This is a genomic window from Thermoactinomyces sp. DSM 45892, from assembly GCF_900107305.1.
GTDB lineage: Bacteria > Bacillota > Bacilli > Thermoactinomycetales > Thermoactinomycetaceae > Baia.
Genome location: NZ_FNPL01000003.1, coordinates 170,452 through 228,122, shown reverse-complemented (window position 1 = coordinate 228,122; position 57,671 = coordinate 170,452). Strand labels below are relative to the sequence as shown.

The 57,671-nt window shown below is 42.6% G+C and carries 44 protein-coding genes, 1 other RNA gene and 1 other annotated feature (2 of these 46 only partly in view); of the genes, 9 read left to right on the top strand and 36 right to left on the bottom strand.

Translation table 11 applies throughout. The features are described from left to right. The 4 genes from BLU58_RS03975 to BLU58_RS03960 form a co-directional block, all read right to left on the bottom strand. A protein-coding gene (locus tag BLU58_RS03975) for a DUF7003 family protein (protein WP_093290932.1) crosses the window boundary here: on the bottom strand, positions 1 to 306 show its beginning. Its footprint begins 369 nt before the window's first position; 306 of the gene's 675 nt are visible here — the first part of the coding sequence; the start codon lies at positions 304 to 306; the stop codon falls past the left edge of the window. A gap of 27 nt (positions 307 to 333) precedes the next feature. Next, entirely contained in the window at positions 334 to 1,011 is a 678-nt protein-coding gene (locus tag BLU58_RS03970) for a DUF7003 family protein (protein WP_093290931.1), read from the bottom strand. Between the two features lie 75 nt (positions 1,012 to 1,086). Then, a complete protein-coding gene (locus BLU58_RS03965; protein ID WP_093290930.1) occupies positions 1,087 to 9,027 on the bottom strand; it encodes a DNRLRE domain-containing protein in 7,941 nt (2,646 codons plus the stop codon). A 61-nt stretch (positions 9,028 to 9,088) separates the two neighbouring features. Further along, a complete protein-coding gene (locus BLU58_RS03960) occupies positions 9,089 to 9,808 on the bottom strand; it encodes a hypothetical protein (RefSeq protein WP_093290929.1) in 720 nt (239 codons plus the stop codon). A 589-nt stretch (positions 9,809 to 10,397) separates the two neighbouring features. Here BLU58_RS03960 and BLU58_RS03955 point away from each other — a divergent pair. Beyond that, positions 10,398 to 10,688, top strand: coding sequence for a hypothetical protein (locus BLU58_RS03955; RefSeq protein ID WP_093290928.1), 291 nt, complete (start codon positions 10,398 to 10,400; stop codon positions 10,686 to 10,688). 236 nt (positions 10,689 to 10,924) lie between these two features. Here the strand turns inward: BLU58_RS03955 and BLU58_RS03950 are convergent, their stop codons facing one another. The 8 genes from BLU58_RS03950 to cymR all read right to left on the bottom strand — a co-directional run bounded on the left by BLU58_RS03950 (position 10,925) and on the right by cymR (position 17,539). Continuing rightward, on the bottom strand, positions 10,925 to 12,001 hold the full coding sequence (locus tag BLU58_RS03950) for an AI-2E family transporter (RefSeq protein WP_093290927.1): 1,077 nt from the start codon (positions 11,999 to 12,001) through the stop codon (positions 10,925 to 10,927). A 102-nt stretch (positions 12,002 to 12,103) separates the two neighbouring features. Next, positions 12,104 to 12,334, bottom strand: a complete 231-nt coding sequence (locus tag BLU58_RS03945; protein WP_093290926.1) for a hypothetical protein — start codon at positions 12,332 to 12,334, stop codon at positions 12,104 to 12,106. 30 nt (positions 12,335 to 12,364) lie between these two features. Further along, positions 12,365 to 12,574: a hypothetical protein gene (locus BLU58_RS03940; RefSeq protein WP_093290925.1), complete on the bottom strand. Its 210-nt coding sequence runs from the start codon at positions 12,572 to 12,574 to the stop codon at positions 12,365 to 12,367. Positions 12,575 to 12,599: 25 nt separating this feature from the next. After that, positions 12,600 to 13,085, bottom strand: coding sequence for a PRC-barrel domain-containing protein (locus tag BLU58_RS03935; protein ID WP_176786487.1), 486 nt, complete (start codon positions 13,083 to 13,085; stop codon positions 12,600 to 12,602). A gap of 88 nt (positions 13,086 to 13,173) precedes the next feature. After that, positions 13,174 to 15,429 (bottom strand): SF1B family DNA helicase RecD2, encoded by a 2,256-nt coding sequence (locus BLU58_RS03930; RefSeq protein WP_093290923.1) that lies wholly within the window; start codon positions 15,427 to 15,429, stop codon positions 13,174 to 13,176. Between the two features lie 2 nt (positions 15,430 to 15,431). Next, entirely contained in the window at positions 15,432 to 15,926 is a 495-nt protein-coding gene (locus BLU58_RS03925) for a hypothetical protein (protein WP_093290922.1), read from the bottom strand. A gap of 32 nt (positions 15,927 to 15,958) precedes the next feature. Beyond that, positions 15,959 to 17,104 carry a cysteine desulfurase family protein gene (locus tag BLU58_RS03920; protein WP_093290921.1) on the bottom strand — a complete coding sequence of 382 codons (1,146 nt, stop codon included), beginning with the start codon at positions 17,102 to 17,104 and terminating at the stop codon, positions 15,959 to 15,961. 15 nt (positions 17,105 to 17,119) lie between these two features. Further along, a complete protein-coding gene (gene cymR, locus BLU58_RS03915) occupies positions 17,120 to 17,539 on the bottom strand; it encodes a cysteine metabolism transcriptional regulator CymR (RefSeq protein ID WP_093290920.1) in 420 nt (139 codons plus the stop codon). 320 nt (positions 17,540 to 17,859) lie between these two features. Here cymR and BLU58_RS17125 point away from each other — a divergent pair, with 320 nt between their 5' ends. Beyond that, entirely contained in the window at positions 17,860 to 20,049 is a 2,190-nt protein-coding gene (locus BLU58_RS17125; RefSeq protein ID WP_093290919.1) for an alpha-helical endospore appendage domain-containing protein, read from the top strand. Between the two features lie 206 nt (positions 20,050 to 20,255). Further along, on the top strand, positions 20,256 to 21,584 hold the full coding sequence (locus BLU58_RS03905; protein WP_093290918.1) for a replication-associated recombination protein A: 1,329 nt from the start codon (positions 20,256 to 20,258) through the stop codon (positions 21,582 to 21,584). 282 nt (positions 21,585 to 21,866) lie between these two features. On the opposite strand, the gene BLU58_RS03895 is transcribed toward BLU58_RS03905, so the two are convergent. The 5 genes from BLU58_RS03895 to hisS all read right to left on the bottom strand — a co-directional run bounded on the left by BLU58_RS03895 (position 21,867) and on the right by hisS (position 26,687). Further along, positions 21,867 to 22,502 (bottom strand): S1 RNA-binding domain-containing protein, encoded by a 636-nt coding sequence (locus tag BLU58_RS03895; protein WP_093290916.1) that lies wholly within the window; start codon positions 22,500 to 22,502, stop codon positions 21,867 to 21,869. A 243-nt stretch (positions 22,503 to 22,745) separates the two neighbouring features. Continuing rightward, positions 22,746 to 23,306 carry a 5' nucleotidase, NT5C type gene (locus tag BLU58_RS03890; RefSeq protein WP_093290915.1) on the bottom strand — a complete coding sequence of 187 codons (561 nt, stop codon included), beginning with the start codon at positions 23,304 to 23,306 and terminating at the stop codon, positions 22,746 to 22,748. A gap of 60 nt (positions 23,307 to 23,366) precedes the next feature. Then, positions 23,367 to 23,546: non-coding RNA, 6S RNA (ssrS, locus tag BLU58_RS03885), on the bottom strand. A 66-nt stretch (positions 23,547 to 23,612) separates the two neighbouring features. Further along, positions 23,613 to 25,400 (bottom strand): aspartate--tRNA ligase, encoded by a 1,788-nt coding sequence (gene aspS / locus BLU58_RS03880; protein ID WP_093290914.1) that lies wholly within the window; start codon positions 25,398 to 25,400, stop codon positions 23,613 to 23,615. A 3-nt stretch (positions 25,401 to 25,403) separates the two neighbouring features. Beyond that, positions 25,404 to 26,687: a histidine--tRNA ligase gene (gene hisS, locus BLU58_RS03875; protein ID WP_093290913.1), complete on the bottom strand. Its 1,284-nt coding sequence runs from the start codon at positions 26,685 to 26,687 to the stop codon at positions 25,404 to 25,406. Between the two features lie 93 nt (positions 26,688 to 26,780). Next, positions 26,781 to 27,018, bottom strand: a binding site (T-box leader). A 143-nt stretch (positions 27,019 to 27,161) separates the two neighbouring features. On the opposite strand from hisS, the gene BLU58_RS03870 reads away from it, so the two are divergent. Further along, positions 27,162 to 27,536: a DUF423 domain-containing protein gene (locus BLU58_RS03870; RefSeq protein WP_093290912.1), complete on the top strand. Its 375-nt coding sequence runs from the start codon at positions 27,162 to 27,164 to the stop codon at positions 27,534 to 27,536. 211 nt (positions 27,537 to 27,747) lie between these two features. Here BLU58_RS03870 and BLU58_RS03865 read toward each other — a convergent pair whose 3' ends face one another. The 7 genes from BLU58_RS03865 to BLU58_RS03835 form a co-directional block, all read right to left on the bottom strand. Next, positions 27,748 to 28,518: a hypothetical protein gene (locus tag BLU58_RS03865; protein ID WP_093290911.1), complete on the bottom strand. Its 771-nt coding sequence runs from the start codon at positions 28,516 to 28,518 to the stop codon at positions 27,748 to 27,750. Positions 28,519 to 28,696: 178 nt separating this feature from the next. After that, a complete protein-coding gene (tkt, locus tag BLU58_RS03860; protein ID WP_093290910.1) occupies positions 28,697 to 30,706 on the bottom strand; it encodes a transketolase in 2,010 nt (669 codons plus the stop codon). Between the two features lie 72 nt (positions 30,707 to 30,778). Then, the gene (dtd, locus tag BLU58_RS03855) at positions 30,779 to 31,243 is read right to left on the bottom strand and encodes a D-aminoacyl-tRNA deacylase (protein WP_093290909.1); all 465 of its coding nucleotides are present in this window, start codon (positions 31,241 to 31,243) and stop codon (positions 30,779 to 30,781) included. 9 nt (positions 31,244 to 31,252) lie between these two features. Then, positions 31,253 to 33,433, bottom strand: coding sequence for a RelA/SpoT family protein (locus BLU58_RS03850; RefSeq protein ID WP_093290943.1), 2,181 nt, complete (start codon positions 33,431 to 33,433; stop codon positions 31,253 to 31,255). A gap of 147 nt (positions 33,434 to 33,580) precedes the next feature. After that, positions 33,581 to 33,922 (bottom strand): hypothetical protein, encoded by a 342-nt coding sequence (locus tag BLU58_RS03845; protein ID WP_093290908.1) that lies wholly within the window; start codon positions 33,920 to 33,922, stop codon positions 33,581 to 33,583. Between the two features lie 94 nt (positions 33,923 to 34,016). Then, positions 34,017 to 37,256: a UvrD-helicase domain-containing protein gene (locus tag BLU58_RS03840; RefSeq protein WP_093290907.1), complete on the bottom strand. Its 3,240-nt coding sequence runs from the start codon at positions 37,254 to 37,256 to the stop codon at positions 34,017 to 34,019. An 18-nt stretch (positions 37,257 to 37,274) separates the two neighbouring features. Next, positions 37,275 to 40,322 (bottom strand): PD-(D/E)XK nuclease family protein, encoded by a 3,048-nt coding sequence (locus BLU58_RS03835; protein ID WP_093290906.1) that lies wholly within the window; start codon positions 40,320 to 40,322, stop codon positions 37,275 to 37,277. Positions 40,323 to 40,415: 93 nt separating this feature from the next. Here BLU58_RS03835 and BLU58_RS16295 point away from each other — a divergent pair, with 93 nt between their 5' ends. Next, entirely contained in the window at positions 40,416 to 40,586 is a 171-nt protein-coding gene (locus tag BLU58_RS16295) for a hypothetical protein (RefSeq protein ID WP_176786486.1), read from the top strand. A 185-nt stretch (positions 40,587 to 40,771) separates the two neighbouring features. On the opposite strand, the gene BLU58_RS03830 is transcribed toward BLU58_RS16295, so the two are convergent. The 3 genes from BLU58_RS03830 to BLU58_RS03820 form a co-directional block, all read right to left on the bottom strand. Continuing rightward, complete coding sequence (locus tag BLU58_RS03830) at positions 40,772 to 41,230, bottom strand: hypothetical protein (RefSeq protein ID WP_143123694.1); 459 nt, start codon at positions 41,228 to 41,230, stop codon at positions 40,772 to 40,774. Between the two features lie 138 nt (positions 41,231 to 41,368). Further along, on the bottom strand, positions 41,369 to 44,209 hold the full coding sequence (locus BLU58_RS03825) for an AAA family ATPase (RefSeq protein ID WP_093290904.1): 2,841 nt from the start codon (positions 44,207 to 44,209) through the stop codon (positions 41,369 to 41,371). Further along, complete coding sequence (locus BLU58_RS03820; RefSeq protein WP_093290903.1) at positions 44,206 to 45,351, bottom strand: metallophosphoesterase family protein; 1,146 nt, start codon at positions 45,349 to 45,351, stop codon at positions 44,206 to 44,208. The genes BLU58_RS03825 and BLU58_RS03820 overlap by 4 nt, the downstream gene beginning before the upstream one ends. A gap of 119 nt (positions 45,352 to 45,470) precedes the next feature. Here BLU58_RS03820 and BLU58_RS03815 point away from each other — a divergent pair, with 119 nt between their 5' ends. Continuing rightward, positions 45,471 to 45,941 carry a hypothetical protein gene (locus BLU58_RS03815; RefSeq protein ID WP_093290902.1) on the top strand — a complete coding sequence of 157 codons (471 nt, stop codon included), beginning with the start codon at positions 45,471 to 45,473 and terminating at the stop codon, positions 45,939 to 45,941. A 61-nt stretch (positions 45,942 to 46,002) separates the two neighbouring features. On the opposite strand, the gene greA is transcribed toward BLU58_RS03815, so the two are convergent. The 4 genes from greA to asd all read right to left on the bottom strand — a co-directional run bounded on the left by greA (position 46,003) and on the right by asd (position 50,469). Further along, the gene (gene greA / locus BLU58_RS03810) at positions 46,003 to 46,479 is read right to left on the bottom strand and encodes a transcription elongation factor GreA (protein WP_072333655.1); all 477 of its coding nucleotides are present in this window, start codon (positions 46,477 to 46,479) and stop codon (positions 46,003 to 46,005) included. Between the two features lie 320 nt (positions 46,480 to 46,799). After that, positions 46,800 to 48,164 (bottom strand): aldehyde dehydrogenase, encoded by a 1,365-nt coding sequence (locus BLU58_RS03805; protein ID WP_255404579.1) that lies wholly within the window; start codon positions 48,162 to 48,164, stop codon positions 46,800 to 46,802. 122 nt (positions 48,165 to 48,286) lie between these two features. Next, entirely contained in the window at positions 48,287 to 49,510 is a 1,224-nt protein-coding gene (locus tag BLU58_RS03800) for an MFS transporter (RefSeq protein ID WP_143123693.1), read from the bottom strand. Positions 49,511 to 49,629: 119 nt separating this feature from the next. Continuing rightward, entirely contained in the window at positions 49,630 to 50,469 is an 840-nt protein-coding gene (asd, locus tag BLU58_RS03795; protein ID WP_093290899.1) for an archaetidylserine decarboxylase, read from the bottom strand. Positions 50,470 to 50,565: 96 nt separating this feature from the next. Between asd and BLU58_RS03790 the strand changes: the two genes are divergently transcribed. Continuing rightward, the gene (locus BLU58_RS03790; RefSeq protein ID WP_093290898.1) at positions 50,566 to 51,147 is read left to right on the top strand and encodes a hypothetical protein; all 582 of its coding nucleotides are present in this window, start codon (positions 50,566 to 50,568) and stop codon (positions 51,145 to 51,147) included. A 164-nt stretch (positions 51,148 to 51,311) separates the two neighbouring features. Here the strand turns inward: BLU58_RS03790 and BLU58_RS03785 are convergent, their stop codons facing one another. Then, complete coding sequence (locus BLU58_RS03785; RefSeq protein WP_093290897.1) at positions 51,312 to 52,451, bottom strand: S8 family peptidase; 1,140 nt, start codon at positions 52,449 to 52,451, stop codon at positions 51,312 to 51,314. Positions 52,452 to 52,529: 78 nt separating this feature from the next. Between BLU58_RS03785 and BLU58_RS03780 the strand changes: the two genes are divergently transcribed. Continuing rightward, complete coding sequence (locus BLU58_RS03780; protein WP_093290896.1) at positions 52,530 to 53,015, top strand: hypothetical protein; 486 nt, start codon at positions 52,530 to 52,532, stop codon at positions 53,013 to 53,015. A gap of 114 nt (positions 53,016 to 53,129) precedes the next feature. On the opposite strand, the gene BLU58_RS03775 is transcribed toward BLU58_RS03780, so the two are convergent. From BLU58_RS03775 to BLU58_RS03760, 4 genes are all read right to left on the bottom strand, one after another. After that, complete coding sequence (locus tag BLU58_RS03775; RefSeq protein ID WP_093290895.1) at positions 53,130 to 53,693, bottom strand: hypothetical protein; 564 nt, start codon at positions 53,691 to 53,693, stop codon at positions 53,130 to 53,132. Between the two features lie 97 nt (positions 53,694 to 53,790). Further along, entirely contained in the window at positions 53,791 to 54,798 is a 1,008-nt protein-coding gene (locus tag BLU58_RS03770) for an NlpC/P60 family protein (RefSeq protein ID WP_093290894.1), read from the bottom strand. 176 nt (positions 54,799 to 54,974) lie between these two features. Then, on the bottom strand, positions 54,975 to 55,436 hold the full coding sequence (locus BLU58_RS03765) for a hypothetical protein (RefSeq protein WP_143123691.1): 462 nt from the start codon (positions 55,434 to 55,436) through the stop codon (positions 54,975 to 54,977). A 23-nt stretch (positions 55,437 to 55,459) separates the two neighbouring features. After that, positions 55,460 to 56,323, bottom strand: coding sequence for a hypothetical protein (locus BLU58_RS03760; protein WP_093290892.1), 864 nt, complete (start codon positions 56,321 to 56,323; stop codon positions 55,460 to 55,462). 286 nt (positions 56,324 to 56,609) lie between these two features. Here BLU58_RS03760 and BLU58_RS03755 point away from each other — a divergent pair, with 286 nt between their 5' ends. Then, positions 56,610 to 57,671, top strand: the 5' portion of a protein-coding gene (locus BLU58_RS03755; protein WP_093290891.1) for a prolyl oligopeptidase family serine peptidase. The gene runs 264 nt beyond the window's last position; the window shows 1,062 of its 1,326 coding nt (coding positions 1–1,062); its start codon is at positions 56,610 to 56,612; the stop codon falls past the right edge of the window.

The following is a 57,671-nucleotide window of genomic DNA, read 5'->3' as shown; positions in this document are numbered from 1 at the left end:
GAACGGAGATAGGAGAAAATCTCCATTATCATCTATAAAGGGTTGTCCCTGATCAAGACTATAGACTACCCCCTCAAAAATCCGACTCAATCCATTGTGCTTAAGATTATTGCTATAAGCGTACAACCCACTCGCAAAATCTTGTCCCGGAATGAAATAACCTACCATTTCAAAAGTCATAAGCCAGTTGTCATTATCCTTAAAGATAGAGAGACGAGTCTGAGCTAAATCAACATTAGCATTGTCTAAAATAGGAAAATCAAACTCATCAGCTTTCTTGTCTAATAAGTACAATAAAGGATTCATATCACATACGACTCCCTTTCAATACATCTACTCCTCGGAGCTAGTAGCCCAGTTACTCCAATGAGTATTTACATTACCTGTTGGTATCAACCCAACATTACCGTACTCAATTGCTTTTGATAGTTGCCGAAAGAATTCATGCTCACTAGGCTTCACTAAAACGTCGTTATGATGCCATTCGCTTGTCTTGTAAAACAATTCCATTGGTTCAAGAGATAGCTTGTTAAAAATAAACTCCTCTTTTAACCATAACTTCTCGCTATGCAAATATGATATCAAACGTAAAAATTTGGTCGGTGAGAAATCTGCTAGGTCAATCCCTGCCTCTCTATACATACCCACAGTCGGTGATAAACGGATTTCCTCTCTCCAAATTTTAAAACATACTGATGACAGCGGTTCCAATTCGAAATTACCATTAGAATCAATAAATGGAAAAGGTTTTTCACTCCCGCACTCACTAATGACATTCTCATAGCACTCAGACAACCCGAACTTCTCAATTTGATTTCCAAATACGTAAAGATCATTGGTGAAGGTTTGACCAGATATAAAATAGCCAACAACTTCAAATGTAACCAACCAATCATGATCGTCCTTGAAAACTAAAAGTCTCGTTTGTGCTAAGTCTACGTTATAGTTATCTAAAACAGGAAACTCAAATTTCTCCGCAGCTAAATCAAATTGCTCTAATATTAGGCTCAAGCGAATCCTCCTTCATGAATAAGTACCTGCCCCTATTCTTAATCAATAAGAGCAGATACTTGACTTTCTATTTTCCTACCTACGCCTCGATAATTCAGCTCGCACTTGCCCTCCTTGGCGTCTCGCACACATACTGCAATGAGGGTACAGATCATACGTTTCTTGATCTTTGAATTGAATAGGTGGCTGGTGATCAGGAACAAAATTCTTAAAGTCCCCCGGATCTTTTCTACCACATGTGTGGCAACCATACTCGTAACCTATCCTATTAATCTCACTTCTCTGCTCTTTGGTCCAATTTCTACTCTTAGTTCCAGGAACAGATTCTTTTGCATAAGGCCCCGGTACTAAGGTATTGGGTTTCTCACTAAAAGCCTGCAAGTCAAGCTTCAATTTGTTATGAACAAAGACGTGTGAATCAGATACAAAATAGGTATGATAACCCTCGACAGTCATATTGTAAACCGTCGCGTGCTTCTTCTCCACTGAGATCTTCTTGATTGGCAGTTGTTTTCCTTCTGCTGTGAGAAGCAAATCACCAATACTTAAATCTTCTACCTTTAACCAGCCTTTGCCTTCTACCCAGAATGGGTGCTCGGCTGTGGTCTCGATCTTATCATTGCCTACGTGGACTGTATAGATCTCATCCACATCTCTGCTCATGATGCTAACTACCTTCTGGTAGGCAAGATCCCCTGTTTTATCATCTTTGGACAAGACTTTATCGCCGACTTGAATGTCCTCGATGGGTCTATCTCCACGATCTGTACGAACTAGGGTACCTGCAGTAAAGCAGTTTACTCGTTTCCCGATCTGTTCTCCAGCTGTCTCAACGAGCTTCCCACCAAGCCTTGCTTCTTTCGAGCTAATCGGTGTAAACAAGCCAATCGCACCATAGAGCCTTGGAACATCTTCACCGGTGATGTAATCATGTCCAGCGATGAGGACTACAGCATCGTTGACGCTACTTAAAATCGGGACTTCGGCCACTACCCATGAAGCCGCTTCTCGTATGGTAGACACCCAAGACGAAGTTTTACTACTAGTCGCCGATTTGGGTTTAGGCTTGGTGATGGACTTAATAGTGCTCTTGGCTTTCTTCACGGCCTTCTTGGTGTAGCTTACAACTTTCTTGACGACTTTCTTTACCTTGTTGTAGACCTTCTTGATCGCTCGCTTAATCGGAGCAACTACTTTTTTAACAACCTTTTTCACTGCCCTATACGTGCTCTTCACTACCTCTTTGACCGCTGTATATGCCTTCTGAGCGTAGGTAGATACGGTGGATACGACGGCAGAGGCAGCAGATTTTACACCTGCTTTGAAGTCATTCCAATTATTCCACCATGCGTGACCATCTGGATCGCTATTGGAAATCGGATTTCCACCCGTGTAACCGTATAGATTGTAGTTTCCAGTATCCATCATGAGAGCCAGATGTGCGTTCGCACCGGTATATGAATCGCTGGTTAGGAATCGTCCTTCTCCGGGTCGATAGTCACGGAATCCGAGATCGTAAGACTGTGTATTCGAATCCCAACGCTTGCCTTCATAGCGATACGAGTTGTACGCATCTTGATTAGGTTTCGTTGGGTCAGGTTTATCGACACCCGTAAACATGTCTTTATCGTCTTCCCCATATGGGGTAAACCCATAAGTGGCACGGATATTTCCTTTCTCATCCGTCAGCATCTCGACACCGTTATTTCCTGCCTCGAAGTAGGAGAGTTCCTTCGTATCTTCTTTTAGCATGGTGAGTCGCTGGCCCCATGCAGAGTAGGAATAGGACTGGGTAACCTTACCTGCTACTTCTTCGGATAGGACTTGATCGGTGTTGCCTAAGTAATTGAAGGTGGTGGCCTTCTCGTTGGCTGTACCTGCCTTCTCTACTTTTGATGTAGTACGATCAAGTGGGTCATAAGTAAAACGAGACTTAATGGTCGTAACATTATCTTTGTCCAGCTTTGTATGCTCGACGGTGCGATCAAATTGATCATAGGAGAATGTTTCTTTGTCTTTGCCATCCGATGTGATCTTCTCAACACGACCCATTGCATCGTAAATATACTTGGATGCGAGTCCAGCTTCCGTTTCCTCGATGAGACGATTTTTGTCGTATTTATAGGTAGAAAGTACACCGTCTCTCGTTTTTTGCACCAGATTGCTATTCGCATCAAGGGTGTATTCTTCGGTAGAGGATTGGGTTCCCGATTTATCGTAGCGGACTAGACGATCTCGTGGGTCGTATGTGTATGCATACGTGTTGTTAATTGGCTTATTGTTTGCATCGAGACCACTGTATACATCCTTAACGGGATTTCCATGAAGGTCGTACTCATAACTATGCTTTTGCAAGGATGTTCCGTTTGGCTTCTTGGATTCCCACCCCGCAACAGAACCGTCTGGATTGTACTGGTAATCGGTTACGATTCCGTTTGGCTTTGTTTCTTGTTTGGTTTTTCCGCTCACAGTATATTGAAAACCATACACTTGAGGTTTGTTATCCTGAGCCGATTTCTTTTGAGAGAATTGGGTGACTTGATCCAAGCCGTTATAACTGTATTCCGAGATGCTATTCGAATACTCCTGCTTAAGCAAGTTCCCGTGAACATCGTAATCGTACCCGATACTACGTTTGACAATCCCATCAACCACTTCTTGTACCTCTTTCACCTGATTAAGAGGAGTATAGGAGGTACGGTATTCATCCACTTTTTTGTTACTGCTAGAGTCTTTCATCGAAACGATGTTATCGTTTGGGTCGTACACATATTCGAATTGTTTTCGTTCGTTGTCAGAGGTGCTTCCTTTCGATTGCAGACCCTCGTCCGTATTCTTCTTTAGCTTGCCGTCTGGGAAGTAATCCCACGACATTTTCCGTTCGACTTTGCCGTCGGAGCTGGTAACGACGCGCTCTACTTGGTTCCCAATCTGGTTGTAATCGTACTTCGTCGTGACACCCCATGTATCCGTGATGGATTTCAGCAGTCCATTGTCAAAGTACGTGAAGGTAGACACGTTACGCTCGGTCTGTCCTTCGGAAGGCGGTGTACTCACTTCAATGACATTGCCCACGGAATCATATTTGTACATGATTTTTTGCTCTTCCTTGAAGCGCGAGTTTGAGCTATTGGGATCACGTGGGAAGATGATTTCTTTTACTCGGCCGAGATCGTCGTACGTCTTCTTTTGAACGAAGTCATCCGCGTACGGAGTAGCAGTTCCACGCGGTGGATCGACTTGGATCACATTACCCATCTTATCGTAGGTATAACGTGTTGTTCTTGTTACACCCGCTTTTTGTGGAGATTGTTCCTCTGCTACAAGACCGCGGATGTTGTAAGAAACGTTATGAACATTGCCTTCTTTATCCTTGGTTTGAATCGTTTTGCCGTCGGCATCGTAAACAGTCTCGATGGACTTTCCATCTGCATCGGTCACTTTAATCGGTCGGTTGTTTACATCATACATAGTTGTGACGACGTAATCGTTAGGATTGTCCGCGGTCTGGTTTCCTTTTGGCTGTGTGACTTTGGTCTGGTTCCCGATCTTGTCGTATTCGTACGTAATCTTATGCCCTTGGCTGTTGGTGACGGCGATGAGTTGGTTCAGTTCGTTGTATGTGTGAGTCGTGGTATAGTCATTTGGATCATCGGTTAGATTGCCTTTCGGCTCTACTTCCTTGATGAGATTTCCTAATTCATCATAGAAATAGGTGGTTTTCTTCTCTGGATCACTCGGATGATCTTTCGGCTCGATTTCCTCTACTAAGCGGTCGTACTCATCGTACTTATAAACAAATTTCGCTCCAGTAGGAGAACGTTTCTCGACTACATTATCGTTTGCATCATAGACCGGGGCAGGGGTAGTGATAAACTCGCCCTTTGCTTGGTCTTTCGACATCTTGGATTCAAGCGGTCGGCCAAAGACATCGAAGGAAAAGGTGGCAATACTCCCTTTAGAGTCAGTCACTTTGATGACGTTGCCAAAGTCATCATATTGGGTAACCGTTGTGTTTCCTAGAGCATCGGTTTCTTTCTTGTCTTCCCCGTTGGCATCATAGCCGAAATCAGTTGCACTCGGGTCACCGTAGGTAGTGACTTTACCATTTGAATCAGTGACACTCTTCACGAGTCCGCTATTTCCGTGGTACGCAGTAGTGGTTTTATTTCCTTCGGTATCCTCCACCGATACTACATTTCCTACCTCATCATAGGTGGTCTTAGTAAAGCGGCCTTCTGGAGTAGTGGTTTTGATCAACTCCGCTACATGCTTGTTGAGCGAATACTGATAGTCATAGCGAGTCGACTTCCGTTTGGATTCATCTGAGATCGCATTGTTCACCGGATCGGTCGTGGTTAAGACATTACCCAGTTCATCATACGTCCACGTGGTAATTCCACCATTGGGATCTTTTTTCCACGTCATGTTATGGTTCTGATCATATTTGAACTCGGTTACGTTCCCTTTGGCATCCGTAACCTTAACCGGATCTCCTTTGTCATCCATGAGGTACTTGGTTGAGTTCCCTTTCAGATCGGTTTCGGTTCGCTCTTTATCTTTATAGGTGTAGAGCATCACTTCATCTTTTTTGTTACTCATCTTACTAACCCGATGCTTATTCTCACCGTCTGTATAGTAATCGATCTTCGTGATGTTTCCACGAGGGTCTTTGATCTGGTTAATAACGTTGGTAGAAAGTAGGTCATAAGTAAATTCGTATGTTTTTGCGATGTTGGTTCCCGCACCATCCACAAACTTTGTTAAGCGGTTGGACGCGTCATATGTGAATTCAATGACTCGTTGTGGTGTCTCGGTTGCCGTTGGTTGTAGAGCCTTGATCTTGGATACTTTGTGATTATCGTTGTATTCAATTGTTAGCGTCTGACGATTCTGCGAGTCGGTTACATAACGTAGCAACTTGATTGGCTTGTTACTCACGCTTTTCTCTTCGTATGTGTACCGAAGATTGTTTCCATTCTGATCCGTTGCTTCGACTAAATAGCCCTTATCATCGAAGTAGTATTGTGTACGATCTGGTTCAGTGACCAGCCACTTGCGACTACTCGCACCACCGCTTAGGTACTGGAGATAGAGCTCGTCCCCTGGCTGAGATTTGAATTCTTTCGCTTTCTCATCCCACGTAAAAGTGTGATTCGTTCCATCACTATCCATTAGATCCATGGAACCCCGAGTGATTTTATCCTGTTTATCCGTATAAACCTGATCACCCAAAGATGAGCCTAAACGAACAAAACTAGAGGTATCTAACGACCAACCGACACCAATAGGCGAATCACTGGTATCCAAACTGTTATAAGTTAGGTTTACAGAAGTGGAGAAATCTCCACGGGATGGATTCTCAAAGGAAGCGTAGGAGAAACTTGCATTCCCACGATAGAGGTTAATTCCTGTCCCGCTCTTATTTCCATCCGTAGAAGCATGGTTATCGTCTACTCCTAAGTCCTTCCCACCATTAGGATCCTCCACCATAACGAACTGATTCAGAGTCGGAATCGGGTCTTTACTCTTCGATAGCCAAGTTCCGTTTAGCTTCAAATCCCATTGGAGGATTAAGCCTTCACGTAATTGGTTTGGCTGGCTAATAGCAGGTGCTTTAACCCGTCCCCTTACGGTGATCGTATCTCCGGGCGGGATATTAACCGTAGCAACGGATTCATTGCCATTCGCATCAATCGGTTTAAATTCGGCTCCGATACAGTTATCTTCGGTTGTCCGATCCGTTCCGTTCGGGAGTGCCCAGTGGCAACCGAGTGAATCGGTGCTACCGCTCCATGCTGTATCGGTTGGGTTAGAAAGGGTCACCTCCACTTCATAGCTTTGGCCTGACTTCATCGTGGTAGGTGTTTTTGGCGAGTAGTATGAATTAGCGGCCTTCTTATCGATATAGACGACCTTTAGCTTCGGTTTTAGTTCCGGTGCGAGAGTCATCTCGCTACTAACCGTAAGTAGTTTCTCTTTCGCTGTTTTGCTTCCTTCGTCACTATGACGGATCATGAGACCACGGTTAGATGATCCATCTTTGACCCATCTTTCGGCCGCGGTTGTAACATCCCAGTTAAGCCACTTAGGATCGTTGGTAACATTGGTCACGTAATCGAGCACCGAGTGATGAAAGGCATCATTATGACTACTCCACGTCGTTTTAGGAACCGATTCGAAATCCTTCCACAGGTAGTGAGCATTATAGGTAGCATATTTGCTTCCCACGCTATCTCGTTGCCAGCTCCACAGACTAAAGTCTGCGTCCACTACCTTTGCTGTGCTTGGAATGGAAGAGAGATCAAATTTATAGAGGGAGCGAGTGTTTCCGAAGGTCGCGCTGTTATTTCCGACAGATGCCCATGGATTTCCCTTTTCATCTAAGTAGTTAAAGCTGGTATTTTTATACTCACTCGAGATGGTAGTGTCAATGGCATTTTGCAAGACTTGAATCGCCATACCCGACTTAGGCAATCTTACGAGTTGGGTTGTAGAAGGGACAACGGTACCATCTATCGTTTTCACGGCAATCTGATAGAAATAGGCTCGTCCAAACGGATCACTGCTGTAGGCAGGGGTTGGCGTAGCTGTGGTATCGGTGAAGGTAAGTGTATTTTGGTTCGGAATCGGTGCGACCAGCGTAGTCTCATCTGGTGTAAAGCTCTGATTGGTACTTCTATGGATCTGATACTCTACAAAGTCGGTTCGGATATACTTTGTCCATTTCAACTCTGCACCGTTGGCGTAGATTTTAGTTGGTTCCGCTAATAGTACAGACGGCTTTCCGTACACAACTTTTAGCTTCGGTCGAATCGAGTTTTCATCGAAGTTTTGACTCGCTGTGTATCTTACTCCACCTACTTTTTTCGATTCATCCTTGGCTTTGATGAGAACTCCATAGTTTTCTTGGCTCCCATCGACCCATGATTGAACGAGGTCGCGTGCTGTGTAATCATGCCAGCGGTTGTTCACGTTAGCGGATTTATCCACTTCGGCTACCTTAGTAAAACGGATGGCATCGGCGATGATGGCTCCATCTACTTTTTTACTGGAATCGTAGTTGGAAAGCGTAATACTATGACTATCCCCGGTGGCAAACCGAAATTGTCCCAGCCATTGATAACCGGTATTCGCAGTCCGCTGATTCATATAAACTTTGGATGTTCCTCCATTGTGAGTAATGCTATATGGAGCAGAAGTAGCGCGATCGGATGCTTTTACATTGGATGCGGCAACGTTGTACGTTCCGCTTTCATTTAGATAGGGCTTCCATGTAAAGGTGTTCGTCGCACTCTTATCATTTGGCTGTGCCGCATGATAACTGCCATTCACGCCGCCCGATACATTGGAAGATAAGTTCCATGTACCGTTCTTGGTGATCCCTGTGCTATCTGTATTGTCTATGACATAGGTACTTGCTTCCACATCGGATCGGAAGGTTCCACCCGGTGTCTTCCATGCCTCCCCTTTCTTCGCTTCCCTCCAAGTGGCCTCGGCTGGATTCCAGTCTTGAAGGACTCGGTGGAGGCTAAACGTGACATCGTGATCGGTATCCTTACAACCTGTACAGAAGTTTTGGTCGTAATAGAGTTGCACCTGTGCGAAGTCTACTTTACTGCCCGAAGGGATGACAGAAGTATCAAACTTTACAAGAGAGCGTGAAGTTTGTGACGAATCTGCGCCTACAGATAGTCTCCAGTTATCATTGTAGTTTGTAGTAGGTGAGGAGCTGTTAATCATCGTATCTTTACTGTTTTGCGCCCCATTCCCCGGGGTTGGTTGAATCTCAATCGTTGGATCGATGGTTATAGGCATCGCTCGTTTTGAATCATTCAACCACTCTTTATTAGCAGTCACACGTAGAATATTTTTACCATCTACTTGGACAATCTCTTGCTTCACATCATGGCTCCATGCATAGCCATAAGGAGAATCTTCTTCTTTTTTGCTATCGTACATAAATGGCTTTGGGATCTTGAAAACTCCGACATCGCCTTTGTCTACAAATAACACTGAGCCATCTGATTGTAATTTTGGCTCTAAATCGCCTGTTTCAAGGATAAAGTCAAATACATTACTCTCTGGCTTTTAACACTATTCTTTCTTTTACTTTGCTATTTTCCGTTTGATACTCGATTTTACTTTTATTTAAGATATCCGGAAACGAGATGATGTTTCCTTTTACAGTTGGGGAAACCTTTGATCTATCTGGAGCTTTTAGTCCCATTGAGATAGCATGCTTTCCACTCGTAATCTTAACTAATTCGTTTGCTCGATCACTAAAATGTGTTTTAAATTGATTCTTTTCGTTACTATACACGTATCCCTTTTGCTTCGTTTTCGAGATATCGTTTTGGATATCTTGTAATTTCCCATCTGAATCTCGATAATGGACGGGGTCTGAGCTTATTTCTGCTTCGATTCGACCGTCTGAAAGCTCATAGAATTTAGCATTAATCTTCCGTTGTTCGACTAGTTCCTTCACCCTCTTAGGGTCGTCCACCTTTTTTCCTTTAGGGGTCTCCTCTTTTACGGGTAGACTCAGCTTATTCTCCGTTAGTTCCTTGCTTCCATTATTCTTCTCCGTTGCTACAGTCCACCCGTCCGTCATCTTATTCCATACATCTTTTACACTCATATAAACAGACAAGAATCCCCACTCAGCGGCTTTGTATGTCGTATTCGCAAAATCAGCCGCATGTGTGGAAGTAGGAAATGCGGATCCGAAGAATATGAAAAAGGATAGAACCATTAACAACATTCTACGGAGAAATATTCGTTTCTTCTTTCTCACCTTAATAATCCTCCATTTTTTAGATTAGTATATATTTTTTATAATACAATAGAAATATATTGCATTTGTTCACAATTCGTCAATAAAAAAAGTGAAGGGAAACGATTTCCCTTATGAATTGGAATCATCTAGGGTGGGCAAAGACTCAAGGAAGCAGAAGGGGCAGCGGAGGGCGGATACATTTGGATAAATCCTTCTCCCGCATGAACAACGAGAACAGTCATCTTGGTTCCCTCGACTAATGATGGCATTAGGTAAATTAAATTCAAATCCACAATCCTGAACGACTCTGATATTGTGGATTTGAACCGTTGCATACACAGTACTACAAGGTCGCATTTGCTACGAAGCAAAAGACTACAGAAGAGCAAGAGTAAAGTTTCTGCATGCGATTGACCTTTGTACTAAGAAATACACGCACAATCCATTTGATAATATTATCGCGGCTTGTTACCAGGAGTTATCTGGTTGTAGCTATAACGAGAATCATCTCGAGCAAGCTCTCACGTATGTAGAGCTAGGCTTACAACATTAAGATGAAACAAAAGAGAGAAAGGGACTTAAGTATCAACTATTAGGAAATAAAGTGATGTATTTATTAAAGTCCTCTCAATATGAGCTATCAAAAGCTCTTATTGTAAAAGGACATTTCCACTGGTTTCAAGATCAATTTCCCGCAGCTCTTACCTACTACCAAGAAGCGGTCCATCTCTCCAGAAGATACGGATACAAGCAACGGGAATATACAGCATTATTGAAATCGTCAAACTGTTTTGATAAAATGGGCGATAAGCTACAAAAATGTGATTGTCTTGAAGAAATGCACCGACTTCAAAATGAGCTTTTCATAATAAGCGAGGTGGAAATCTATGAAGCTTAACCCATATAACTCCCCTTTCATTATGATGGGCGACGACGATGATGTGGAGAGATAAAGTGGAAATTTATGAACTCAACTAAATTACTTCTCGCATACAAACAACAAAAATAATCCCATCATCTTATGGTGAATACAGCTCTATAGAGCCGTATTCACCATAAGATGATGGGTTTCACTTTCCTTCTATTCTTTATCCAAACCATGCGCGCCCCGGAAAGCCCCGTCTCCTTCACCACCTACTCCGTCTTCCGCTGAATATAATGCTCCAACACATGCTCAATCACCACTTTCCCCACAGCAAACACTGGCACCGCTAAAATAAGCCCGATTAATCCACCCAGTTCATCCCCCACGATTAAAGCAAAAATAATCATAATCGGATGAAGATGAAGCGACCGGCCCACGATCTGTGGAGAAATCACGTTGCCTTCCAGCATTTGAATCACCATATTCACCACAACCACTCCCACCATCATCTTGGGAGAAAAGGCCAACGCCACCAAAAGAGCCGGGATTGCACCTAAAAACGGTCCTAGATAAGGAATGATATTAAACAAAGAAACAAAGCTAGCTAACAACAATGCATACGGCATTCCAATGATCAGATATCCGATATAAGCCAAAATCCCGATAACCATGCAAACCAGAAACTGCCCCCGGATATAGTTCCCCAGTGCCTGATCAATATTTTGAAACAAACGAACCATCTCCGAGCGGCGATTTCGCGGAAGCCATCTCAGCACTCGATTCTCAATCTGATGCACATCCTTCATCATATAAAAAGCAATAAACGGAATCACAAACGCGAGAAATACTTGATTAATCGTTGTCCCGATTCCATTCATAAACCTTGTAACTACATCTCCTAAGCCCGATTCCAAATGACGTAAAGAATCTTCAACCCCCGTTTGAATGGAAAGCGGTAACCACTCACGTCCTTGATCACTGTACTCCTTAATCATTTGCTGGATCTGTGCATTCCACTCCGGAAAATGTTCAATCAGCTCTTTTAACTGGTGTTGAATCATCGGGACCATATTCATAATCAAGATTACGACACACGTAATAAAGACACAGTAGATAAGCAAAACGGCAATGGAGCGAGGAACCTTACGAACAGCTAATACATTTACGATCGGATTAAGCAAGTAAGAGATGATCATCGCTAGGAAAAAAGGAATAAAAATAGTGCCTAAGAAATCAGCAACTACCCCTAAAATAAGGCGTATTTGAAATAAGAAATAGAGTATCGCTAGGATTAGTAATGTAAATACCGTACGATACAACCCTTTTGATTCCAACCAACGGTTCATCGTCCACCTCCTTCATCTGCTTGTCTCTCACTATTTAAGATACGTCAATTTGACCAATTTATAACAAGAAAAACTAGCCCCCTTGATCGAGGAGGCTAGTTTTCACCTTGCCGCACGAAGTTGTCGGATCAATTGTTTGATCATGACCTTTAAAAATGTCATTCCCATAAATATATTTCGTTTCATCATACGCATGAGCCGAGATCGCAGGGACCCAAAATCGACATTCATCGTAAAATGCAACGCACGGGGCATCCGGCCGGTCCGAAATAAGCAATAAACAGCGTAAGCAATTACGCCACCGACTAACATTGAAGTTACGCGACGATTCACGATTCTCCCTCCTCTGGCTATAAATTAGAGTTAGGCGAAATTTTGCTGTTCTGGCAATGAATCATCATCAAGAAACAAATCGTTTAACGAAGTAAGGGATCCGTCTTCTTCTACTTGATAAACGTGTACAATTTGACCATTTTCGAGTACCAACTCAATATAACAGTGCCAACAATAAAGTTGATTTGTTCCCACTCGGCCTAGATCGTGAGAATTGCAATTAGGACATCGAAGTAACATAGGGTTTCCATCCTTATCATCTACTTCAGGTCGAATCTGCACAGGTTGCCAGTACCGTCATCTGCTTCCAGATATACGGCCTGTCTGGAGTTACCTTTTTCCGTCCATGCAGTAAATCATTCCACCATCCGTCAGAAAGTTCATACCCTACTATCGTCCCCAGATTTTCCAGAAAATAGACATTCATCACTTCTCCAAGTTGCAATCCGTCTACCGTTTCGACTGGCCGTCCACGAAGCGGATTCATCCCCGTTACGACTCCCGTCCATCCCAAGATCGGTGCTTGTTTCGTGAATTTTTCTTCACAGTGTACTCTTACCGTTTCAAAATCAAGCGCCACTATACACTCGATCGGAATGTATCTTCGGAAGCGTAACCAGCCTCCTCGTTCTAACAATAAGCCTGCTAACACTTGCTCACTGTTAAATAACAAGTCCGTGACAACCCCAAGTACTTTGTTTGTTTCTTGATGAATTACCGTTGCGCCAAGAATCTCTTGTGATTTCCGCAAAAGGAATAGCCCTCCTCCCGCTGTTCTTAGTATGGTTTTTCACTCTGTAGAAATACCATCAACAAAAGGGAAGGAAGTGATTTCCAATTTACCAATCTTCACTAATGATTTCACTAAGTCGACTATTACGGTCCTCACTATGTTCTTGTGTAATTCCGTAAGAGAATGCCGCCTTTTCTCCACAGAGAATCAAGTATGATTTAGCACGAGTAATGCCGGTATAAATCAGGTTTCGAGCTAGCATTCTGCGATATGTATGTAGGACGGGCAGGATCACAATGGCAAACTCTGATCCCTGCGACTTATGAATGGAACAAGCGTAACCGAGTGTAAGCTGTCCCAGCTGACTCCGTTTGTAAGGAACTTCTAGCTTCTCGTAGGAGACATAGAGAACAGGCTCATCGCTACTCGCTTCCTCTTCCACTCCTGTTACGATGCCCATATCTCCGTTATACACAGGGAATTCGGGATGATTAGAAGTTTGTAATACCTTATCTCCCATGCGAAACAGCGTATCCCCCCATGAGACTTCTTTTTTCAACGAGCTCTTCGGATTAATCAATTGTTGAATTTCTTGATTCATCCGGTCCACACCCGCTGGTCCCTTATAGATAGGACATAAAATTTGCACGTCAAATAAAGTATATCCCTTTTGGATCGCATTCTCGTACGTTTGTAATACAACTTGGACTGCTTGATCTCGATTACAAGGAAAAAAGCGTCGATCCGGCTTCTTTTCCATCAAATCTTCAGGAGTATCGCCTTTTCGTACTTGGTGAGCAAGTTGAATAATCGAAGAATCGCCTGCTTGCCGAAAGATCTCATCCAGTTCGACCCGCGAAATCCGCTCTACTTCCAGAAGATGATGTAATACTTTACCCGGACCTACAGAAGGGAGCTGATCACGATCCCCCACTAAGATCACTTGCATCCCAGATGGCAAAGAACGAAAGAGTTGGTTCGCTAGCCATATATCCAGCATGGAAGTCTCATCGACAATCAGCAAAGAGCCTTCGATCGGGTTCTCCGCATGATGCTCAAAAAACTCACCTTTCCAGCCCAATAATCGATGGATCGTCATCGCCGGAAGTCCTGTCGCTTCACTCATTCGCTTAGCCGCTCTCCCTGTTGGAGCAACTAATCGAATCGGATAGGGCTTATCTGTACCTTTATAGGCCTCAGGATCTAGCGAGCATTCATGAAGCTTGCCAAACAGATGGCAAATCCCCCTAATGACGGTCGTCTTTCCGGTACCAGGACCACCGGTCAAAATCATGATAGAAGAACGTAGAGCCTGCATAATCGCTTCCCTTTGGCAATCTGCATAATGAATGTCGAACGCTTCCTCGACTTCCCCGAGTGCCTGATACATATCTTGAACCGCAAATTCCTTTTCCTGCACCTGCTCGAGCAACTGCTTCATCTTTAGAGCCAAGCCATACTCCGCATAAAATAAGGTAGGCAGGTAAACCCGTTCTTCCTCTAGTAACACACGCTTATTTCCTAATAAATCTGCATAACACTCATTCCGAACTTCTAAAGGAAACCATTCTTCTGTCTTACTTCCCAACAATTCTTTCACTTGCTCCCATACTTCTTCCTTCGTGAGGTATACATGCCCATTTGAATAAGAAGCTTCTTGTAATAGATACAAAATAGCCGCTCGGAGCCTCTGGGGTGCATCTTCTGCAATTCCTTGTTTTCGCGCTAACTCATCTGCACGACGAAAACCAATCCCCTCGATATCATCAATCAGGCGATAGGGGTTCTCTTTAATCATTTCGAGGGTTTCATGCTTATACATCTGCACGATTTTTAAAGCCATAATCGCACCAAACCCTGATTCATAAAGAAAAACCAACGCTTGCTCCAAGATGCGATTTTCTCCTAATCCCTTGATAATCGTAGTCTTCTGCGTTTCATTTAATCCCTCAACTTGATCTAACTCTTTTGGATTCGTAAAAATCCGTTTTAAGGCGTCCTCACCTAAACACTTCACAATCCGGATCGCTGTCTTTTTTCCGATTCCATGGAAGAGGTCACTTGATAAGTACTTCACAACAGCTTCCTTAGAACGAGGAAATTCCTTTTCCAAGCGCTCTATAAAAAATTGCTCCCCAAATCGAGCATGAGTCCGCCATTCACCATAACAGGTGTACACCTCCTCTTCATGCGGACGCAAAAAGTTCCCAACAACGGTAACAGTTTTGGGACTCCCCTCACATGATGCTTCTATCACATCCAGTAGAAACACACCGTAGCTATTCTCTTCGTTATAAAATAGTTCCCGGACAAATGTACCGCGAACATAGGAGTCCATGGAAGGAAGCTGCTGCTCAGTCATATTCACAGTCCATCTTTCATCTCCTCTAAAACGGATGATGTCGCACATGTAGCAGAACAATAGGCAGGCTGTTCTTGCTCAGGGTCCCAATGATCAGCGTCTTGAGGATCATACTCATACTCACAATAGAGACAACGTTTCATTTGGAACGCTTGACCCAGTCCTTCGTCTAACCTTTTTAATTGCTTCGAATCAAGCTGTAGAAATTGCTGAATATATTGGATCAACTCTATCTTCGATTGAAAGAAAAGCGGGTCTTCTGTTACATACATTTCCACATTCCACCAAGCCCATCGACCATCTGAGAGATGACAAATATGGTATTCACCTGCAACCAACTCAGAAGCGTGCTCCAAACGTTCAAATGATGAAAATCCGATCTCCGCCGCTAGATTGTCTGCCAGAGCCTCATCGATTTCGTGAAGAATTGACTTCCAATGGATATTATCCACATCATGTTCCCATTGTGCCATCCCATTTTCAAATCTCGCCGTCAACAGCCAATCTCTCCCTTTTCCTCTGTTATCTTCTATGTCCTAGAAAGCCTTTGAATGGTATCCCTTAGTATATTTACAACATACGAAATCTCTTTTATCGTATTCGATTGACCAAAACTAAAGCGGATCGCTGAGTCCGCCCGTTCCTCTCCGACCTGTAGTGCTTCGATCACATGAGACTTGTGAATGGTTCCAGAAGTACAAGCTGAGCCACTCGATACGGCAATTCCTGCTATATCTAGATTCATCAACAGAGTCTCCGAATCGATACCCGGAAAGCTCAAGTTTACAATATGGAGCAACGATTGTTCCGCATGTCCATTTTGCACAAAATCAATCTGTTTCACTTTTAAATCACGAAACAACTCGTCCCGTAATTGCTTTAAATGTTCGCGATACCTCTCTCTTTCCTGCATCCGTAATTCTACTGCCTTCGCAAACCCTATAATTCCGGGTACATTTTCTGTACCAGCCCGTCTTTTTCGTTCTTGATATCCACCAAACATCTGGGGCATCATTTTCACTTTTTTATGAACATAAAGGGCGCCAATCCCCTTTGGTCCGTAAATTTTATGGGCAGAGATCGACATAAGATCAATCGGCAAATCCCCTACATTAATTTCTTCTAATCCTAGCGACTGCACTGCATCCACATGAAAGAGAATTTCTCGCTCACGAGCAAACTCACCGATTTCACGAATGGGTTGCAACGTACCGATTTCATTATTTCCAAACATGATGGAGATAAGGGCGGTATCAGGGCGAATCGCATTTTGTATATCTTGAAGGTATACCCGCCCAAAGCTATCTACTGGTACATACGTTACTTCAAACCCTAACTTCTCTAGGTATTCGCATGTATCTAATATGGCATGATGTTCGATCTGGCTCGTAATGAGATGCTTTTTGCCAGACGATCTCGCCTCTACCATAACACCCCGCAAGGCCATATTATCTGCTTCTGTTCCACCGCTCGTAAACACAATTTCGCTCGGGTCAGCCGCATGAATGGAACGAGCAATCGTCTCTCTTGCCACATCAATCGCGGCTCGTACATCGCGCCCATACGTATGAATACTAGAAGGATTGCCAAAAGCATCTACCAGATACGGGTCCATCGCTTCTTTTACTCTTGGATCAATTGGAGTTGTTGCTGCATGATCTAAATAAATTGACATACCGTCCACCTGTCTTTAGATATAAAACATGAAGTTTTCATTATTTCCCTCAGCCGAAAACTGGATGAGGTGTGAAAGCGTAGTGGAATCTAATTCACTTGCAATCGCATCGCGAATTCGTTTCCATAAATCCCGACGAGCAGGATGGTCTTCATCCGTAAATTCTACAGGGCTTATAGGCCCCTCTAGTACCCGAATCACTGCTCCGGCTGTAATCTCTTCTGGTGTTTTCGCTAATTTATATCCCCCGTAGGCTCCACGAATACTTCTTACTAATCCTGCATTTCGAAGTGGAGCTACAAGTTGCTCTAGATAATGTTCAGATAAATCATGTCTCTCTGCAATTCTTTTTAAAGGAATGGGACCTTGCCCGTAGTGTGTTGCTAAGTCCATCATAATCGTCAGGCCATATCGACCCTTGGTAGAAATTTTCAAATCAAACACCTCTTTCTTGACCTGTACCCTTATTTTAACTTAGAAAGGCATACAGGAAACCATGGTTAGTTTATCATATTCCCCAATCTTTCTCCATTTGTACATGATTATTACACACATAGTACCTGGCGAATATATTTATCGTGCAACTTGGCTAATGCTACTGTACAGACACAAATACAAGAAAAAATCATATAATATTTCTGAATATTTTTTAGTACGTAATGTCTACAATGAGAAATCAAGCACCAAACAAGTGGAATATGGATTTTCGAATGTGCCATATTTACACTAAATTTAGATAGAAAGGGGATAGAACGATGTCTCAAGCTAATATCCCTAATATTTCACCTAACATACAAATTACCAGAGAAGATGCAGTTAATTTGCTACTATCATCAATTGCGTTAGAAGAATTAGGCCTCAGCCATATCATTAATGCAGAGGGAGAAAAACTTCAATATGTTCTAGGGACTCTCCCTGGCGTATCAACAACCTTTCAACCCACCATTAGCGACCTACTTACGATCAATAGCAGCGTTCGCGATACGATTAATGTTATTGGTAAGAAAGAATGGATACTAAATGAGAAATTAGAAAACGTGTTAAACACAGACGTTACAAGAGGGCCTACAGGCGCACCCGGAACAACGGGAGCTACTGGACCATCAGGAGGGCCTCCTGGGCCAGCGGGGGCTACAGGGCCTCAGGGACCATCTGGACCTGAGGGATCACTTGGAGTCACGGGGGCTCCGGGGCCTCAGGGACCAACCGGACCTCAAGGACCAACAGGGTCTTTTGTTACGGGTGATTTCTTATTTTTAGTTCAAGGAAATTCAGGTGCAAGCGGAAGTGTTCCACTCAGTTTTGGAGATACAATCAATTTTATATCCGATACGTTAGAAATTGAGATCATACCTGGTTCTGTGGATGTGAGATTAGAAGTTCCAACTGGTGCAAATGGAACAACAGGGCCTCAAGGAAACACCGGACCTCAGGGACCAACGGGCGCTGACGGCGCTTCGGGACCTCAAGGAAACACCGGACCTCAGGGACCAACGGGCGCTGACGGCGCTTCGGGACCTCAAGGAAGCACCGGACCTCAGGGACCGACGGGCGCTGATGGGGCTTCGGGGCCTCAAGGAAGCACCGGACCTCAGGGACCGACGGGCGCTGATGGGGCTTCGGGGCCTCAAGGAAGCACCGGACCTCAGGGATCGACGGGCGCCGATGGGGCTTCGGGGCCTCAAGGAAGCACCGGACCTCAGGGACCAACGGGCGCTGATGGGGCTTCGGGACCCCAAGGAAACACCGGACCTACTGGGTCTACTGGAACGACGGGCGCTGATGGGGCTTCGGGACCCCAAGGAAACACCGGACCTCAGGGACCAACGGGCGCTGATGGGGCTTCGGGACCCCAAGGAAACACCGGACCTCAGGGACCAACGGGCGCTAGTGGGGCTTCGGGACCCCAAGGAAACACCGGACCTACTGGGTCTACTGGAACGACGGGGCCAACTGGAACCAATACAAATCCTATCCCATTGGTTTATGCCGCAGGTGGAACCAATGTAATTGCTTGCGATGCTAGGACGAATCGCATCCTAGCTACGATTGACGTGGGAACAAATCTCGCAAACCCAGACGGAGAAGTAGATACCATTAATAATTTGGTTTACGTCAGTGGAACGACAAGTGTTTATGTCATTGACGGGATGAGTAATACAATCATTGATACCATAACCATTCCAGGGACTAATCCTCTCATACGTGGGCTAACAACAACAAACAAGAATACTTTATATGTAGGCGATACAAATAATAGCAGGGTGAATGTTTATAATGTTTCTAGTTTCCCAAGTACATTCATAGCATCGATCCAGGTTGGACCCAATCCATTAAAAATGGGATTCAATCCGTTAACGAACCTACTCTACGTTGCGGATGGCCCCTCATCAGCCGCAGCCACAAGTTTCGTATCGATCATTGATACGACAGCTGCGAATGGTGGAACGATTGTTTCAACCGTTACCCTTGGAACCAATATTCAAGCACAAGGAGTTGCTGTCGATGCGCAAAATAAGTTTGTTTACACTGGGAACTTCCGTTCTATGAATGTTTCTGTGATTAGTACAGCAACGGGTCCGGGCGCTATCTATTCAACCATCCCGGTTGGAACCAATGTGACGGAAGTAGCGGTAAATCCGATGACGAAAAAGTTATATATTCAAAGATGGAATTCTACCGATGGCGTTGGAGTAGCCGATGTATCAAGCTTCCCCACTACGGTAAGTACCATTATTACAACAGGGCTAAATTCCGATGGTATTTCACTCAACCAATTCCTTACACCGTATCAAAATTCATTTGCGGCTAATCTGGTTTATTCTCCAGTCCCCACTGTGAACCAGGTCTTTGTAATCGACCAGATGACAGATACCGTTGTGGGAACCATTCCTCTTACGGCAGCACGATGGAGTGGCCCAAACTCTTTTGGTCAGTGGTCGTAATTAAACATGAAAAAGAAACCATTACACCTACGCAAATTTTCATATAAAAGAATCAGTTGAGTATAAGCACTCCCAATAAGCCTCCACAGGCAGATTGGGAGTGCTTTCATTGTTATGTTTCGAATCCACTCTTGATTAGACGGTTTGTTCGGGTATCTATGTTATATTAGAACCAAAACAGAGAAAAGCTGGAGGGGAATCTCTACATGGACCTATTTGATTATCAGCAGGCTTTGACATCCAAGCAACAAGGACCTCTTGCTTCTCGTATGAGACCTCGAAATTTTCATGAATTTGTTGGACAAGCCCATATCGTGGGAGAAGGCAGATTACTACGTCGCGCCATCGAAGCCGATCAACTATCTTCGATTATTTTACATGGGCCACCAGGAACCGGCAAAACAACGATTGCCAAAATCATCGCCGAATCCACACAAGCTCAGTTTGAACAACTAAATGCTGTTACAGCAGGGGTAAATGACTTACGCCAAGTAGTTCGGTCCGCAAAAGAACGCTTGGGAATGTATGGAACGAGAACGATTTTATTTGTAGATGAGATCCATCGTTTTAATCGTTCCCAGCAAGATGCACTCCTGCCCGATGTCGAGGAAGGTACGCTTATTTTGGTCGGGGCGACTACAGAAAATCCTTCTTTTCAGGTAAATGCTGCTCTACTATCACGCTCACTCTTATTTCAATTAGAACTACTTGATGAAGAAGAGCTTACCCAAATCATTCAGCAAGCTTTACAGGACAAAGAACGGGGTCTAGGAAACATTCATGTGCAGATTGATCCAGATGCTAGCAAGCATCTTATACGGATGGCAGACGGAGATAGCCGCCGTGTGCTAAATGCGCTAGAGATGGCAGTGATGACCACAACACCAAACGAAGATGGAATACGCCACATCACCTTAGAAATAGCAGAAGAGTCAATTCAGCGTAAGCACGTACGCTATGATCAATCGGGTGATCAGCATTATGATACCGTCTCTGCCTGGATCAAGAGTATGCGTGGTTCGGATCCAGATGCTTCCCTCTATTATCTTGCCAAAATGATCCTAGGTGGAGAAGATCCTCGTTTTATCGCAAGAAGAATCATGATTCACGCCGCAGAAGATGTGGGCATGGCTGATCCCAGAGCTCTACTCATCGCCTCAGCCGCCGCCCATGCCGTAGAACTCGTTGGACTCCCTGAAGCCCAAATCCCGCTAGCTGAAGCCGTCATCTATCTCGCTACAGCTCCTAAAAGTAACTCAGCCTATACAGGAATCAAGCAAGCTCTTGAAGCGGTGAAGAAAGAAATACGTGCGGAAGTCCCTCACCATCTACGTGACAGTCACTTCCCGGGTGCAAAGTCGCAAGATCGCGGGAAAGGGTATCAGTATCCACATGATTTCCCTAGGGGATACACTCCGCAACAATATCTACCGAACGAACATCTCGGCAAGTCATTCTATCAACCCAGCACACATGGATACGAGCAAAAATTAATCGAGTTTATGCGTTGGATGAAACAGTCTAATGACTCCTAGGAAAACAAAAAAACAAGCGCCCCAAAACGCTTGTTTTTTTGCTAGTCTTTCGCAGTCATATACATATCCTTACTTATTATCGATTTAATAATAAATTTCCCGTTTTCCTTTACGCAAGGAAACCTCAAATCGCCACTTTGTATATATCGATGATCTCTAGTGTCTAGAATTACTCTTCCTCCTTTTGCCAGTTGGATTATGTCCTCAGGAGTTAACTCCTTTTTTAATCGATCCGTGCGCTCTGCTGCATGGTATGTCGTGATAAATTCTGACTGATCTTGGCTAAAGATCATCCCTCATTTGTTTCTCTATTTCCTTCACTAGATACAATGATAGATCTGCTTCGAAAACTTTCAACGCCTCTACCAAACTCATCGTAAAAGCAAACACACCTTTTTCTTGCACCAAACTTTGTACTCTCTCCTTGCTTTCTGGAGATAAAATCCCGACCACCTTAGATAAATAATTGAAAATTCTCTGTATTTCCTCTGGCGGCTTTGCACTACTACTTTCTATAATATCATCACCCATAGGTAGTCCATTTTTTAACTTCTCCAAAGGAGAAAGATAAAAGCGATTCTCATTGACTTGAGGTGTTTTTTTTAAATTAAGATGAAGTGTACTAAGCTCAATTCGGAAATCACTGTGAATTCTAATAATTTTCGCATTAATAGTCATCCCGACTTCAAGGAAATCATGTATATCCTCAATATATTGATTTGCTATATTCTTTATATGAATCAATCCTGAGTATTTCCCACCCTCTAACTCCACAAAAGCTCCATAGGAAGCAATAAACGTAATCGTGGCATCAATATGGTCTCCCACATTGTATGGGGGTGGTTTTGCTAGATCTGTTGCGAGAGAAGTTTGATGTGTAAATTCTTCTATCCTCTCATCCAATGATTTTTCAGCCATAATATATGGCCTCCTTTCATGATAAACTATACATCCTTACATTAAAGCGATAATAGATAAAAATCAATATGAAATATGAAAATTTACCTTATGTTTATTTTACCAAAAATGCTTAAAAGTTTCTATTTTAATTTGAAAATGAATATTTTATAATTTATGAAACAATTCGTATACTTATGGAAGCATACGAGGTCATGTCGATTCATTTCTTTATCCCGCATGCTTTCCACTATTTTATCAATATCAGAGCTTTGATATGTATTCATAGACTTGGCGCCAATCGGTAATCCGAGGTACTTCCTTCGAATACTGGCGGTTATAAGGTGCATCTACAATCATCGTATGAACTTTCTGCTCTATCAGTCGATCTAAATGATTAGGAGCATCTTCAAAGAATAAATCGATCCCTAGTTTTAAAGCTACCTTTGCCTTATCTATCGAACTCATAATCAGACGATCACTTTGATAGGGAAAGTCATTTTCGCGCAACCAATTTTTGGTTACATCTTGGATATTTGGGAGACCCGGCCTAGCAGTGACATAATAAATCTCATGCCCTTCTTGCGATAACTGCTGTAGCACTTCTCTAGCATGAGGTAATGGAACTCCTAAGCGATAAATTTTTTCCTCCAGACGTCTCCAAGTCTTACGACCTTCCTCTGGTGTTAAACCATATGCTCGATCTAGATAAAATTCAGTAAGATCCTCAGCCCGTATCTCCTTATGAAACTCTTCATTGTAAACAGTGACCGCCGCTTGCTTCGTATCTTTTATCGTACCATCAATATCGACACCCAATTTCATCTATACTCACTCCGAATCCTAGTTAACAAGCCTTCGCCTCTTCTGATACATATGTACAAAAAAAGCCCCATTATGCCGTGGCACCGCAATTTTGAACCTGCTCTCTAGCAGGTGGGTGCTCTGCAGCGAATCTCAAGGTTCCACCTAGATGATGGCTTCCTTTCCAAACACTGACACAAGCTCCCGCAGTAAAAATGTTGGCTCAAAATTACGGTTTACACACGAACATCTCAGGGATTATTCATTAAATCTATATTACCACATCTACAAATAAGAGAACAAGTACAAACACATCTAGCTACAAGCTTATTGTGGCCCTTTTTCATTCATCTTAACCGCAATATGAAGATCATCCAATTGTTGCTCATCTACATCGGAAGGCGCTTTTGTCATCAAGCAGGAAGCGCTAGAAGTCTTTGGGAAAGCAATAATTTCACGAAGGTTGGTCTCGCCTGCTAAAATCATCACAATCCGATCAAAGCCGAGTCCAATACCGCCATGAGGAGGCACACCATATTCAAATGCCTCTAATAAGAAACCAAACTTCTCTCTAGACTCTTCTGGAGTAAGCCCTAATGATGCAAAGATTTTCTCCTGTAACTCCCGCTCATAGATCCGCAAGCTCCCACTTCCTAATTCATATCCATTTAGCACCAGGTCATAGCAGACTGCGCGTACTTTTCCTGGATCAGTCTCCATCAAGGAAATATCCTCTTCCATCGGTCGGGTAAAGGGGTGATGCATCGGTATAAATTGTCCCGTACTCTCATCATATTCATACATAGGGAACTCGGTAATCCAAGCAAAATGATACTTACTTTCATCAATGAGTCCTAGCTCACGACCTAAACGAGCTCGGATTCCACCTAATGTGGCGGCTACTACACTTGGTTTATCTGCGACGAAAAATAGTAAGTCGCCTTCTTCCACCCCAGCTATTTGTGCAATGGAAGCAATCTCTTCCTCTTTTAGTGCTTTTGCAATAGAGCCTTTTATACCATCTGGCTTCCAAGCTAACCATGCAAGTCCTTTTGCACCCAAAGATTCAGCCACTTTTCCCCAGTTGTCTACTTCTTTTCGACTCCAATGAGCTTGCCCTTTTACATTGATCGCCTTTACCTCTCCACCATTTGCAAGTGTACTCGCAAACACTTTAAATTCGGTGTCAGCAAGTACTTCACCTACATTGATTAACTCCATCCCAAAACGAAGGTCCGGTTTATCGCTCCCAAAACGGTCCATCGACTCTGCGTACGGAATCCGTTCAAATGGTGCAGTTACTTCAACTCCCTTCACTTCACGCAGAAGCGTAACAAACATTTCTTCCATCATTTGATAAAACCCCTCTAATTCTAAGAAGGAAAACTCTAAGTCGATCTGTGTAAATTCCGGTTGACGGTCTGCACGCAGGTCTTCGTCACGGAAACAACGTGCAAATTGGAAGTAGCGATCGAGTCCGCCCACCATACACAATTGTTTAAAAATTTGAGGTGATTGAGGTAACGCATAAAATTGACCCGCGTGTACACGGCTTGGTACTAAATAATCCCTCGCTCCTTCTGGCGTACTCTTCGTCATGATCGGGGTCTCGATTTCAAGAAACTCGTGGCGGTCAAGAAAACGACGTACAGATTGCATCGCTTTATGACGTAAAACGAGGTTTTCTTGTATCTTTGGACGACGAAGATCTACATAACGATGCTTTAAACGGATTGTTTCATCCACATCAATGTTATCTAGAATTTGAAAAGGAGGCGTTTTTGCTGTGCTAAATACTTGAATGGCAGAGGCTTTGATTTCAATCGCTCCAGTAGCCATGTTTTTATTAATCGTCTCAGGAGCGCGCAATGCAACTTGTCCCGTAACAGATAATACATATTCGCTACGTACTTGATCCGCGATGTGAAACACTTCTGGTGCCGTCTCAGGGTGAACCACCACTTGAACCTGCCCGGATATATCACGGATATTTAGAAAGATGAGTCCACCCAAGTCACGGCGTGATTGCACCCAGCCATTCAGGGTAATCACCTGTTCTACATGCTGAGTTGTAAGTTCAGTTGCTTTATGTGTTCGTAGTACTGGCTTTGACATCAATCATCTTCCTTTCTCTGTTTGAATGTACGTAACGAGTTGATCGAGAGAAACCGCTTCTTGCGTTCCCGTTTCCATATTCTTCACTTGAATCGTATTTTGCGAAAGCTCGTCTTCTCCTAAGATGGCCACAAAACGGGCTTGTTCACGGTCGGCTGCTTTCATCTGTGCCTTCATCTTCCGATCCAAGTAATCCCGTTCGGCAGATAGCCCAGCTCTTCGAAGCTCAGCAAGTAATTGCATAGACTTGTGTTTCGTGGCTTGATCAAATGTAATCATGTAGCAGTCAAGACGGCTTGGTTCTGGAACCTCCACTTGTTGCTCTTCTAATGCTAGTAGAACTCGTTCAAGCCCGATCCCAAAGCCTACACCCGGCATATCAGGGCCGCCTATTTCCTGCACGAGTCCATTGTAACGGCCACCGCCTCCAATCGTGCTCGCCTGCGCCCCCGGGATATCCACCAGATATTCAAAAGCAGTTTGTGTATAGTAATCTAATCCACGCACCAGACGGTCATTTTGTACGTAGTTTACACCGAGTATGTCTAGGTACTGTTTTACCGCTTCCAAGTTCGCACGGCTTTCCTCGCTGAGATATTCCAAGATGGACGGTGCACCTACGGCGATCTCTTTCGTACGTGGATCTTTGCTATCTAAGATTCGCATTGGATTCCGATACAAGCGGTTTTGTGCATCTTCGGCTAATTCTTCTTTATACGGTTCAAAGTAAGCGATTAGGGCCTCAAAGTAGCGAGCACGGCTCTCAGGATCGCCTACATTGTTAACCTCAACTTGAACTCCTGTTAAGCCTAACTCTTCAAAGAACTGCATTCCGAGAGCGATAATTTCCGCATCCAGCGCAGGATCCAAACTTCCAAAAGCCTCCACACCTAGTTGATGAAACTGACGATATCTCCCCACCTGTTGCCGTTCATAACGATACATAGGGCCTATATAGAACCATTTGGTTGGTTGGGGCTGTGCATATACTTTATGTCCCACAAACGAGCGCACAATCCCTGCTGTTCCTTCTGGACGTAGTGAAATCGAGCGCCCTGCACGATCGGTAAAGGTATACATCTCTTTCTCTACGATATCGGTGGTATCGCCTACACCCCGCTCAAATAGTTCCGTATACTCCATGAGCGGTGTGCGAACCTCTTGAAAACGAAAACGTTCCGCCACGGTGCGAGCGGTTGATTCTACAAAGCGCCACCACTGTACTTGTCGCCATTTCTCTTCGTCCTTCGGCATGACATCAAACATGCCCTTTACGATTCTGCTCATGTGAATGTCTCCTTACCCTTTATTTCCTATCCAATTCGTTTTCTTCATCTGGGAACGATAAAAAATCTCTCGTCCCTGACAAAGAAAAACTTTGTCAGGGACGAGAGATTTTTCATTCCCGCGGTACCACCCTAATTGAAAGAACCTATACAGGCTTCCTTCCACCTCTTACCCGTTATCGCCGGGACCGCGTCTATGCTTACTAACCAGTTGCGTTCAACATAGAACCTCCAGGTGTCTTTCATCTTCATATCACAGAGGGACCTTTTCAGCCACGAGTTCCCATCTCTAACTGTTTATTTGAAGATTACTTTCCGTTCATAGGCCAGATATCAAAAATAAAATAGTACACTCATTATAGGTTTGCCTAAAAATGATGTCAAGAAGGATATGCAAAATCTTTCGGTTTTCTCTGATAAGTAAGTGTGTTATATTCGGTTCAAACGAATACATAGATGAAAGGAGGCGCAGCTCATGCGACTCTTTCTACTTTTGGGTAGTATAAATATGGCGTTAAGTATTGCTTTAGGTGCATTTGGTGCTCATGGTTTAAAAGGAAAAGTAGCTGAGAAAATGATTGCTAATTGGAATACAGGCGCTCATTATCACATGATTCACGCCTTAGGGATGCTGATTGTGGGAATTTTGCTGTCTAAGATCCAGGATTCAGGGATGTTAACTACTTCAGGCTGGCTGATGTTAGCAGGTGTTGTCCTGTTTTCGGGGAGTCTTTACGTGATGGCTGTGACAGGTATAACAAAGCTAGGTGCGATTACGCCAATTGGTGGGCTTGCGTTTATCGTGGCTTGGGTATTAATGGCAGTTGTGGCTTATAAGCAGTTTAGTTAAGAGTGTGTAGGAAAGATGGGAGCTGTTAGTTGATATTTGTTCACTTGATAGCCGTAAACTCATAATCAAAATGCTTAGTCTCCCAGCCTTTCCTTTTTTTGAAAAACCAGGAAATTGACTCTCTAACAAGTGAATACAGAGGATATCAATTTTCTGTGACTAGTCATTCCTTATGCGGGAAACAGGTTGCTATACAAACGAAAGGAAGCCTCTACAGCTTCCCTGGACATAGCGTATAAAGCTCTAACACACTACTTTCTACTTTCGCATCCGAGTACATCTTCTCCATCTCTTCTTTTGCCTTTTTAGTCAGGCATTTTCCTGGTTTCAATCGGTCTGGTATGTTTTGTTTGATCTTTTCGTGCATGTATAGGATTGCCTTAGCTCGTTCTAAGCGATTGGCAGTGATGAGGCCGTCTGTCTTTTTTCCTTGAATTTGATTGCTGAGCGACCAACTCCACAGGTCTACTTTCTCTCCATCTTGAAAGGTTACATAATATTCTGGGTGAAAGCCATTTGATTCATTGGATCGAAACCCAGCATGAGCTTCTTTGATATCCGTCCATTTATATTGCTCAGTTTGAAGACCAAAAAGAGTAGCTACTTTAACTCCGGATTGGTTCACAGATACATGGGTAGTGGTGTCCCATGTAGACAATAGGAGACATATGGCTAGATAAATTCCCACTTTCCGCTTATATTTTTTGTTCCGTGCCTGACCAGATCGTTTCTGTTCGCGAGTCGGAATCGCTGTTACGATTAATCCCATTATTAAGAGTGCTAAAAGAATGGTCACGATATTCCCCGTCGGACTTCGATAATAGAAATATAGGTCAGTGCTGTTATGGAAGAGAAGCCCCTCCATCCACATAGAGCCGAGCCAAACCACAAGAAATGGGACGAAGATTAAAATAACCCCCGTTACCATCCACTTCACAATTCGAAATACGATTCCAATAAAATCCTTTAATTGATCACTCATCCTGTAAACCCCTCTAAAGATCAGGAGCATCTATCTACTTGAGTTACTCCGATCCTCTATGTAATCGCATTCATATGATAAGCATACCATAGTTATCTAGTATAAGCTGACTGATCCGTACAAAAAAGCGCATCCCATTAAGGCGATACGCTTTTGTTTCATCTTCACAAATTGATCTTTATCGAGAACGAACTTGGTGGAATTTCTCCACAACATTTCCTACATTAAAACCAAAGCGCTCCATCACCAGGTTACCCGGGGCGGATGCACCAAATGTATCGATCCCAATCACTTTACCTTGATCGCCAACATACTTGTGCCAACCCATGGTGTGAGCTGCTTCAATCGCAACACGGGCACGAAGGGTTGCTGGTAAGATCGCTTCTTTCTCATCAACAGACAGAAGGTCAAAGTTTTCACGACAAGGCATGCTGACTACTCGTACATGAACACCCTCTTGTGCCAATTGCTCTTGAGCCTCAATCGCAAGGCTTACTTCGGAGCCTGTTGCAATCAAAATTCCTTCGGGTTGCCCATTCTTTGCTTCTGACACGATGTAAGCGCCTTTTTCAATCATCTCTTTACCTTTTCCGACAGAGCCTTCTAAAATCGGGAGGTTTTGGCGTGTTAAAGCTAGAACAACTGGATGCTCTGTTTGGCTTACGGCATAAGCCCACGCAGCCGAGGTTTCATTCGCATCAGCCGGACGAACTACTTTTAGGCCCGGGATGAGACGAAGGGATGGAACTTGCTCCACTGGTTCATGAGTGGGTCCATCTTCCCCAACAGCTATACTATCATGTGTAAACACATAGGTTACTGGCAACTTAGAAAGAGCGGCCAGACGAATAGCAGGACGTAGGTAGTCAGAGAACACGAGGAATGTAGCCCCAAATGCTTTCACACCACCATGTAATGCTAAGCCATTCATGGCCGCGCCCATTGCATGTTCACGAACTCCGAACCAAACATTACGACCGGCGTAATCTTCGACATGGAACACGCCTGCGCCTTTCATCTCGGTATTATTGGAAGATTTCAAGTCAGCAGAACCACCGATGAGAGTAGGTACAGATTTCGCAAGACCTTGTAGTGCATTCCCAGAAGCAACACGGGTAGCAAGTGCCTTATCCCCCACTTGATAAGCAGGGAGAGATTGCTCCCATCCAGCAGGAAGCGTCCCTGCAAATGCCGCCTCTAACTCCCCAGCTAGCTCCGGAAACTCCGACTGATACTTCGCGTACATCTTCTTCCACTCATCGTGTTTGGCTGTATAACGTTCCATCGTTTCAGCCAGATGGGCTCGTACCTCTTGTGGCACATAAAAATCTTCATCGTGCTCCCAATTGTACGATTTACGAGTCCCGGCCATCTCTTCTTTCCCTAGCGGCTTTCCGTGTGCTTCGGAAGTGCCTGCGCGATTTGGACTACCATAGCCAATCACGGTCCGTACTTCGATCATAGTTGGACGTCTGAGGTCCGCTTGCGCCTCTTCAATCGCCCTGGAGATTGCTTCTGTATCATTACCATCTTCAACACGAATCACTTGCCAACCGTAGGCCTCAAAACGTTGTAATGTCTTTTCAGAGAAGGCATGATTTAGTTCGCCATCTAATGAAATATCATTGGAATCATAGAGACAAATTAATTTACCCAGATTCATATGTCCAGCCATGGAGCATGCTTCAGAAGCAACCCCCTCCATCAAGTCACCGTCTGAACAAATAACATAGGTAAAATGGTCCATCACTGGATAACCATCTTGATTAAAACGCGCTGCTAGATGAGCCTCTGCCATCGCCATTCCCACAGCAGTTGAAATCCCTTGACCCAGTGGTCCTGTGGTAGCTTCTACACCCGGGGTATGTCCAACTTCAGGATGGCCCGGCGTTTTGCTCCCCCATTGTCGGAACTGCTTTAAGTCCTCGATGGACACGTCAAATCCATAAAGATGTAGCAAACTATAGAGTAGTGCAGAACCGTGACCTGCTGATAAAACAAAGCGATCTCGGTTCATCCACTTCGGATCTTTGGGATCTTGATTTAAATAGTTATTCCACAAAGCATATGCCATTGGGGCGGCTCCCATAGGTAATCCAGGGTGCCCTGAGTTTGCTTTCTCAATTTGATCAATCGAAAGCAATCGAATGGTATTAATCGTATGTACATCAATCTGATTTGTTGTCAAGTTAGACAACCTCCTTGTAGCTGTTAGAACTCTATTCTTAGCTTAACTCACGCTAAGCTCCCATATCCATTATCAACTTAATTTCTTTTTCACAAGATCATGGCTATCTAACAAAATTGTCACAGGACCGTCATTATGTAACGATACATCCATCATCGCACCAAATATGCCTGTCTGCACTTCCACTCCACGACGACGAAGTTGTTCATTAAATCTCTCGTACAATGGATGAGCTAACTCAGGTCTTGCCGCAGCCATGAAGCTAGGGCGTCGACCTTTTCGACAATCACCGTATAAAGTAAATTGGGACACTGATAAGATGGCACCACCTAGATCAAGTAAGGATTTATTCATCTTCCCTTCCTCGTCTTCAAAGATCCGCATATGGACTACTTTTTCGGCTAACGTTTGAATCTCTTCTTCACCATCATTTTCAGTAATACCAACAAGTAGTAGGAGCCCCTGATCGATGGCCCCTACTACTTGATCATCAACGGTAACGCTCGCCTGTGAAACACGCTGTATGACAACTCGCATACGATCCCCTCATCCTTGTTGAAACATTCTTTGCACACTAATTACATCTGGAACACGCTTGATTTTTTCCACTACGTTGCGCAAGTGTTTGCTGTTTTTAATGGAGACGGTTAGATGAATCGCGGCAAAGCCTTTGCGGTGCACCCTAGCCACAACTCCGAAACAATCCGCTTTTTGCTCAGAAACAGCTTGCAAGACATCATTGAGAAGACCGCTCCGGTCAAACCCTGAGATCTCAATATCCACCTGATATGTTCGGTTCGGATCATCCGTCTCCCAGATAACCTGAATTCCCCGTTCTGGTTCGATCGTTTGGATATTCGGACATTCCAGACGATGCACAGATACGCCTCTTCCCCGAGTAATAAAGCCGGTGATCTCTTCCCCAGGGACTGGGTTACAGCAACGGGAGAGTCGAATCATCACATTATCAGCACCTACAACGGTTACACCCGGCCCCGAACGATAAAACTTTTTCGGTTTGATTTCAGGGAGGTTCGCGATGGCTTCCGCGATGGTTGGAGCTTCCTCATCACGTAATCCATGTGTGAGGCGCCTATATGCTTCATGGGCCGAGATGCCTCCATATCCTACTGCAGCATAAAGATCATCTGATTCATTCATATTGAACTTTTTACTCACTTCAAGTAGACGGTCATTTTTTAATACTTCGCTACACTCGAAGTGATTCTTTTTCAGCACCGCTTCGATCATTTCTCGCCCTTTGGCAATACTTTCTTCTTTACGTTGCGTCTTAAACCAACTACGAATTTTATTTCGTGCATGCGAAGATTTTACTAACTTGAGCCAATCTCTACTTGGGCCAAAGCTGTGTTTACTCGTGATAATCTGTACTTGATCACCAGTTCGCAGTTTATAGTCGAGAGGAACAATCTTGCCGTTCACCTTAGAGCCAACACACTTATTACCGATTTCCGTATGAATTCGGTACGCGAAGTCCAGTGGCACCGAGCCTGCCGGTAGCTCAATGACATCCGATTTAGGCGTAAAGACGAAAACCGTATCTTTAAACCAATCTCCTTTAATGCTCTCCACAAACTCCTGCGCATTATTGGAGTCGTTTTGTAATTCCATCATCTCACGGAACCAAGTTAACTTTTCGTTAAAATCTTGCTCTTTCTCAACGCTTGTCCCTTCTTTATATGCCCAGTGAGCCGCGATCCCGAACTCTGCTGTCTTATGCATCTCTGTCGTTCGAATCTGAATCTCAATCGGCTCACCCCTTGGACCATGAACCGTAGTGTGAAGGGATTGGTATAAGTTGTTTTTTGGCATCGCAATATAATCTTTAAAACGGCCTGGCATCGGACGCCACATCGTATGAACAATCCCCAGTACAGCATAACAATCCCTCAGTGACTCTACAATCACCCGAACAGCCATTAAATCATAGATCTCATTAAATGGTTTATGTTGAAGAGTCATTTTACGATAGATGCTATAAATATGTTTAGGCCGTCCTGAGATATCTTCAAGAGGAATCTGATACTTCTCGAATCTTCCTTTTAGTGTATCGATAATCTCACTTAAAAAATGTTCCCGTTCCGTTCGCTTTTTCTTCATGAGAGAAGCGATTCGATAGTAAGCTTGTGGCTCTTTATAGCGTAGGGAAAGATCTTCTAACTCCCATCTGATCTTCGAAATCCCAAGGCGATGGGACAAAGGAGCAAATATCTCCAGCGTTTCCTCTGCATACTCGATCTGCTTCTTCTCCGACATATGTTGAACGGTGCGCATATTATGCAATCGATCCGCTAGCTTGATAATGACAACACGAACATCCTTCGCCATCGCAATAAACATTTTGCGATAGTTCTCAGCCTGATGTTCTGATTTAGACATATATTTAAAACTACGCTTTAATTTGGTTAGCCCGTCCACAATAAGAGCAACCGCATCACCGAACTGCTCTTGAATTTCTTCTAATTCCACGTCTGTATCTTCCACCACATCATGTAACAGCGCTGCAATGAGGGTGGACAGATCCATCTTCAGCCCCATTAAAATCTCTGTTACGGCGACTGGATGGATGATAAATGGGTCTCCCGATTTTCGCATCTGACCTCGATGCGCTTCTTCGGCAAACCGATACGCTCGTTCTATATGGACTAGGTCTTCTTCAGCAAGATACGTTCTCCCCAAGTCCATCAACGGGTTAAGTAGGTTCATCCAGTCATCACCACGCTCGAATAGTTTGCTTATCATTATCTTATATCCACTTGTAAATGTAAAGGAGGGCTGATAGCTGAAGATTCTTGATATCTATACACAAAAAAAATCTGAAGAGAGTTTTTCAGATTTTTTTATAACCTTATTCTATGTGACATCTCGGATCGGCTTAGATTGCTTTCTCCATGAGAGGTGGAATACACTTAAAATGACTGCAGCTAGGGAAATCATTACGTTGGAATACACTTCTCCAGACGTTTGAGTCATGACTAGACCCGCTATGATTCCTCCATAGGAAGACCATTCGAAGATCGTTCGGAACATCTTCCATACTTTCCACAAGTACTCTTTTATAAATAATTCATTAGGAGAAAACAACTCCATGATTAATAATACAACTAAACCGCCCATCCAAATAACGAGCGAAAAAATGATAATCCACGCAAATCCAGCTAGTAAGTTCTGAAAAAACTCGGTAATCATTGACAAAACGACGACTCTCCTTTAAACAATACATACCATTCATTATCCGTGACTTTTTGGCATTTTTCAACGTAAGAGAAGACTATTCACGAATTTGTGCCTATTTATCGCACAGCACACCATATTCACAGTATGAACAATTCTTGCTTGGTTTCGTCGGCCAATTCAACATTTTTCTTTCTAATTGAAAAAAAGAACGTGTACTTTCAAGGAGACTCTCCGCTTGATGCCACCACTTTGAATCAATCTTTATCTTCTCTTCATGATTACAATCGAGAAAATAAAGCGTAACACCATTTATCTCCATCCCTCGCGCACGCCACGCTAACGAGTAGAGTTGCAGTTGCGGTAGATAAAAGGCTTTTTTTTCTGCAATATCCTCCACTTTCATGCGATCCGTTTTAAAGTCAATAATCTCCCAACCCTGATACTGATCTTGTAATAACAAATCAATTTGGCCACTTACCCGAAAGCCGGATGTCACGTATTGAAACGATTCTTCTGTTAATACCTTTTTAGACTCTGCAATCCTCTGAACCACATGGCTATCCAAAAATCTAGTTCGAATCTGCTCTAAATCGGGCTTTAAACCATCCATTTCACGAGAATTCAGACGAAATATGCAAGTGATTTGATCAAACCAATCAGGTTGTAACCAGAGTCGCTCAGCCGAAGAGACTGTTTTCTCACAGAGATAATGAATGATTTCGCCTCGTCGATTACCTGAGATAGAAGGAACAGCCAGCTTCTCTTCTCCTCTTTCAACATCGGGGGTGGGCACCTGTAAAATACGATGATAATAATATTTCCTAGGACAATGAACCAGCTCCTTCCAGTCCGTCACACTAATCGGAACATGATTATATTTTCCAAACGGAATCGGCACGGTAAACGGAATCGATGATGAATCAAAGGTATCTGATTCCCGAGCATCCTCTACCAATGGAGGTGGGGTGGTAAATGTATTCTCATAAAGAATAGGTAGAGAATCAGGGCCAAATAAAACAGACTCCCTTGCCTGATCAGCCGCATCCATTTTTAAAATTCCTTTCAGCCAAGAAGCTAGATCCTTTTTAGACTTAGAATTCCCCTGATGCTCCGGAAAACTAAGAAATAAGTAATCCTCTGCCCGGGTTACAGCTACATAAAATAAGCGCATCAACTCTTGCGATTCTAATTCCTCTTCATATAAGACAGCCTCTTTCCAGCGAGGAAATTCGATTTTCGTCTTCGTGTAGCTTTGCCGCTCAAGATGATCAAATCCTTTTATTACTAAGCCCATCGTAGGATGGATGAACGATGATTCACGGCGAACAGGGACAGGAGAAGTGTTCCATAGATTAGGAAGGAAAACGATGGGAAACTCTAATCCTTTGGATTTATGAATCGTCATGATTCGGATCACATCTTCCCCTTCATCCCAAATCTCCGCCTCTGGTTCTTGATTAGCCTGAGACTGGTACTGTTCCATTTTCTCTAGAAACCCTTCTAGTGTAAGGAGAGTGGGATCCGTTTCCTTCTCCCATACTTGACACCATTTCTCTAAGTTGAATACAGCCTGCGCCCCGTTCGGCAATCCCCAGAGAATCGCTATATAGTTACTATGCTCCATAACCCATCGAATCAATTGTCCCGGCGTACGACGACAGCTCATTCGCCTAAGAGACTCATGTAAAAAACAAAACGTTTGTAATCGAAGCTGATCATTTTCGCTTAAAATGGATTGAGTAAGCCAGCTTTGTGGCTCCCCTATCCATCCTGTTTTAAGGGCAAGTCTGGTAATCCCTTCATCACTTAGATGGGCAAAAGGCGAACGCAAAGCTCCTACCCAATTTTCTGCACGAGCAGGGGTTAAAACCGTAGCAAAAAGATAGAGAAAATCTTGAATCTCTTGAGTCTCATAAAAACCACTTCCTCCTACGATCCGGACAGGAATCCCTTGCGATCGAAGAATTTGTTCATATAAAGTCGCATCATTCATTTTCCTTAATAGAAGTACCATGTCACCATACTGAAAATCAGACCGTAATCGCTTAATCTGATGACTTATGAGAATTGCCTCTTGCTCAACTAGCTTCTCGTTATCTAAATCCGTACTAGAAATGGAGATCAATTGAACAGGCTTGGCTATAGCTTGATCGGATCTAGAAGCTTGAATCAAGCGGAACTCATCTACTGGAAAAGCATGTTTACATAATTGATTGCTAAACTGAACAATCCCAGCCTGAGAACGGTAATTATGTGTTAGGTACAAATTCTGATTCCCCTGGTCCAACCATTCTTTTTGTGTTTTGATAAAAATCGAGACATCCGCACCACGAAAACGATAGATAGACTGCTTCGGATCACCTACTACAAATAAATGCCTTTTCGTATCGAATGTTTCCGCCATAATAAAATCTACCAATCCTTTCTGGAGACCGTCTGTATCCTGATACTCATCGATCATGACAGATTGAATCTGTTTCTTTATATGCATGCGAAATGTTGTATCTTTCTCTAACGCTTCACACACCATCTGGATTAAATCTTGATAATCATATCGTGCCTTCTGCTTCTTTAGGAGCTGATAATATACATGGATCTCTTGCAAGTAGAATAGTAGAGTTCGGGTAATCATTTCTTCTGATTCCCTACTTAATTCATGTTCTTCCGAAACATCAAGGCGAGATTGGTGGAGAAGACTCTCTGTCGTACAGTCTACCAATTTAGAAAATGCCCACCCCTGATCCCTCCACTTTCGGGACAACTCCGCGAGCATCGTTTCCGCTCCTGTCCATCCGATTAACGAAAGATAATATATCCACCACTCACGTTCGATCATACTTCTCTGATGAAGCAAGTCCGACGAGGAAAGAACATGGGTAACGGCTTGTTCCAAAAGTCGATTTGCTTCCCATTCTTCTAACACTTGAAAAAAAGGATCTACACCTGCTTGAATAGGCTCTGCCGACAAAATCAATTGACAAAATGAATGAATGGTGTAGATGTGAGCTTCATCTAAGCATTGACGAACTTCATACCATGACTGAACCTCTTCCTCGTCTTCCTCGTCTTCCCTTGTACCTAGTCGATCGATAATCCGGTCCATCTCTTTCCGTAAGCGATCCCGCATCTCTGTTGCCGCTTTTTTCGTAAAGGTGATGGCCACTATTTTACGAAGATTAGCTGGATTCATACCAAATTGATACAAAGTATACACAAAGCGTTTCACCAATACACGAGTCTTCCCTGCACCAGCCCCTGCTATGACAATACACCGATCCTGCTTGCTGAGCACTGCTTCCTTTTGTTCCTCTGACAGTGATTCACAGATGAGTTCCTCTATCCACTTTTCCATCGTTGCCTCCTCCACTTTCTATTTTGGGTCCCGATATCGACAAAATCGCTTGGCTACACAATAAGATGGGCAGTTCCAAGTAGGCTTCACCCTCACTTCTCCGGTGCGTAACGCTTGTATCTGGTTAGCTAACGTTCTTTTCATATCATGATGCACCTCTGACCATCGCTGTGTATCTAATCCCTTAACAGATCGATGAATGTTTGCTTTCTGCTGGGCAAAACCTTCTTTCCATAGCCCCAGAGACCTTCTTTCCGATGTATAAAACGCCCCCCCTATGATTTGTTCCTCTAAATATCCGAAACCCTCCTGCAATACCCAGAGATAGAGTGGAAGCTGAATCGCCTTTCCTTCATACAACTCTTGTAGGGTAGGGAGATAATTACCCGATTTATAGTCGTACACAACAAGGTGTCCTTCATCCATATCCACTCGATCTATCTTTCCTCTGACCTGGATCTTCATATCCTGAGTCAACGGGATCGTAACAGGCTCCCTTTTCGACTGGGAATCCACATGTTCATATGAATCTATGGGAAGGCCAAATGACAATTCAAAAAATGTGGGTTGAAGCGGATGCTTCTCCTTTCCTCCTTTTCGTCCCTTTTCTTCTAGTCCAATAAACTGCATGAGCCTCCTTATTTCTTTTCGCTTCTCGATTTCCTTGACGATTGATGGATAGTGTTGAAGCTCATACGTTAAAACTTCATCGAATAGGGCCTCCAAATCAGCTTTTGAAAAGGAAAAGGCTTCCCATTCCTCTCCTTGTTCTTGAAATTTTTTGAACAAAGCATGTAAAATGGCGTGTATCGCATTGCCTGCTACCATTCTGGACAATCCTCTACCTTGTTTCTCGCGTAATTTCACATCCCAGACCCTCTGAGCCAGATATCGAAAGCGACAACTCATCAACACATCTAGCTCAGAAGCGCTCCATACTTTTGCTGCCAGTACACGGGAAAGCTGACTCTCCTCCTTCCCATCAAGCAATCCAAACCATGGGGAGAGCATCTGTGCACTCCTTGATCGAGCAATTCGAATCTCCTCTTTCAACTCTGATCCGATTCGATCTAGCCATTCAATTGGTTGGTAGACCGATTCTTGTGCGACAGCATACAAAATATCCTTAGGCCGTAACCAGAAATGGGGAGATAACATGTGCTGATTCGACTTCCATTCATCATCGTACTGAGGCAAGCATTGGATCACTTCTCTGATAAAAGGAGATGGATTAAGTAGATCACCCATATCGTTGCGTATAGAATAAGAAAAAACAACCTGATCTTGAGCACTCATAACAGCCATAAGAAACGATAGCTTCTGTCGCTCTCTAATGTGGTCGGAAGTGAGTAGCCAGATTGATTCTTTGCCCAATTCCCTACGTAGTTGATCTGGAAATAACCAATCATCTTGGTAAGTTCCCGGCCAATTTTTCTCTTCACAACCAAGTAAAATAACACTGGTAAACGGCTGACCACAAATCATATTAGCCGCTAGTAAACGTACCCCCCCACTTTCTTCGGGGTCGATCACTAATTGGATACTGGATAGCCAATTCGTCACCTCTTGGGCAAAATCGCGGAAGCTCCAGATGGATGGGGTTGTCATCTCACCCCTACTCATCTCCTGACACCACTGCTCCATCTTCATCCATAGGCGCCTATCTTCTACCCAATCTTGTAATGATTCATCGTCTCGAAAAACCGTAACGTTCGGGCGTAGACGGGCCGCCACCCATGATCCAAACCACGAATACCAATCTAACTCCCGATTAGCTTCTGGAATTTGCCCGATCCATCTCCATAATTCCAAAACCTGCTTTGTATATTGTGGTTCTGTCGCTTCTAGCCAACATTGCAATATTTCATCTAGAGTATAATGCGATTTCCTCCAAGATTGCTGAAATACGTCCCAAGAAGTTAACTCAATGCCAGCAAAGCGAGATAGAAAGGGAATGGTTGTTATATCACCATCTCTACAAGCAAAAGCAGAACGGATCACTTGTCCTATATAAAGTTCCATTCCAGATTGAACACGTGGCAACTGAAAAGGAACTCCTGCTTCCGTTGCCACTCTTCTCACAAGAGGTGCGTACACATCCCATTGCTCTGTCACAAGTACAATCTGATCCCCCGGGATGTGGCTACGAAGCATCCATTCTTTCACTTGTCGAATCGCCCGCCGAACCTCTAATACTTTATGGTTTGCCTGCCAGATTTGGACACTGTCATCAGATCTCTCAAAAGGTTTTACCGTTCGATCGGATACAAAGAGTGATTTTTTTAGATGTTGCAGGGCGGTTTTTTCATTTGTATCCATAGATAAGACATAAGCCATACCGGTTGAGTAATCAATGACCTGGAAACCAACATTTTGCAAACGTTGTAACGTGGCCTTTATGGAGCGAAAGCCCTTTCGTTTCCGATCATACAGGAGGTGGAATTCAACCGTAGCATTACGAGATACTAATCCCGATAGTAAGCTTTCTTGGATATAGTGCAGATCGTTAAATTGTTCAAAGATAAAGACTTCTTCTGTTAGATCACATTCTTTTAGTCTTTTTAACAATGTGAAATACACTTCTTCTTGATCTAACCAGTTATATTGTTTCATTTTCTGCTGATATCGTTCGTACAAGCTAACCAGTCCTTGAGCTAACTGATTTTCCGGAGGTAATAGTCGCCGTAAGCGTGAGGGAAGTACACCTGCCCTCTTCACTTCCCCAATCCATTTCTCCACTTTCATAATCCAAGAAAAGGATTCAACGGTAAGCTCTTGCCAATGTGTAAACCAACCCTCCTCAATCCCTTCATTCATACAGGACTCAATGCATTTATATCGAAAGTGTGGACTCTTCATCTCTCGACTATGTTCACTCATTCGTAACACCATTTGATCCATGGTCATGACTTGGATGGAGCTAGTCAAGATTTCAGAACGATAACGAGAAACTAATTCACTACTGGGAAACACATAGCTAATACGCTTGGATTTATGGTGCTCCTTTGTAAAAAGCGCTAAACGTCCCGTTCGTTCAATAGGATGGAGCATAATGGTACCGGCCATCTAAAAATCCCCTCCCGTCGTATCCTTATTATTCCAGTATAGCTTACTTGAATTGGTGAAACGTTATATTCAAATCCTTGGAGGTGGCCTATTATGAAACAACCGAGAAATCAAAAGGAACAGACAAAGTATGAAGCAGAATTCTCCAATGAGCTTCTGGGGATGCAAGAGTCAGAAGGAGAAAACTTTGTACAAGCGGCTATTAATCGTGCGTATAGCCAGTCTGGTGATATAGATGAGACTGGGCAAGAGAGAGCAGAGTAGAAATAAGGCTATTACAGAACAAGAGGCTCAAATATCGTTGGCGAATAAAGCACGTCAAAACGGAGTACGCATATATGAAAGCCACTAGCCTGCGTAAGCGAATTGCAAACAGGATAGTGGCTTTTTTCTGTTATAAAATAAACCGCTCATTAGGCTTCATAAGAGAAGAGAGAAGCTATTCTACATTAAAACGGTTTTGCCGCCGCGAAGTACAGAATCACTAGGGAAAATAACACTGTAGCAAAAGAAACCCATACATATGCCTTTAACATGCCTGTTTGAGCATCCTTCTGCGCAAGTTGCTTCATTGCTTTCCCACTCAAGATCGACGCAACGACCAAAGATAAAACAGCCGCGAGTGTACCACCATGTTGCATAAAGGTAAGCCAAAACGGCTTCGGAGTACCTTGGCTCACTAGCTTTTGCCAGCCAGTAAACAGCATGTAGAAACCTGTTGCAAGCACCACGGTTCCAGCTGGGTGAATCAACATATAAGACTTCTTTAAAATCCCTGTCAATACTTGATTCCGGCTAGCTGAGGACTCGAGTTTACAAATCGAAAGCAAAAGGACACCGATGGTAATACTCGCTCCGATCCATACCACTAGACCAAACAAATGAAGAAATAATGCCAATGACATCACAAAAATTTCCCTCCCATGATAATCCTACATAAAAATAATGATTGGATAATCGCTATTCATGTTCTAGATTAGCCAAAGGCTCTTTAATAGTCAATCACTGAAGGGAAAACGTCATAGAAAACATGAGTGGCAGTTTCATCACAGCGATAAGGTAACAGAGTGATACGGAAGGTCAAACGCATTTAATAGTTCTCGTTCGCGGGTTTGGCAGGTACAGAGAATCACTTGATGCTCCTGTGAAAACTGATGCAATAATTGTATCGTTTCCGAAAGTCTGTCTTGATCAAAATGAACGAAGCAGTCATCTAGGATTAAGGGAAGTCTTGTCTGAGTCATCTCAGAATAAAATTGTAGTAAAGCAAATCGTAATGCTAGGTACATCTGATCAATCGTTCCTGTACTTAGGTACTCCACAGACTTCCGTTCTCCAGTCTCGGGGACAAATACACTTAATTGGATTCCTTCTTTCGGATCGATATTGAGAGCTTGATAGCGATTTTGTGTAATAGTGCGAATCCATCTCGAAGCATAGGGAGTTAGACGTGGAGACAAATCTTCTTGAAACTGACGAGACGACTCCTCCAAAGCCTGCCTAGCAAGTTCAAGAATCGTCCGCTCTTTCTCTAATTCCAGAATCCGGTTCTTAGAACATTCCCACTCACTCTCAACAAGAGGTAACCTCGCATGTTGTTCTTCATAATCCTCTAACGTTTTATCAAGTCTCACCAACTCCATTTGTTGAGACTCCCTCACCTGTTCGCGATCCCTCAGATGTTCTTCCGCTTTTGCCAATTCATACTCCCAATCTCGATGACGATCTTGTAGATAGCTTACGGCACCTAAATATTTCGACTGTATCTCGCGAATCTGAATCCTCAGATTCTTCAATTGGTCGAGACAATTTTCCTCTTGGATTTGCTTACTCCAATCCTCATAACGTTTCTCTGCCTCTTGAATTTGCCAATGTAATTGAAGGAGGTGCTTATGACGTTCATGCCAGTCCTCTAGCTCCCCGAAGGTACTAACCCCGAACTCCTGATACTTTTTCTCTAATAAAAGTTCAATCTGTTCTCTCTCTTCACTTTTCTCTGTAATTTCTCGATCCAAAGCCTCTGCTTTCATCTCAAATAGGTGGTATTGATCCTCCGCACGTTGCTCTTGTTTTTGAAGATTACGAATGGATTCTTTCCAAGAAGTAACAGAGAACTCCGGAACAGGGCGAATGTGCTTCTTCATCCATTCTTCAATCTCTTTTTTTCGTTCCTCTAGTTGTAGTTCTAAATTACGACGCTCAATGGTTTGAACCATCAATTGATTCAAACCACCTTGAATTTCCTCTCGTTTTAGTAGCAAATCTGTCAAACTCCTCACACGCCATACTTGTGTGATTTGCTTCTGTTGCTGTGCATTTACTTGGAGTTGATGGTCTAAGTCTTCTAATACTACTTGCATTCTCTTCTTTTGATGTTGTTCCGTCTTCTTACGGGATCGGTCTTGAACAAAGATCCGTCTATATTGCCACAATAAAAGGAGGGGCACCACCAAAGCTCCAACTCCTAGACTCCAGTGAAAAAAGGCAAACCCCCCTGGAATCGCCAGCGTCACAATCGAAGCGATCAACCAAGGTGTAGAACTCCCTTGCTTCTGGGCATGTTGGGTCTTCATTTTCAAAAACTCTTGATGAGCAATCGTTTTCTTCTCATGTAATTGATTTTGTTCATCCTGTAAAATACCTAGCTGTTCTAAATCATGACTGATCTGGATAAATTTTTGTTGCTCCTCTTCTTCTACTACATATTGAAGAGCTTGATATCGCAGATCTCCTGCCTCATAATCATCTAGCTTTGAAAGCATAATAGAGGCACGATCTTTCTCTACACATTCCATCTGTTCCTTTCTTGTACGAGCGACTTCTAAATGCTCATTGACCTTACTTAGCTCATCACGAGCTTGCGCCAATTTCTTACGTAGTTCTTCACTCTGTTTATATAGAAGTTGAATCTCTTGAAACAGCTCCGTTGATATTTCACGAGTAGCGGCGACCTCCTGCTGTTCCTTGCGCCAGTCTAAAATCTGCTGTTCTAGTAATCTCCATTGATCCAGTCGTTGCTCTAGCTGGGCCTTCGATTTATGAAGATATTCAAGTTGCTGGGCATCTGCTTCTATTTCGCGAAGATCCGCTACCTTTTGTCTAATCTGTTCAATCTGATTCACCCACTCATTCACCTGATGCTGACTTACATCCAGTTGCTTGATAATATCACTACGTTGTCCATAATTGATTTCAAGCTGATGGCGCACCTCTTGAAGAGCAATCACTTCTTGCTTTAATGTTCGTTCTCTCTCACATTCAATACCATATGGCTTGTGGCGTGCATATTCACTTTTTCCAATCGATTCAAGTTGTTGATCAAGAATCTGCAGAGCAGCCAAACCGTCTGGGTCCGCCCCATTCTTCAATAACTTCGTCATTCGTTCCACCATCTTCTGATGAAAGGAATGATCCTCTTCTTTTCGTTTTGATATTTGCGTCCACATGCCTGATGTAAAAATTCCTACCCGGCGGTACGTCTCACCACTTAATCCAATCTGCTTTTCCACAAACTGCCGATCCTTCTGCTTGTTCATCGTATACAATGCAGAGAGATCTTCACCTGTTTTGAGATCGACTAACTGTTCTTTTGAATCCGGGAATGCGAAGGCGCGATATAACCGAAAAAGTTGCTCTTGGTATTCGTAATCAATTTCCCCACCGTATTCGCTACTTTGCCATGGTTTAAATGAATCATACCAATCAGCTTCTTTTCGCTTTTTCAGTCCTTCTTTTTTCTCACCAAACATCAATCCATAAACCCCATGAAGCAAGGTAGACTTTCCTGCCTCATTAGGAGCCTCTATGAGATTCATCCCCTCTTGAAATTCAAATTCTTGGTTAATCCACCGACCGAAACCACGAAATTTCACCCGTTTGATCTTCATAGATGCGCAAGCTCCTTTACTAATAATGCTTCCAATCCTTTATACATCGCCCGCTTGATGAGCTGACGACACTCTTCATCCTGTTCTTGCTGTAAATTTAATTCCATCCGTTCAATGAATAGCGCCACTAGCCCGCTTTGTTGTCGATATTGCTCCAAGTCAAAATCGGGGATCGTTTCATCTTCCAACCATACATTCTGGTATCCTTGTTCAGCTAAAAGCCTACTATACCAAGGTTGTTCATGTTCAAGTGATAATTCCAAATCCCTTCTCCCGCCCCACTGAATCCGATAATAGGACTCTTTTGGGAGCTTTTGAATCTCTGCCAACATACAATCCAAAATTTCCTGTCTGGTTTGACAGAAGCTAATATCGATCTCCACTTTCTCGTACGTACGACTATGTAACGAAACTTCTTCTAACTGAACTCCTTTTGAGCGCAACTTACCCCAAGTAACCGTTCGCCTTCCTAGCTCCTTCCAATTTTGTGCCTCCGGGGAACCCGCATAACGAAGGATCGTCTTTTTCTTATTTTTTAATTGGACTTGCCCTGCTTTATGGATATGACCTAGTGCGACATAATCAAATGCTTGATCAAAGAAATCTTGTTCCGTAAGCGGAAAGTACTGACTCTCTTTACCCTGCGCTTGAAGATCTCCATGACAAACACAAATATTATATTCCAAGTTGTTATGTAACCTAGGAAGAGTCGATTGAGATTCTAAAAAACTCGTAAATCCTCTCCCCGAAATTAAAAGCTTGCGCGTGCTGTCCACATGTTCCTCCCACTCACCACCAAAAATATGAACATGCTTCGGCCATATAGAAGAACGTAAATAATAAGACCCCTCCATATATGGGTCATGATTCCCTGGAGCAATAAACACCTGAGTCGAAGGAATTCTTTCTAACTGCTCAATGACAAATCGAATGGTCGACTTGGTTACAGCACTATGCTCAATAAAGTCACCTGCTATAAACAAAAACGGAAGTTTACGATCCTCTACAAAAGAAATGATTCGACGAAATGTATCACGATGTTCCTCATAACGCACCATCAACTGCTCCGCAGTCCCTTTCCATCCAGAAATAGGTCGATCCAGATGCAAATCAGCCGTGTGCAACCACTCTATTTTCTTCATTTCATCCTCCTTAAAGACTTGTCCACCTTGTCAAATTTATACTCCCTACTTGAATAGATCCCGTATAAGCTAGGCAAACTGAAACTATCATAGGAGATTCCTAGAAAGAGGAGATCAATATGGTTCCCGTAAGAAGAATAATTCTCTTGGTTTTCTGTTATTTCCTTCTTTTACCTAGTAATAAAGTTACTGGAGATTCTGCCCTCTTTCATGAACCCACCCCCATTTCTTCGATGCAAGCCATGTACCATCATGAACGAGGGGACACACCACTACGAGTGAGCTCTACGATGAGACAAGAAGTCGGTAAGGTTTTATCGGAGGTATATCAACTATCTGGACTTAATTCGCTACAATTACCTGCCTCCTACTACCATATCCACTTTCCCACTCCCGTTGTTTTATCTCTCTTTTCACCTGTAAGACATCCCATCGATGAAATCATCATCACATTGCCCCGTAACGCTTGGGATGAACACCATCTCTTAATTAAAAACCAACAAAATCAATGGATTGAATATAAAACACATCGAACCCTTGGTATTTTTGTCAATCAATTAACCGCTTGGAATGCCATGCAACCTCGCTAGGAAAGATAAGAGCCGATGACTACATAGTCGTCGGCTCTTATCTTTCATTCCGTTAAAGGAATTAAGAAATCTTTACAATTTTGAACTGAATTGTTCCATCTGGAGCAGGTACATTTAGCAGATCCCCAACCTTTTTACCAATCAATTCAGCACCGATTGGAGATTCATTTGAAATCTTACCTGAATCTGGATCGGTCTCAGCACTTCCTACAATGGCATACTCTTCAAAGTCCCCATCTGGAACTTCCTGAATCGTCACTTTAGACCCTACACCCACAACATCTTTCGTAACTTGATCACTACTAATAATCTTGGCATTACGAATCATATTTTCAAGCGTAATGATTCTTGATTCGATAAACGCTTGCTCTTCCTTCGCCGCATCATACTCAGAGTTCTCACTTAAGTCACCTTGGGCAATCGCTTCTTTTAAACGCTCCGCTACTTCATGGCGTTTCACTGTTTTAAAGTATTCAAGTTCTTGTTTCGTTTTTTCGAGTCCTTCTTCAGTCAGGAGTACCTCTTTTTGAATGGACATGATTAATTCCTCCCAAATCATGATCGTTTTTCTATTCTAGCTTATAGATCCGGATTTTTTTCACGTCCCATGCATATGTTCCATTTTAACTGTTTATGCAGAATGTAAAGGTATTGAGTTTACCTATTTTTGATCCAAGGGACTATAGAGCTTAGATGCGCTCTCTAAAATATCAATGGTATTCTTATATCACGCCATCTTACCCATGTCAAGTTACACTGACGACTATATTAGCACAAAGAGTTCCATCATCCAAGAGGGGGATTGAAATTATTTTCTGTCTTTAATATTCTTCCCCCGCCATAAAAATCCTGCTTTTTCTATTTAAACAACCACCGCAATAACGAAATCTTATTCCCTTTTAAAGGGTAACGAATGCTTGGATCAAATCGTGTTGTCTGGTGGACGATTCCTTTTCTGTGCGAGAAAGCATCAAAACTAAACTTTCCGTGATACGCCCCCTGTCCACTGTGCTGAACCCCTCCAAAAGGAAGATGAATATTGGATAGATGAACCACTGTGTCATTCACACATCCACCACCGAATGATACATTCTGCAAAACTGTTTCCACTATCCCTTTATTCTCAGTGAAAAGATAGAGCGCTAGGGGTTTCGAATACCGCTGAATCCGTTTTATGCATTCTGACAAAGACTGATATGTAAAAACCGGCAATATGGGTCCAAAAATTTCATCCTCCATGATAGGCGAATCCCATGATACTTTGTCCAACACAGTGGGCGAAATTCGTAGCAGCTCCTCCTCTACTTGCCCACCTACAACCGCCTCCCCATCTCGAAGAAAATCTCTTAACCGTTCAAAATGACGCTTACTAACAATGCTTCCAAAATTATCAGCTGTAAGGGGATTCTCTCCATACACAGTCGAAATATGCTTCTGGATTAATTGAATCAGCTCAGACTTCACCTCTTCATGAACCAACAAATAGTCTGGGGCTACACACGTCTGACCCGAGTTACTAAATTTTCCCCATACAATCCGGCGCGCCGCCAAGTCTAGGTTTGCATCTTTTTCGACAATAACAGGGCTTTTCCCACCTAACTCAAGTACCACAGGTGTTAAATGCTTTGCAGCTGCTTTCATCACGACTTTCCCTACAGACGTACTTCCTGTAAAGAAAATATGATCAAATGGCAATTCCAATAATGACTTACTTGCCTCCACATCCCCTTCAACCACAGAAATATATTCCGAAGGGAACGCCCCTTCTATTAGCTGAGACAGCACTTGTGAGACATGAGGTGTATATTCGGAAGGCTTCAAGACAGAGCAGTTTCCAGCACTAATCGAACCGATAAGAGGATTTAATAATAGCTGAACCGGATAATTCCACGGAGCGATAATAAGAGAAACCCCGAAAGGCTCTGAATAAATCTTACTTTTCGCACCAAATAGAGTAATTGGATTTGCGACTCTTACTGGTTTCATCCACGATTTAAGATGCTTTTTAGCAAAGCTGATTTCCTTATAAACCATCCCAATTTCCATCAAATAAGCTTCATATTCGTTTTTCCCTAAATCCTCACGTAGAGCTGTAAACAACTGTGATTCAAACTTTTTGACAGCAAAGCGCAAACGTTCTAACATTTCAAGGCGAAATGATAAGGTTCGCGTAACTCCCGAATGATAATGCTTTCGCTGTGTTTCTAATAGCCCTCGATACACTGCATTTCCTCCATCCATCTAGTTAACTGATGAGTCGAATTTAGGAATCAATCTCTGTCTTTAGTATACTATGTTCCATTCGCTCATTACCTTTTTTCCATCAAAAAACGAGTGACCTCTTCTTACCTAGAAGCCACTCGTTTCCCATTTGCTGCCTTACGGATTAACCACCAAGTTAGCACCTGCATAAAAGCTATCGGCAACAAATACCATCTTAGATGAATGAGATCTGGATAATATGAAACCCATATGATAAAGCCAAACACACTGATAATCCTCCCCAAATTTAAAGCCAGCTCTCTGGAAACCACATATTCAACTCGTAATTCTACATTCTCATCCTTCTCTCCAATCACATCAAATACAATGGATAAGATCGGGTTGTAGTAAAAGGGAAAAAACAAAAAGATGCCGATTCCAAACACGAACATCGACCATGTATTTAACAAAAACAAATAGGGCAAAAAGCATACTCCAAGCGCTATAGCCCCCACAAACATAGCTTTGATTCTACGCTCTGGAGTCATCCATTTTCCTGCAAAATAATACGCGATCAACGAAACGAGGTTACAAACTGTATAAAATGTCCCTAGTGTAAACTCGCTACGTGTCGTTAGATAAACCAATAGCCCTGTAATAAAGACAAAGACCCCTTCCCGTATCCCTTGAACCAACATCGCCAGGTTAATCCAATGCCATTTCGTCCCTCGATGCCTGGCAATACGAAGAACTTCCTTTAAACGGTAACTTCCCCGTGAACTTCGTGCTTTCAAAAAGAAACTCATAATGACAGCCGCGATAAAGATCCCCAGCGAAATCCAAAAAATAATTCGATAACCTGTAAAATGATTGATGCGTGTAATGATCCACCCAGATATTACAGGAGCTATAATCCCAGCTAAAGAGTTCGTAAGCCCACTAATACCATTAAAATAATCTCGATTCTCACGTTCTGTAATCTCAAAGTAAAGAACATTAAAAGCTAGCCAATAAAATCCACTGCCCACACCGATAAAGAAACCCAGCAACACCACATAATCTGCCGCGCTCGTTCCTAAAAATAAGACAGTCAAATAAAACAATGCTTGAATCGCCACTCCAAATCGAATGGCAATCACACGATCCACTTTTTTCGTGAGCCAACCGGCAAATACAAACGTCACCGCTACAGAGACATGATAAGTTAAGTTATACCAACCAATCAGCAGAAAATTTTGTTTTAACTTCCATAAATATACGTTTAGGAATGTATTCGACAGAGCTAACGAAATCGCATGTAACGCGCTAATGGTAAGGAGATACCAAGCCTCTTTATCTAAACGCTTGGTATGTATCAATTGCTTCATAGCCTTCACCCAATGTTAGCCTGCACCAAAAAGCAACTCCTTATGAGAAAAACCTTTTTAGATGAAAAAGCGTACTTTTTCATCTAAAAAGGTTTTTGTGCCTTTCCATGGTTCCTTCTCTATTCCACTATCTTAGCAATGGATTTACCCATAATCACTTGTGTTCCTATTTCCTCCGGGATCGTCCACTCAATACGATTTGGTTCAAATAATAGGATTACAGTGGAGCCAAACTCAAATCTCCCCAGCTCGTCTCCTTTTGTCAAATGAGGTTCCTCTTGATATCGAACTTGCTTATTTTCTCTGTGTCCTTTGTTTGTGCTCACTTCATCATACGTTACCTTAATGCTTCCCACGTTCGTTGCTCCCACCTTTACTACTGCAACAAGGCCAGCGGATGAGCGGACGTAGGTAACGAGTCGTTCATTCACTGCAAACAACTCTGGAAACAGCCTCATGCCCAAAGGATTGACTGGATATAGTGGGCCTGGAAGGTACGCGTATCCTTCAATGTCACCCTCTACAGGCATATGAATTCGGTGATAGTCACGGGGACTGAGATATAAAGTGACAAATTTTCCACCTTGGAATTTCTTCACGTATTGAGGATCATTTCCTAACAGTTCAGCAAGAGAATATTCTTTTCCCTTCGCATAGACACAAGATCCTTCTTGGATCACACCAATTTGGGAAACTGCACCATCTACAGGACTGACGACCTGATCTGCACCAGCTTCAATGGGGCGAGCCTCTGGTTTTAATTCCCGTACGAAAAAATCAAGTAGGCTATCGAATTGATCTAACGGCTTCTTTACTGGCTCTAATTCGATTTGAAAATGGTTAATGTAAGAGGGTATCACTTTTTTACTAATCGGATGCTTTGCAAAAGCACCCGTAATTCTTGAGACGCCGCGTGTAGGAATTGCTTTCCATAATACACGATATAACGAATCTTTCATTTGAACCTCCGAATTTTTTATTAAAAAAGGAAATGTTTACATGTAATTAATTTGCCTCTATAGGGGCAGACTATGAGCACAGGAGGTGAAGAAGTCATGAATAAAAACAACTCTTCACAAGGAAAATCAAAAATGAACGCACAACAAGGTCCTAATGCAATGAACAATGCACACGATACCGAGTTTGCTTCTGAATCAAGTGTCGCTAACTCTGTAGCTGCCAATGCTGCTTCTGCTAATAGCAACATGCAAGGCTTGGACACTGAATTCGCTTTTGAAAACAGTGCCGCTAACTCTGTAGCTGCTAATGCTGCCGCTGCTAATAGCAACATGCAGGGCTTGGACACTGAATTCGCTTCTGAAAACAGTGCCGCTAACTCTGTAGCCGCTAATGCTGCCGCTGCTAATAGCAACATGCAGGGCTTGGACACTGAATTCGCTTCTGAAAACAGTGCCGCTAACTCTGTAGCTGCCAATGCTGCTTCTGCTAATAGCAACATGCAAGGCTTGGACACTGAATTTGCTTCTGAAAACAGTGCCGCTAACTCTGTAGCTGCAGCCAATGCTGCTTCTGCTAACAACAGCATGCAGGGCTTGGACACTGAGTTTGCCTCTGAAAACAGTGCTGCTAATAACATGCAAGCACGAGCTAAAATGAACAAAAATCAACAAAAATAGTAGACAGATCCAACCCCACTCCAACCCTATATATTGGAGTGGGGTTGTTATTTATTATGTACCGTTAAGTTTACCACAGAATGATCAACAGATTGAATCCATAATTTTATGTAACGAGCCCAATTGGTTACCTAGAAACATCCATTTCTAAGTAACCAATTTTATTATAGAGAGCGCCGTGTCACCTTCTGCAATGATTTACAAGCCTGAACTGCATTCACCAACCCGATCTCTTCTGATTCAATTCTCCGAGATGTACGAAGTAATAAATACCGAATCTGCTCTGGATTAAGCGTATGATCTAGCCCAAGGATGAGCGCTACAATTCCAGATACATGAGGCACCGCCATAGATGTCCCACTCATCTCTTTCCTGGTTTGATTCAACCATGCAGAAGGGATCTTTTCTCCAGGTGCTGCTACATCTACCCCTTTTCCTCGATTACTAAAGGCAGAGATGTCATTATCCATCGAAATCGACATAACCGCTATCGTTTCTGGAAATCTGGCTGGATAATCAATTCTACCGTTCAATCCCTGATTTCCTGATGCTGCAATCATCACAATCCCTTTTTTATGAGCAACTTGAATCGCATGGCGCAATGATTCACTTACTTTTTCCATTCCAAAACTCATATTAATAATATTCATATTGTTTTCGATACACCAGTTAATAGCTGTTAATAAATCAGAGAGATTAGCGCTTCCCTTCCGATTAAATGCCTTTACTGCATAGATACTCGCTTTTGGAGCCACTCCAATAATCCCCATCTCACTCGATCTTCCTGAGATAATTCCAGCGACATGCGTTCCGTGGCCATTATAGTCCATAGGAGTGGAATTAGGAGATAAGATATTTACTCCACCGCGAAAATTCGGCTTAATAGCAGGATGTTCACCATCGATTCCCGTATCAATTACAGCTATTTTAATCCCTTTCCCTTTGGTTCTGCTCCATACTTTCTCCGCTTCTACGCGTTGTACCCCCCATGGAACAGTCACATAAGGAGAAGCAAAAGAAGTGGAGTTCGAATTTAAATAAGGCTCTGTAATCGTAATTCGAAGATCGGGTTCCACTAATTCTACATCTGGGTGCTTCCCTAATCTAATTTCAGACTGATGGTCAGGCGTATACTCGCCAATCACAATTCCAATTTCAGCTAAAAAACGAACAGGCCGAACCCCGAGTTGGCGCATTTCTCGAATATAACGATCTAGTTGAGAGCCTTCTTTCAGATTATAAATTCTTCTCAACCTCTTCATACGCCTAGAGGAATTCGAAGGGGTCCACCAGCTCTGCGTCATTTTGCCACTCCCCTTCACTAACAGGATGGTAAGTGAATATAAATAGGTAAACTGGGCTTTGTAGGTAGGTGTTATATCATGAAACCAAGAAAACCCAAGTCCCACAAACGTCCATTTATAAACAACACGACTTCTTCATCACGTAAGTCCATTCGATCCACAAGAGGGAAAACCATTTCCACGAATCCCCAAACTAAAAGTAAATCAGTTCGACTTAATTTTATGGAATCCATGAAGAAACTCGAGGGTCTAGCAGGCAACTTTTCTAAGAAATCAAGTGATGTAAAACAAATGATCGAAGCATTTCAATCCTTTTCACGAGCCTTTAAAGATCAAGGTGCTTTTAAACAGCTGATCGGAGCCCTATCACAGCTAAACCAATCCCAGCTAAAATCAAAGCCCTCTCCAAAAGACAAACCCACAAAACAGGCTTCAGATGGAGAAGAGAAACAGACCATCTCAGAAGATATAGACAAGACCGACTCGTTATTTAACCTGATCAACTCCCCTGGATTAAACGACTTAGTGAAAACAGTGCTTAGCTCTCGCAAGAAAAAGAAGTAAATTAGTTTCTCTCGTGATACCTTAGAAGTATGTGTCCATGCTACACTTTGTCTATGTCAATACCTAATCACAAGAAAAAGGGCAGAAGCTTTTGGACTTCTGCCCTTTTACCAACTATCCTTTTTCCGATTGTGATTTGGCTCGCTTTAGAATTTCTTTCATCTCATTGGCATGGCATCCCGTTTTTTGAAAATCGACATCTCTTCCGATCTCACTTACCAATGGCCAAAATTCCGCTACACAGGCGAGGGGCTCTGGGACGATATGATTAGGTGCAATAAAATACGTTTTCTCTTCCCCTGAATGAAAATCAACCCAAGTTAAGAATAACACTTTATACTCTACCTGTTGATCTTTATGATCATCCATAGTAAAAAGTAGATCAAAAACTCCCTCATGAGTAAGATATAGATCTTGATAGTTCTCCGTTAGCAACTGGAGGCTCTTCTCATGTAAGGTCTCAAAAGAGAATTGCACATGATCCTCTTCTTCATTGATCGCAAATGATTTTAAAAGTCCGTATTGATAAATCTTATTTTGATCAAAATCTAATTTTCCTATTAATACTTCATCATACATCTCTAAATATGTATTTACTCTAGGGATAAATGTATCAGCGACCATCTCAAGGGTGGACATGTGACCATTGAGATTACTACCGTAACCAAATGTTTTCATAAAAAACTCCTTTTTTCATAACGAAAAGTTTCTCTCATTATAACAAAAGAGATAACGAAAGGCAGTAGGATCTCACCACTGCCCTCAGATGGATTTTCTAGTAGTTCCCAAAGTTTACATCATTTATGTTAGTTGCTTTCTTTTCAACACTTCTTCTATTATTTATATCCAAACTAACTCTTCCATAGCCTATAATCCTAGCCTGCCAATAAGGGGTTAAACCCGTAAAACCTACCCCCTGCTTTCTATTACTATTATACATGTGGTTTGCTCCCACATACATGCCCACATGACTTACATACATTCCATTTCCTGTTGCAGTAAAGAAAATGAAATCTCCCTGTTGTAATTGATCCCCAGGAATATGTTTAAAAGCTACATATTGATCTTCAACCATTCTAGGTAAATGAATACCTATATGCTGAAAAACTGTCATCCATAATCCAGAACAATCAAAACCAGGATTCCCTATCCCATCGAACTGATAAGGAGCATTTTGATATCTTAACGCCAACTCCATAACATATGGAAAATAATTGTCTATCGACATACCACCCATATCATCCTCACAACATTCACAATCTTCCTTTTGGTAGCCGTATAACCTTTTATTACTGAGAATAATATCTAGTTCTGGTTGGGAGAAATATATACTTTCACTCGATTGTTGAACTGGATACATCGCACCTTGTTCATCCAACGAGTGATTTAATCCATAAACATGTCCCAATTCATGGACTAGTGTCTGAAGGTGTGCTGAAAATGAATCATGTGGATTTAAATACAACATAATGAGTCCAGTATAATTATTTTCTTGACTTCCTTTCCATGCAAATCCTTTAAAATGCAAATTTTCTTTTTGAAGGATATTTATCATCATAATAGTAATGGCTCGTGGTGTTGTTACATTTTGCAACTCATACAATGTGTAGTCCCATACACTATCTACTTGTTCTAATTCAAATTCAATACCTTCAGGAAACGAGTGATTAGAGTTTTGTAACAGAGCACCAGCATATTGAACAGGATCAAAAAATGGCTCTAATGAATGTTCTGTTATTACATAAACCGGAACAACTTGTGTATGATTTTTTTGACATACCATAATATATTCTCACACCTTCACTTTTTTGATGGATATAAATATAAACAACATCTTGTTTAATGAACTTGCTATCTGTGTAAATTAGTCTCTTTAAGGAAATTCCCTAGTACATACAATATCGATATTGTATGTACTAGGGAGACTTTTACTCTTAAATTCAAGTTCGATTTCATATATCACGTGGGTCTTGGACCGTGTGGTGGCTGATATCCATTTCCTTGCAGTTCACTAGAAATTCCGTCACCTTCCAGCGGATAATCCCTCCAGTCAATCCCTGGTTTGAGGCCTGGATTCGGGAATCCAATCGTGCCATTAAAGTATTCCCCTTGCATTTGTGGTTTTCTATTGCTATGTCGTATCCCTTGCCCATCGATCTCTCCAAGAATCCAGTCGCCGCCCGGCGAATATCCCCACCAGTCGACCCCTGGTTTGAGACCTGGATTTGGGAATCCAATCGTGCCATCAAAATATTCCCCTTGCATTTGAGGCCTCCTCTCTCTATGCCGTATCCCTTGACCTCGCATTTGAGACCTCCTCTCACTATGTCGTATCCCTTGACCTTGCAAACCTCCCTGTTCGTGTAATCCACCCATCATACCCGTCAAATATTGTGCAGAAATGAAAAATGGTCCGTTCATAAACAACTCATCCTTTCTACTTTTTAATTTATTCCTACATTTAGGATGCCTGATAATGCCCCTTGGCTACCCAAAGCCAGACCAACAGGCCAAGTAACACTCACAACTGTCTGTGATTGATCTGCTTGAGAAGTTTGTCGTGTTACAAACATATTCCCACCCACACTTTCAGGAATAATACCATGCATCCCCCCCGGTCCTAAAGTCACAAACCAGATGTTAGTTGTTGGTTCAGAATCATTGCAATTTAATGGCTGCATATCATTTATGTAAATTAACCAGCCATCAAAAACTGTATGACCATTTACTTCTGGGGGAAGAATATTTCTGTTGTAGTAGGCTTTGCGTATCAGTCTATAACCAGGTTCATTTGTAATAATGATTCCAGATTCTCCATTTCGGATACGAATTTTCCCTTTTGCCCGATCCAAATCTTCAAGGGTAAGTGTAGCACCTCTTAGATCAACGGAGTTCTCCAAAGAAATGAGTTGTTTAAATCCAAGAAATCCATCTGAACCGTTTTGAAGTTCCTTACTAAAACGATATAGAAGCTGTCTGATAGCTGAATCATGCTCCACTTGCAATAAATTATTTGTGTCACTATAGACATCTTGTCCCGTATATGACACTACAAATTGAGTTGCAAATTCTGTCATAGGGAAGATAACAGGCTCTTCTGGCAATGAAGTCTGATCTTCAATCGCATCACCGAATCCAATTATTTCGGCAGGTACTAATTCGGGCGTACGAACATAGCGCAATGCGCTTCCTTTAATCGAATAAAAAGGAAAAAAGGGAAGGTATTGCATCCGTTTAGGGGCATTTTCAATTAATCCCAGTGCTAAAGCATCAATAGACAAGAATTGTACTTGTTGATTTAATGGCACTAAAATCACCTTCCTAAGTTTGATAGTTTCTTATATTGATTAATACTACTTCTGTGTATTGTTTCGATTTCCTGTTACATGTAATATTTCCTTGTGTTAAGTAGGTTTCTTTTTATAGATAAGCATTTTTTTGTAAATGTTTTATAGGCTTGCAATACAGGAAATACTTTTTTTAATGTATTACATATTTATAAAACGTTTAAAATATAGTAAATAATAACTAATTATTGTATGTCCTACAACAATGGACCTATGACAGATTTAAGATTTTAGGAGGGAAACATTTATGTCAATTAAAATGAAAAAATTCTTTAAATTATTTCTATTATGCACTATAGTATTTGGAACCATCTTTTCATTCCGTGTAGAGGCATTAGCTAAGGAAGTGAAGCCCAAACCACCCTCATATCAGACTGTTACAGAAATAGAGGATTGGGGGGCCATGATTACAAAGGTGATTGTCAATTTAGGTAGGTCGATTCCCGTTAAATCTGTTACGACTCATACATTTAAAGTACATGTGACTAGAGTGGATAACCGTTTAGCAAATCCTCTGTTAGAAAAAGGATACCGGACAGTTACAAATGCTTATGTAGCCGATAAAAAAGGGAATCCTTCTCGTAAATCAGGGAATTATGTCGTCTTCGAAATGGAAATTGGTCCGTCTATATCTTTAGGATCGCCCATGAATTTCGATATAGATTCATTTACCAATAGCTGGATTCATAGTAAATATGTGATCACTCAGCAAAAGGACATCGTTACACCACGTGGAAAAATATCTGGATTAATCATAGACACATATTCAGGTGGATCGATCAATTTAGTAGATGAATTCTCAACAGGTAAATCTACTTATGGTGATATTACATTGACATATGCTGATTTTAAACCCACTAAAGATCATCAGAAAAATCCTTTAATTATATGGTTACATGGCGGGGGAGAAGGCGGAACAGATCCAACTATTCCCATTGCCGCCAATAAAGCTGCTAATTTTTCATCAAGTAGTATACAATCCTATTTCGGCGGCGCTTATGTATTAGCTCCACAAACACCAACATACTGGATGGATGGCTCTAGAGAGGAAAATGGAAGTTCAAAATATGAAGGTGCCCTTATGAATTTGATTACAAACTATGTTGCTCAAAATAAAGATATTGACCTTAAACGAATTTATATTGGCGGGAATTCGAACGGTGGTTACATGACAATGCGTATGATTCAACGTTTTCCCAGATTCTTTGCAGCTGCATTTCCAACATGTGAAGCTTTACGTGATACCCTTATTTCTAATCGAGATATCCAGCGCATGAAAGACGTTCCTATTTGGTTTGTTGCCGCTAAA

Excerpts from the sequence above, each read along its gene's own strand:
- BLU58_RS03815 (WP_093290902.1), top strand. The coding sequence starts at position 45,471 with ATGGTTCCCGTAAGAAGAATAATTCTCTTGGTTTTCTGTTATTTCCTT.
- BLU58_RS03825 (WP_093290904.1), bottom strand. The coding sequence starts at position 44,209 with ATGAAGATCAAACGGGTGAAATTTCGTGGTTTCGGTCGGTGGATTAAC.
- BLU58_RS16295 (WP_176786486.1), top strand. The coding sequence starts at position 40,416 with ATGAAACAACCGAGAAATCAAAAGGAACAGACAAAGTATGAAGCAGAA.
- asd (WP_093290899.1), bottom strand. The coding sequence starts at position 50,469 with ATGAAAGATTCGTTATATCGTGTATTATGGAAAGCAATTCCTACACGC.
- BLU58_RS03870 (WP_093290912.1), top strand. The coding sequence starts at position 27,162 with ATGCGACTCTTTCTACTTTTGGGTAGTATAAATATGGCGTTAAGTATT.
- aspS (WP_093290914.1), bottom strand. The coding sequence starts at position 25,400 with ATGTCAAAGCCAGTACTACGAACACATAAAGCAACTGAACTTACAACT.
- BLU58_RS03800 (WP_143123693.1), bottom strand. The coding sequence starts at position 49,510 with ATGAAGCAATTGATACATACCAAGCGTTTAGATAAAGAGGCTTGGTAT.
- BLU58_RS03790 (WP_093290898.1), top strand. The coding sequence starts at position 50,566 with ATGAATAAAAACAACTCTTCACAAGGAAAATCAAAAATGAACGCACAA.
- BLU58_RS03950 (WP_093290927.1), bottom strand. The coding sequence starts at position 12,001 with ATGAACCGTTGGTTGGAATCAAAAGGGTTGTATCGTACGGTATTTACA.
- BLU58_RS03920 (WP_093290921.1), bottom strand. The coding sequence starts at position 17,104 with ATGTCAATTTATTTAGATCATGCAGCAACAACTCCAATTGATCCAAGA.
- BLU58_RS03895 (WP_093290916.1), bottom strand. The coding sequence starts at position 22,502 with ATGGCTGAAAAATCATTGGATGAGAGGATAGAAGAATTTACACATCAA.
- BLU58_RS03765 (WP_143123691.1), bottom strand. The coding sequence starts at position 55,436 with ATGAACGGACCATTTTTCATTTCTGCACAATATTTGACGGGTATGATG.
- BLU58_RS03785 (WP_093290897.1), bottom strand. The coding sequence starts at position 52,451 with ATGACGCAGAGCTGGTGGACCCCTTCGAATTCCTCTAGGCGTATGAAG.
- dtd (WP_093290909.1), bottom strand. The coding sequence starts at position 31,243 with ATGCGAGTTGTCATACAGCGTGTTTCACAGGCGAGCGTTACCGTTGAT.
- BLU58_RS03930 (WP_093290923.1), bottom strand. The coding sequence starts at position 15,429 with ATGACTGAGCAGCAGCTTCCTTCCATGGACTCCTATGTTCGCGGTACA.
- BLU58_RS03770 (WP_093290894.1), bottom strand. The coding sequence starts at position 54,798 with ATGGTATGTCAAAAAAATCATACACAAGTTGTTCCGGTTTATGTAATA.
- BLU58_RS03840 (WP_093290907.1), bottom strand. The coding sequence starts at position 37,256 with ATGGAAAAGTGGATAGAGGAACTCATCTGTGAATCACTGTCAGAGGAA.
- BLU58_RS03865 (WP_093290911.1), bottom strand. The coding sequence starts at position 28,518 with ATGAGTGATCAATTAAAGGATTTTATTGGAATCGTATTTCGAATTGTG.
- BLU58_RS03780 (WP_093290896.1), top strand. The coding sequence starts at position 52,530 with ATGAAACCAAGAAAACCCAAGTCCCACAAACGTCCATTTATAAACAAC.
- BLU58_RS03955 (WP_093290928.1), top strand. The coding sequence starts at position 10,398 with ATGTATTTATTAAAGTCCTCTCAATATGAGCTATCAAAAGCTCTTATT.
- BLU58_RS03890 (WP_093290915.1), bottom strand. The coding sequence starts at position 23,306 with ATGAAATTGGGTGTCGATATTGATGGTACGATAAAAGATACGAAGCAA.
- hisS (WP_093290913.1), bottom strand. The coding sequence starts at position 26,687 with ATGAGCAGAATCGTAAAGGGCATGTTTGATGTCATGCCGAAGGACGAA.
- BLU58_RS03905 (WP_093290918.1), top strand. The coding sequence starts at position 20,256 with ATGGACCTATTTGATTATCAGCAGGCTTTGACATCCAAGCAACAAGGA.
- BLU58_RS03940 (WP_093290925.1), bottom strand. The coding sequence starts at position 12,574 with ATGTTACTTCGATGTCCTAATTGCAATTCTCACGATCTAGGCCGAGTG.
- BLU58_RS03820 (WP_093290903.1), bottom strand. The coding sequence starts at position 45,351 with ATGAAGAAAATAGAGTGGTTGCACACGGCTGATTTGCATCTGGATCGA.
- BLU58_RS03775 (WP_093290895.1), bottom strand. The coding sequence starts at position 53,693 with ATGAAAACATTTGGTTACGGTAGTAATCTCAATGGTCACATGTCCACC.
- BLU58_RS03850 (WP_093290943.1), bottom strand. The coding sequence starts at position 33,433 with ATGAACCTACTTAACCCGTTGATGGACTTGGGGAGAACGTATCTTGCT.
- BLU58_RS03835 (WP_093290906.1), bottom strand. The coding sequence starts at position 40,322 with ATGGCCGGTACCATTATGCTCCATCCTATTGAACGAACGGGACGTTTA.
- BLU58_RS17125 (WP_093290919.1), top strand. The coding sequence starts at position 17,860 with ATGTCTCAAGCTAATATCCCTAATATTTCACCTAACATACAAATTACC.
- greA (WP_072333655.1), bottom strand. The coding sequence starts at position 46,479 with ATGTCCATTCAAAAAGAGGTACTCCTGACTGAAGAAGGACTCGAAAAA.